Consider the following 56,694-nt stretch of genomic DNA (forward strand, 5'->3'; position numbering starts at 1 on the left):
GCTCCTGGTGCGCGCGCCGCTCGAGCCGGTTCGCAAGGGGCAGGCGCTGCTCCAGCTGTTCGTGCCGGACTGGGTCGCCGCACAGGAGGAATACCTGGCCATCAAGCGCATGCCGGCCGGTCCGGATACCGCGGGACTGCTCGACGCGGCGCTGCAGCGCATGCGCTTGGCGGGCATGACCGACGCGCAGGTGCGGCAGGTGAGCGTGCAATCGCAGACCAGCCCGCGCATCACGGTGACCGCGCCGGTCGCCGGCGTCGTCACCGAACTGGCTGCCCGCGAAGGGATGGCGGTCACCATGGGAACGCCCTTAATCCGGATCAATGGACTGGAAACGGTCTGGGTCAATGCCGAGGTGCCCGAGAGCGCGGCGGCGCAGGTCCGGCCCGGAATGGCGGTACGGGCCACGAGCCCGGCCTTCCCCGGAACGGAGTTCAGCGGCAAGGTGGAGGCGGTGCTGCCCGAAGTGGCCGCATCCACGCGCACGCTGAAGGCACGGATAGCGCTTGCCAACCCCGGCGGAAAACTGGTGCCGGGCATGTTCGCGACGATACGCATGACGCCCGCGCAAAGCCGTGAAACCCTGCTGGTTCCGTCGGAAGCGGTGATCCAGACGGGCGCCCGAACCGTCGTCATCGTCGCGGCCGGCGAAGGACGATTCTCTGCGGTGGAGATCGTCGCGGGGGCGGAGGCCGACGGGCAGACCGAAGTCATCGAAGGGCTCGGTGCAGGCCAGAAGGTCGTGGCGTCTGGCCAGTTCCTGATCGATTCCGAGGCGAGCCTGCGCGGCAGCTTGCAACGCCTCGGCGCAGCAGCCGCGAAGGGATCGGCGCCTGCCGGCCCGACGAAAGCCGCGACCCACCGGGCGACCGGGAAAATCGAACAGATCGCCGGCGATATGGTGACGATCTCCCATGGCCCGGTTCCCAGCCTGAAGTGGGGGGCGATGACGATGGGTTTCGCGCCGCCCGCAAGCGGCATGCCGAAGGACCTCAAGATCGGCGACACGGTGCAGTTCGAGTTCCAGGCCGCGGACGATGGCGTGTTCAAGCTCGTCTCGATGTCGCGCATTGCAGGCACGGGAGGCGGTCAATGATCGCGCGTCTGATCCGCTGGTCGATCGCGAACCGCTTCCTCGTGTTGCTGGCGACACTGGGCCTGGTGGCATGGGGCGTCTGGTCGGCGCAGCGCACGCCGGTCGACGCGCTGCCCGACCTGTCGGACGTGCAGGTGATCATCCGTACGACCTATCCGGGCCAGGCCCCGCAGCTCGTCGAGAACCAGGTCACCTATCCGCTGACCACCACCATGCTGTCGGTGCCGGGCGCGCGCAGTGTCCGCGGCTATTCGTTTTTCGGCGACTCCTTCGTCTACGTGCTGTTCGAAGACGGCACCGATCCCTACTGGGCGCGCTCCCGGGTGCTGGAATACCTGAACCAGATCGGTTCGCGGCTGCCGGCACAGGCCAGGCCGGTGCTCGGACCGGATGCCACCGGCATCGGATGGGTCTACGAATATGCGCTGGTCGACCGCAGCGGCAGGCACGACCTGTCGCAGCTGCGCGCGCTGCAGGACTGGTTCCTGAAATACGAATTGAAGACGGTACCGAACGTCTCCGAAGTCGCGAGCATCGGCGGCATGGTGCGCCAGTACCAGATCCAGCTCGACCCCGACAAGCTGCGCGCCTATGGCGTCACGCACGCCCGGGTCATCGACGCGGTGCAGAAGGCGAACCAGGAATCGGGCGGCTCCGTCCTGGAACTGGGGGAGGCCGAATACATGGTGCGTACTTCCGGCTACCTGGCAACGCTCGACGACTTCCGCCGCATCCCGCTGAAGACAAGCGCCGGAGGGGTCGCCGTGACGCTGGGCGACGTGGCGCGGGTGCAAGTCGGCCCCGAAATGCGGCGCGGGATCGCGGAGCTGAACGGCGAGGGCGAGGTTGCGGGCGGCGTCATCGTCATGCGGTCGGGGAAGAACGCGCTCGCGACGATCGACGCGGTCAAGGCCAAGCTTGCCCAGCTCAAGGCCAGCCTGCCGGCGGGCGTGGAAGTCGTGCCGACCTACGACCGCTCGCACCTGATCCGGCGCGCGGTGACGAACCTCGAGCACAAGCTGGCCGAGGAGTTCGTCGTCGTCGCGGTGGTGTGCGCACTCTTCCTGTTCCACCTGAGCTCGGCACTGGTCGCCATCGTTTCGCTCCCGCTGGGCATCCTTGCGGCCTACACCATCATGTACTATCAGGGCGTGAATGCGAACATCATGTCGCTCGGCGGTATCGCGATCGCAATCGGCGCAATGGTGGACGCCGCCGTGGTCATGATCGAGAACGCGCACAAGCACCTGGAAGCCTGGAGCCACCGGCATCCCGGCAAGAAGCTCGAAGGCGATGCACACTGGCAGGTGATCGGGGAGGCCGCGGCGGAAGTCGGTCCGGCGCTGTTCTTTTCGCTGCTGATCATCGTCCTGTCCTTTATCCCGGTGTTCGCGCTGGAAGCGCAGGAAGGCCGGCTGTTCGCGCCGCTGGCCTTCACCAAGACCTATGCGATGGCGGCGGCCGCAGGCCTGGCGGTGACGCTGATTCCAGTGCTGATGGGTTATCTCATCCGCGGAAAAATTCCCCGCGAAGACGCGAACCCGCTCAACAGGCTGCTGATCCGCGCCTACCGGCCGCTGCTCGACGCCGTGCTGCGCCGCCCGAAGGGCACCTTGCTCGTCGCGGCGCTGGTCGCCCTTGCAACCGTCTTCCCGGTCAGCCGCCTGGGCGACGAATTCATGCCGCCGCTGGACGAGGGAGACCTGCTGTACATGCCGTCGGCGCTGCCGGGCATCGGCGCCGGCAAGGCGGCCGAGCTGCTGCAGCAGACCGATCGCCTGATCAAGACCGTTCCCGAGGTCGAGACGGTGTTCGGGAAGGCGGGCCGGGCGGAGACCGCCCTTGACCCCGCCCCACTCGAGATGTTCGAAACCACGATCCAGTTCAAGCCGCGCGAGCAGTGGCGCGCCGGGATGACGCCCGACAAGCTTGTGGAGGAGCTCGACCGGATCGTCAAGGTGCCCGGCCTGTCGAATGTCTGGGTGCCGCCCATCCGCAACCGCATCGACATGCTGGCCACGGGCGTGAAAAGCCCGGTCGGCATCAAGGTGGCCGGAGCCAGCCTGCAGGAGATCGACCGCGCCACGGGAGCGATCGAGACCGCCGTGCGCAAGGTGCCGGGCGTCTCGTCGGCGCTGGCGGAGCGGCTGAACGGCGGGCGCTACATCGATGTCCAGATCGATCGTGCCGCCGCCGCGCGCTTCGGCCTGAACGTCGCCGATGTGCAGGGCGTGATCTCCGCTGCGGTCGGCGGCGACAATATCGGTGAGACGGTGGAAGGCCTGCAGCGTTTCCCGATCAATCTGCGCTACCCGCGCGAAGTACGCGACTCCCTGGAGAAGCTGCGCGCGCTGCCGGTGCTGACCGAAAGCGGCGCCCAGATCCGGCTGGGCGATGTCGCCGCGATTCGCATCGACGACGGACCGCCCATGCTCAAGAGCGAGAACGCGCGCCTGTCGGGTTGGGTGTACGTGGACGTCCGGGGACGCGACCTGCGCTCGGCGGTGGAGGAGATGCAGCAGGTTGTCGCGAAGGAGGTGCGGCTGCCTGCCGGGTATTCCGTCTCCTGGTCGGGACAGTTCGAGTACCTCGAGCGCGCTACGGCGAAGCTGAAAGTCGTCGTGCCGGTGACGCTTGCGATCATCTTCGTACTGCTGTACCTGACATTCGGCCGCTTCGACGAGGCTGCACTGATCATGGCGACCCTGCCGTTCGCCCTGGCAGGCGGCGCCTGGCTGTTGTGGGCCCTCGGTCACAATTTATCGGTGGCGAGCGACGTGGGATTCATTGCGCTCGCCGGTGTGTCGGCCGAGTTCGGGGTCATCATGCTGCTCTACCTGAAGCATGCCTGGGAGGCGCGGGTGGCGGTCGGCACGACAAGCGAGTCCGACCTGATCGACGCAATCCGCGAGGGCGCCGTCATGCGCGTTCGGCCGAAGGCGATGACGGTCGCCGTCATCATCGCCGGCCTGGTCCCGATCATGGTCGGCGCCGGCACCGGTTCCGAAGTCATGCAGCGCATTGCCGCCCCGATGGTGGGGGGCATGATCACCGCACCCCTGCTCTCGATGTTCGTCGTGCCGGCCGTTTATTTTCTGTTGCGCCGCCGCCAGGTTCGCGCGGCCCAGCCTGTGGCAACGGTTCCCACCGAAGCGGGAATCGCGTCGTGACCGATTGTCCATGTACTTTTTACACTGATCAACTCAAGGAGAAATGATGAAAACGACCGCAACCCTCTGCCTGGTACTCGCCCTGACGGGCCCGTCCATTGCCTTCGCACATGCCGACGGCATGCAGATGGACATGAAGGGAATGGCAAACCCGAAGGAAAAAAACCAGCCCGGTATCCATCAGACGACTGCCGTCGTCAAAGCCGTCGATGCCGGCAAGGGCAAGGTCACGCTGGCCCACGGTGCGATCGCGAGCCTGAACTGGCCGCCGATGACGATGGCATTCTCCGTCAAGGACAAGCGCCTGCTCGACAAGCTCGTCGTCGGGAGCACTGTCAATGTGGAGCTGGTGAAGGAAGGTTCCGGCTTCACGGTCAAAGCCGTCAAATAGCCTTCCGCGAAACGCTGAGCGGTCATCAAATTCCGCACACAGCGTGGCGCTTCTTGCAGCGCGCTGCGATCCGGTGCAGAGTAGCGCCTTTCATCGCAACAGAAAGAACGCATGTCGACAGAACGCGTTGAGTTTCAGGGGCCGCACGGCAAAATTTCGGCCAAGCTCGACATGCCGGACGGTGCCCCGCGCGCCTACGGCGTGTTCGCCCACTGCTTCACCTGCAGCAAGGACGTGCTGGCGGCGAACCGCATCTCGCAGGGCCTGGCCGAGCGCGGCGTGGCCATGCTGCGCTTCGATTTCGCCGGCCTGGGCGCCAGTCATGGCGATTTCGCGGACACGAATTTTTCGTCGAACGTGGAAGACCTGGTGGCCGCCGCCGGCTTCCTGCGCGAGAAGTTCGCCGCGCCGCGCCTGCTGGTCGGCCACAGCATGGGCGGTACCGCCGTGCTGGCCGCGGCCCATCTAATTCCCGAGTCGAAGGCGGTGGTGACGATCGCCTCGCCGAGCGATCCGCATTATGTGGTGAACGCCTTGTTGTCCGAGCACCTCGACACGCTTGCCGAGTTGGGAGAAGCGCGCGTAAAACTGGCGGGACGCGATTTCAATATCCGCCAGCAGTTTGTGGAGGATGCGACTTCTCATCAGTTGGCCGACAGGATCGCCCAGTTGAATCGTGCGCTGCTGGTAATGCATGCGCCGAACGACGATACGGTGGACGTCGCCAACGCGCTGCGCATTTTCGAACTGGCGAATTATCCGAAGAGCTTTATTTCGCTCGACGGGATCGATCACCTGGTGACGGGGAGGGAGGATGCGGCGCAGGTGGCCGCGATGATCGCGGCGTGGAGCGGGCGGTATATCGATGCGCCGTAGGGTGGGCGGCTACACCTGTGTGCTCAACATTTCCACGGTCGTCGTGCCGCCCACGCGTTCAGCCAGCTTTTGAAGCCTCGCGTCGGTTCACGCATGGATTGAACGCGTGGGCGGCGCAATAGCCGCAAGTACGCTTGCCGCATGGTAGAGCCGCCCACCCTACGCCGCGCAGCGTCAATTTATTCGTCGAACTCTTCCGCCAGGTTCTTCCACCCGCGGCTCTTGGCAAACGGCGCAAACTCTTCCGGCGCCTCGAGCACGAGCAGCTTGCGCTCCTGCAAGCCCGTATCGCTGAGGCCGAAGTCCGGTCCCTTGTAGCCGAGCGCACGCAGGCGCTCGATGATGGCCTTCACGAGGACGCTGTCCTGGTGCATGCCGGGATCGAGGGGTGCGCTGAAGTCGACGTACACGTCGATGATCCCGTAGCCCTCGTCGAAAATGCGGATCGCCTTGACGTCGTGGGAACGGCCGGTGCTGTCGACGGCCTTGAATGGGCCGGACAGTTCAATGTCGGTATCGGTAGTCATGGTGCGAGCATACCACCGACCCGAATTCGGCGACTTTACTTCAGCGCCTTGTAAATCGCCTCCAGCCGGTCCGGCGTGCCCGGGATGCGTTCCAGGCGCGGATAGCGCAGGCCGCCGTGATAATCCAGCGAGATCGTGCGCAGGTTGTTGCCCTTTTTGACCAGCAGTTCGATCGGCGCCTTGTTCTCCTTCGACGCCTTCACGGCCGCCTTCAGCACCTCCGGCTTGAACACCTTGTTGTTGACCGCGACGATGGTCGAGTTGCCGGCCAGGCCGGCACGGAAGCCGACACCGTCCCACTGCACGTTGCTCACGCCGCCGTCGGCGCGCACGGCGAAGCCCAGCGAGTAGCTGAAGTCGGTCGACTTGCTGCGTTCTTCGGCGCTCTTGATGGTATCGGTCGGGGTCTCGGTGTAGACCAGCTTCCAGCCGGCGCGCGCCAGGCCGTCGAGCGGGGCGCCGGGGCCGTGGCCGTCCAGGCGCGCACGCAGGAAGGGCGCCCAGTCGAATTTCTGCACCCGGGTCAAGGCCGCGACCACGTCCTCGAAGGTGTAGAAAACCGGCTGCACGCGGCCATTCTCGATGCCGTAGAAGGCACGTGCGAAATCGTCGAGCGAACGCTTGTCGCCGGACAGTTCGCGGATCTTCGTGTCGACGTCGAGCCAGATCAGCGCGCCTTCCGAATAATAGTCCTCGCCGCGCTGCCAGTTGCTCCAGCCGAGGGCACGGCGGGCGATGATGATCGGGTCGTTCACGGTGTCCTGCATCGCGCGCCAGGCGCGTCCCCGCACGTTGTCGTAGCGGGCGGCGGTGGCGGCCAGCGCGTCGCGTGCGCCGGTTTGCGAGAGCAGGCCCGAACGCGCGCCCAGCACCTCGCCCCAGTACTCGGTCTGGCCCTCATACACCCAGAGCAGCTCGTTCTGCAGCGGCGTGTTGAAGTTCGGGACGTCCTGGCCGGCAGGGCGGCGGAACTTGCCGTTCCACGAGTGGGTGTACTCGTGCGGCAGCAGGTCGCGGCCCGCTTCGCCACGCGCCCACTCGGTGAAATAGCCCGGCTTGACGCCGTTCTCGCTCGACTGGTGGTGCTCGCGGCCGATGCTGCCGAAGTCGTCCGACAGCGCCAGCAGGAAGTCGTAGTGGGCGTAGTGGTGCGAGCCGAAGAGTCTGGCGGCCTGCTGCACCATCGCGCGGTGGGCGGCGATCTGCTCGGGCTTCGCTTCCAGGCTCTCGGCGTTGTCGGCGACGACGTTCAGCGTGACGCGCACCCTGGCGTTCGGATCGAGGTCGATCTTTTTGAAATAACGGCCCGCGAACAGCGGCGAGTCGATCAGCGTTTCCAGGTCGTGCGCCTTGAACTGGACCTCGTCGCCCTTGCGTTCGGCCGTTTCCAGCGCGGTGCCGTACTGCCAGCCCGCGGGCAGCGTCAAGGACGGCTGCACCGTGATGCGGCGCGCCACGTAACCTGCCGGATACAGCGTCACCGACGGCCATTGCAGGCCGAGGATATCGTCGGTCATGACGATGCGGCCCTGGCCCGGATCGAGCGGAGAGAGGAACTGGTATTCGGCTTCCAGCGTCGTCACGCCTTCGGGCACCGTCAGGTGGAAAGCGAAGACCTCGACCGGGTCGCGCGTCCACTCCACCGGCTTGCCGCCGGCCGTGAATTTCAGGCCCGCGAGCTGCGTCAGCGGACCACTCGGGCCGTGGTTCGCCGGCAGCCATTGCGGATACAGGAAAGTCATCGGGCCCGGCTTGACCGGCACCGTCATGTGCATGCGGAAGATCTGCTGCGAGAGGTTGGTCGCATCGACCTTCAGCACGATGGTGCCGGGGTAGGGCTGGTCGACCGGGGCCGGCACGGCGGCCTGCGCCGGGAAGGTCAATGCGACAGCCAGGGCGAGGGCCGAGGCTGATTTTGCGGCGAACGAAACAGGTGCGTGAGCGGTCATTTGTAGGCGGTGTGGAGGACGAAACCGGACGAGTGTAGCACGCAGAAATTGCCACATTGCTTGCTAAATACTCTGAAACAATCCTTCAAATAAAATTTGAAAAGAGCGCCGAAAATCCGTATTTCGTATGCCTTGAAAAGTGCATGGGATGGCATTAGATTGGTTCCAACGGATGCTCACGATGAGGTCCGTCAACTTATCGCTTAACTTTTACGAGGATATTTATCATGCGTACTTTTGATCTCGCACCCCTGTACCGTTCCGCCATCGGCTTCGATCGCCTGGCCAGCCTGCTCGAGCAACGCGCCGAATCGCAGCCGAGCTATCCGCCCTACAACGTCGAGCTGCTCGCCGAAGACAAATACCGCATCGTGATGGCCCTTGCCGGCTTCTCGCGCGATGAAGTGGAAATCGTCTCCGAGCGCGACACCCTGCACGTGACCGGCCGCAAGCAGAAGGACGCCACCGAGCGCACCTACCTGCACCGCGGTATCGCCGCCCGCGATTTCGAACAGCGCTTCCAGCTGGCGAACCACGTGAAGGTCACCACCGCGTCCTTCGACAACGGCATGCTGACCATCGACCTGGTGCGCGAAGTGCCTGAAGCACTCAAGCCGCGCAAGATCCAGATCGGCGACGCGAACGGCACCGTCGACAATGTTCAGCAGATCGAACAGCGTCAGGCTGCTTAAGGGCAGGATGTAGCGTAGTACAGTAGTAGCGAAAAGGGTGCCTGCAGTTGGGGTGCCCTTTTTCACGTCCCGGTGCGGACAGTTTTGTCCGGGGCGCCGCGTTTCGATTGTTCGACGTCCGAACGCGCGGGCACAAGTGCCCACCCTAGGTTATGCAGCGGCCGGCAATGCGTTGTTGGCAGTCGCGTAACGTAGGGTGGGCTCTCCGAGCCCACGCGTTCACCCCTCGCGCAGACGCGCCGGCGAACAACATAAAGACCGCCGCTTCAGCCCCGCTTAAGGTTGAGCTTAAGCATGTTCTAAGACAGATCAGCGACACTAACTACATCGATACACCGTTATCGGCCAACCCTCTTTATCCAGGAGCACGTCCATGCAAACCGAAGGTGCAGTAACCGCCATCACCGCAAAACGTCTCACGCTGGCGCTGTGCGCGGCGGGCGTTATCGGCGGCGCGGTCGGAGCGATTACCGTCAATCACAACAACGCCATCGCCCAGAGCGCGCCGCCAGTGGCCGCGGCTCCTGCGACCGTGCAGGCGCCGCCGGCCGTCGCCGGCGCGCCCGCCGCCACCGTGACGCTGCCCGACTTCACCCGCATCGCCTCGGAACACGGCAAGGCGGTCGTGAACATCCGCGTCGTCGGCAGCACCAAGGCCAGCATGCGCGGTGGCCCGCAGATCGATCCGAACGATCCGTTCTATGAATTTTTCCGTCGCTTCCAGGGCCCGCAATCTCCGCGCGGCGGTGGCGACGTTCCCGTTTTCGGCGCCGGATCGGGCTTCATCGTAAGCCCGGACGGCGTCATCCTGACGAATGCGCACGTGGTGCGCGACGCCAACGAAGTCACGGTCAAGCTGGCCGACCGCCGCGAATACCGCGCGAAGGTCCTCGGCTCCGATCCCGCGACCGACGTGGCGGTGCTGAAAATCGACGCGAAAAACCTGCCGGTCGTCCCGATCGGTAACTCGCGCAACCTGCAGACCGGCGAGTGGGTGCTGGCGATCGGTTCTCCCTACGGCCTCGAGTCCACCGTGACCGCCGGCGTGGTCAGCGCCACCGGCCGCAACCTGGGCAGCGAAAGCAACGTGCAGTTCATCCAGACCGACGTCGCCGTCAACCCCGGTAACTCGGGTGGCCCGCTGTTCAATACGCGCGGCGAAGTGGTCGGCATCAATTCGCAGATCTACAGCCAGACCGGCGGCTACCAGGGCCTGTCGTTCGCGATCCCGATCGACGTCGCGGCGCGCATCAAGGACCAGATCGTCGCCACCGGCAAAGTGCAGCACGCGAAACTCGGCGTCTCGATCCAGGACGTGAACCAGGGCTTCGCCGATTCGTTCAACCTGGCCTCGCCGGAAGGCGCGCTGGTCGCCAATGTGGAGCGCGGCAGCGCCGCCGATCGTGCCGGCCTGAAGGCGGGCGACGTGGTGCGCAAGGTGAACGGCCAGCCGATCATCGGCTCGGGCGATTTGCCGGGCATGCTGGCGGTCTCGAAGCCGGGCGACAAGGTCGCGCTCGACGTCTGGCGCGACGGGAAGATCGTGCGCCTGAACGCGACCCTCGGCAACGCCAGCGACAAGGCGGACCCGGTCGAGCGCGTACAGGTGTCGAACATCGACAAGGGTGCCAAGCTGGGCCTGGCCCTGCGTCCGCTCGACCCGAACGAGCAGCGCCAGAGCGGCATCAGTTCCGGCCTGGTGATCGAGGATGCGGGCGGCCCGGCAATTGCCGCCGGCGTGATGCCGGGCGACGTGCTGCTGTCGGTGAACGGCAAACCGGTCTCGACCGTTGCCCAGGTGCGCGAGATGGTCAACAAATCCACCAAGTCGGTGGCCTTGCTGATCCAGCGCGGGGATGACAGAATCTTCATTCCGGTGCGGATTGGCTAAAGACGCCTTCGCCAGCGCGGCCGGATCAAACGAATAGAGGTACAAGATGCGGCTGCTGCTGGTGGAAGACGATACGATGATCGGCGAAGTGGTGCTCGACCTGCTGAGGGCCGAGCACTACGCCGTCGATTGGGTGAAGGACGGCGAAATGGCCGACACCGCCCTGGTGCAGAACCAGAATTACGACCTGGTGCTGCTCGACCTCGGCCTGCCGAGAAAAGACGGTCTCGATGTGCTGCGCGCCATGCGCACCCGCAAGGACCGTACCCCGGTGCTGGTCGCCACCGCGCGCGATTCGGTCGCCCAGCGCATCGCAGGGCTGGACGCCGGCGCCGACGACTACGTTTTAAAACCCTACGACCTCGACGAACTGCTGGCGCGCATCCGGGCGCTCTTGCGGCGTGCCGCCGGGCGCGCCGAACCCGTCTTCGAATACAAGAACATCTCGATCAACCCCGCCACCCGCGAAACCCTGGTCGACGGCGAGCCGGTCTCGCTGTCGGCGCGCGAATGGGCCGTGCTGGAAGCGCTGGTCTCGCGCCCGGGCGCCGTGCTGTCGCGCGCCCAGCTCGAGGAGAAACTCTACAGCTGGCGCGATGAAGTGAGCAGCAACGCAGTGGAGGTGTATATCCACGGCCTGCGCAAGAAGCTCGGCAGCGACCTCATTCAGAACGTGCGCGGCGTCGGCTACATGGTCCCGAAAGCATGAAGGTTACCCACTCGCTGCGCGGGCGCCTGCTCTGGTTCCTGCTGGCGGCCATCACCCTGGCGGCACTGGCGCAAGCCTCGATCGCCTACCGCACGGCGCTCGACGACGCCGACCAGATCTTCGACTACCACATGCAGCAGATGGCGCTGTCGCTGCGTTCCAGTACGCCCCTGTCGAACACCGAGGCGCGCGAACGCGCCGAGTCCGGCCCGGCGGGGCCCGGCAACGACGACCTCGTGGTGCAGATGTGGTCCCCGGACGGTGTGCAGGTTTTTCATAGCGTCTCGCGCGCGCGCCTGCCGCAGCGCGCCGTGCTCGGCTTTTCCAACGTGAAGGCCAACGGCACCACTTACCGCCTGTTCTCGATCCAGACCAACAACCAGACCGTGCAGGTCGCGCAGGACCTGGCCGTACGCCGCAACATGGCCGGCAACCTGGCCCTGCGCACGCTGGGGCCGATCGCGGTCATGATGCCGATCCTGATGCTGGTGGTCTGGTGGGTGGTCAGCGGCTCGCTGGAACCGGTGGCGCGCGTGCAGTCGCAGGTGGCGCGGCGCCAGGCGGATGACTTGTCGCCGGTCTCCGAAGCCGGCCTGCCGGACGAGGTGCGGCCGCTGGTGCACGAATTGAATCTGCTGTTCGGCCGCGTGCGCACCGCCTTCGACGCCCAGCAGCATTTCGTCGCCGACGCCGCCCACGAATTGCGCACGCCGCTGGCCGCGCTGCGCCTGCAGGCGCAAAGCCTGGACCGCGCCGTCGATCCGGAAGCGAGAAAAGTCGCCGTCGGCCGCCTTACCGCCGGCATCGACCGCGCCACCCGCCTGGTCGAGCAGCTGCTGGTGCTGGCGCGCCAGGAAGCCTCGGCCGCGAACGGCGCCGCCACCCGCCCGGTCGACCTGGCCGAGCTGGCGCGGCGCACGGTGGGCGACCTGGTGGGCCTGGCGCAGGCCAAGGAAGTGGACCTCGGCCTGCAGCATGCCGACCCGGTGTCGATCGACGGCCAGCCGGACGCGCTGCACATCCTGTTGCGCAACCTGGTCGAAAATGCGGTGAAGTACACCCCGCAGGGCGGCACGGTCGATATTGCCGTGCGCGCCGACAAGGAGCGCGCCACCATCAGCGTCGAAGACAGCGGCCCCGGCATCCCGCCCGAGGAGCGCGAACGCGTGTTCGACCGTTTCTATCGGGTGGCCGGCAGCGAAGCGGCCGGCAGCGGGCTGGGGCTGGCGATCATCAAGGCGATCGCCGACCGGCACGGGGCGACGCTGACACTCGATAAATCGGAGCGCCTGGGCGGCTTGGCCGCCAATGTCAGCTTCCCGCTGGCGAAGGCCGTGTGACCCGTAGGGTGGGCGGCTCCGCCCGAGCGCTTGTGCTCACGCTGCGTGACCGCCGCCTACGCGTTCAACCAGCGGGTGCAAAGCCGCACCATGGTTTTCTACCGTGCGTTGAACGCGTGGGCGGCGCACACGGTACATATGAGCGAACGCCAGGGTGGAGCCGCCCACCCTACAGGTCATAAAAAAAGGGACTGGATGGCTCCAGTCCCTTTCTTGTTTGCGGAACACCGCAAGCGTTTAATCCACCGTCGCGCCGCTGTCCTTCGCCACCTTCGACCACTTGGCCGATTCGGCGTGCACGAACTTGGTGAAGTTTTCAGGCGTATCGGCCAGCATTTCCGAACCGGTTTCGGCGCGCACCTTGGCGAACTCCGGCGACTTGATGAACTTGACGGTCTCGGCGTTGATCTTGTCGATCACGGCCTTCGGCGTCTTGGCCGGTGCGAACAGGCCGTACCAGGCGTAGGACTCGAGCTGCGGGATACCCAGTTCGGCGAAGGTCGGCACGTCCGGCAGCAGCGGCGAGCGCTTGGCGCTGGTGATGGCGATCGGTTTGACTTTACCGCTCTTAATGTGCGGCATGATGGCGATCGTGCTGTCGAACATGATCGGGATGTGGCCGCCCAGCAGGTCCGAAATCGCCGGCGCCGAACCCTTGTAGGGAATGTGCGCCATGTCGAGCTTCTCGACGCTGTTGAACAGTTCGCCGGTCAGGTGCTGCGGCGTGCCGTTGCCCGAGGAACCAAAGGAGAACTGGCCCTTTTTCGAGTGGATGTAGGCCATCAGTTCCTTGAGGTTCTTGGCCGGCACCGAAGGATTCGCGACCAGCACCAGCGGCACGCGCAGCAGGTTGCTGATCGGCGCCAGGTCCTTCAGCGGATCGAAGGTCATGCCCTTGTAGACGCTCGGATTGATGACGATCGGCGCGCTCGAGGTGATCAGCAGGGTATAGCCGTCGGCTGCCGAACGCGTCACCGCCGCCGTGCCGATATTGCCGCCGCCACCGGCGCGGTTATCGATAACGAAGGGCTTGCCCAGCGTTTCGGTCATGTGCTTGGCCCATGGACGGGCAGCGATGTCGGACGGACCGCCCGGTGGCCATGGCACGACGACGGTGACCGTCTTGTCAGGCCAGTTCTGGGCCAGGGCGCTCAGCGATACGACCGAGGCAGCAAAAGCGAAAGCAAGCGATTTGGAAAGTAGCTTCATATCCGACATCCTTTGGTTGATTGTCCATCTGACTACGCGGATTTTACACGAAGCCCTCGCTGCGCAGTACATCCGGGCAACCTCGTCCTGATGAAGCCCGAGCGCCTGCCGGGCGTCGTGCAACTGATCTTCAGTTCGGCCTTCGGCATGAACCAGCGGCGGCCCGGACTATTCCTTCCGTACCTTGCTGTTTGCGTACACCCACGTGTATTCAGCGCCAAACAGGAAAATCTGCGCAGAGTAGTAGAACCACGCGACGAGAATCACAAACGAGCCGGCTGCGCCGAAGCCCGAGGCCACGCTCGATTTTGCAAGGTACAAGCCGATCAATGATTTGCCTACGTTGAAGAGCAAGGCTGTTACTGCGGCCCCCATCCAGACATCGTGCCAGGAAATCTTCGCGGTCGGCATGATCTTGTAGATCATCGCAAACAGAACTGTGAAAAGGGCGAGCGACGCGATGAAATTCAAACCATTTGCCAAAACGGTTTCCGCTGCTCCCCCGCTCAACCATTCGCTTGACGCTGCGAGCGCAGCGCTGACGACGAGTGAAATCATCAGCATGAAAGCCAGTCCGAGAACCAGTCCGAAGGATAATACGCGGCTGCGCAGCCAGCCCCAAAGGCCCGACGGTTTCTCTTTCGCCGGCACCTGCCAGATGCGGTCCAGGTCAGTTTGCAGTTCGGCGAAAATCGCAGTTGCGCCCAGCAGCAAAAGAAAACCGCCAACGATACTGGCGACAATCCCGGTGGACGGTTCACGCGCAGCTTTCAGCAAGCCCTCCACAGCCGTCGCTCCTTCCTTGCCCATGATGCTTTGAAGCTGCGCGATAATTGCTCCTTGCGCGGCGTCCTGTCCAAATACCATCCCGGCAATCGCGATGATGAGGACCAGTAGCGGTGCCAGGGAAAACAGCGTGTAATACGACAGCGCCGCCCCCATACTCGGCGCGTAATCATCCATCCATGCGTTTGCTGCCGCCATGAATATCTGCCACTGCCTGCCAATCCAGCTCCCCGAGGTTTGCTCGAACCTTGGGCGCGCGGGCGTGCTTGGTGCCGGTTCCGCGTCCTTCGCGTCAGGCTGACCTTCCTCTGGATACGCCGGAACATATTCCGTTTCTTTCCGGGCTGGGGTCGATGCGTCGACGCTGGCACTGTTCATGGCCGAGGCAAAAGACGCTATCAGGGAGACGAGATAAGTGCCCACCTTCAGGAAATCGCCGGTGTCTTCCCTGCGTTCCGGTGCCATGACAGGTTCAGGTTTTTTTTTGCGCCTGACGAGCGCATAGCCTGCTGCCGCGATTCCCAATACAGCAGCGCCACGCACATAGCGAGAGGAAAGTACCTCTGTCGCCTTCGATTTCAACAGGGTGAATTGCTCATCCGTTCCCAACTCGGCGGCAGCTGCGCGCGTTCTGGCTTCATGCATTTCGTGATCGGTAATGGTCATATTGTCCTCTTAAGGTCGTCAAGCACGCTATCTCCTTGAGAGCGTTACCGTAATCCTTCCGTTAGAAAGGTTCAGTACGGTGACCCACCATCTGCAGAAGGAAAAAGAGGAGTGTTGCAACTGAAAATGCCACTGTCGTACCGAGGCCGCATTGTTGAAGGAGCGCAGCCCGACGGACCACTTTCGACCGGGGTGCTGGCGTGCTATATCCCGCCTGAACCGTCCCGCGCCGCCACCAGCATGTCGATCAGCGCGCGCGACGCCGCCGACAGGCCGCGGTGGGCCGGATAGACGACCGAGAACGCGCGCGTCCGTCCACCCAGCTGCGGCAACACCTCCACCAGCCGTCCCGCCGCCAGGCTCGCTTCCGCAAACAGGCGCGGACACAGCGCGATCCCCATGCCCTGCTCGGCCAGCCAGATGACGCCCATCGCGTCGGTCGACACCGTCACCGACGCCGGCGGGATCCAGTCGATGTCGCGCTCTCCATCGCGCAGGTGCCAGGGAAATACCCGTCCGGTGTTTGGCCGGACGAAGGCGATGCAATGCTGGCGCGCCAGGTCGTCGAGCGTCGCGAGCGGTCCGGCCGTCTCCAGGTAGGCAGGGGCGGCCAGCAGGCACAGCGGCGACGCTTCCAGGTGGCGCGCCGCCATCGTGCTGCTCGGCAGCGGGCCGGAGCGGATCGCCAGGTCGAAGCCCTCGGCCACCAGATCGACGTTGCGGTTGGTGATGTCGACGTCCAGTTCGACCAGCGGATAGGCGCGCTTGTAGGCCGCCAGCACCGGCGGCAGGCGCTGCAGGCCATACCCGGTGGACACACTCATGCGTACCTTGCCGCTCAGTTGCGCCGTCGTACTGCGCATTGCCTGCTCGGCCTGCCCGAGCCGGGCGAAGGCGTCGCGTGCCTCGTCGGCGTAGCGCTGGCCGGCGTCGGTGAGGCTGAGGCTGCGCGTGGTCCGACGCAATAATTGTGTGCCGAGCCGCGCTTCGAGCCGCGACACGGCCCGGCTCAGCACCGAAGGCGTGGTCGACAGCACGACCGCCGCCGCGCTGAACGAACCGTGCTCGACGACGTTGAGAAACACCTCGACATCGGCCAGGTGATCGAATTTCCGCCCCATCTTGCTTCCTCAAGAACAAATCATTTGCCAGAATCGTAGTTTATCTATCTGTCGTGAAAAAATACAATAACGCATCTTTAATTCGAAAGGACCTCACATGGAATTGCTCGACAAACTGAAATGGCGCTATGCCACCAAGGCGATGGACCCGACGCGCAAGGTGCCGCAGGATAAGCTCGACCGCATCATCGAAGCCGCGCGCCTGGCGCCGACATCGTCCGGCCTGCAGCCCTATGAAATCCTGATCGTGAACAATCCGGCACTGCGCGCCCAGATCCGTGAAGTCGCCTGGAACCAGGCGCAGGTGGTCGACGCCTCGCACCTGCTGGTGTTCGCTGCCTGGGACGACTACACGCCCGAGCGCATCAACCACATGTTCGACCTGACCAACGAGGTGCGCGGGTTCCGCAACGAAGGCTGGGAAGCCTACCGCCAGCAACTGCTGTCGACCTACCCGGGCCGTGGCGCGCAGGTGAACTTCGAGCACGCTGCCCGCCAGGCCTACATCGGCTTCGGTGCGGCGGTCATCGCGGCCGCCTTCGAGGAAGTCGATTGCACGCCGATGGAAGGCTTCGATCCGGCCGCCGTCGACCGCATCCTGAACCTGGGCGAGCGCGGCCTGCGCAGCGCGGTCATGCTGCCGCTGGGCTACCGCAAGGCCGAGCAGGATTGGCTGGTCGACCTGCCGAAGGTGCGCCGCCCGCTCGGGCAGTTCGTCACCGGGATCGACTGATCCTGGTTCCGCCGCCATCGCTGACTTCCTGCACCAGAAAAAAAGACGGGGCACTCGCGTGCCCCGTCGTTCATCCTGCCAGCTTCAAGACGCGCCTCGCGGCGCCGTTTGCAATCAAACCAGCATCAGAACTTGTGCCACAGGCGCGCGAAGTAAGCCGCGCCGTTCAGGCCGAACTGCACGCTCTCGTACTTGAAGCCGTTGTCGGTCTCGTTCGCATCCTGCGGGGTCGGCGTGACGTTGAAGATGTTGGTGCCGCCCACCGTCAGGCGGGTCTTCTCGCTGAACGACCAGCTGAATGACAGGTCGGCCGAGGTCTTCGCTTCGTAGCGGGCGTTCGGCACCGGTGGACCGGAGAAGGTGCCGAGCGTCTGCGGGCCGAAGTGGATGATGCGGAAGTCGGAACCGAATTTACCTTGCGTGTACTCGAAGCCCAGCGTGGCCTTGCGGCGCGGGCCGCCCTGTTCGATGAACAGGCGCTCGCGCTCGGACAGCAGCACGTCTTCGAAGCCGGCGAGGGCGCTCGGTGCGTGCACGCCCGTCACTTCGGTCTTGCTGAAGTTCAGCGCGAGGAAGGTGTTCAGGCGGCCGGCGCCGAGCGGCATGCGCTGCGACGCCGTGATGTCCAGGCCCTTCGTTTGCGTGTCGACCGAATTGACGAAGAACTGGGCCTGGCCCACGCCCAGCGACTGCAGCGTGGCGCCCAGCGCCGGGTAGTTGTCGGCGTCGAAGCGGCCCGACAGCACGATGCGGTCGTCGATGTCGATGCGGTACAGGTCGGCCGTGACCGAGGTCGACTGGGTCGGCGTCCAGGTCGCACCGAAGGTGGCGCTCTTCGACTTTTCTTCCTTCAGCTTGGGGATGCCGGCGGCGTTCGCCACCGCGCCGCCGTTCGGCGCCAGCACGACGTCGAGCGGCTGGCCGTTGACGAAGTCGGTGAAGGTCGAGGAGAAGTAGACCTGCTGCAGCGACGGCGCGCGGAAGCCGGTGCTGACCGAGCCGCGCAGCAGCACGTCGCCGCCCAGCTTGAAGGCGGCGGCGAGCTTGCCGTCGGTGGTCGAGCCGAAGTCCGAGAAGCGCTCGTGGCGCAGCGCGGCCTGCAGTTTCAGGCGGTCGGTGATGTCCGCTTCGAGGTCGACGTAGGCGGCGGTGCTGTGGCGGCTGCGGTCGGTGGCGTCGGCCGGCTGGAAGCCGGGGAAGCCCTGGCTGCCGGCATTGCCGCCCACGCCCACGCCGTCGGCGTCGATGTACGAACCCGGTTCGCCGGCGAAGATCTTGTAGTTCTCCTTGCGGTACTCAAGACCGAAGGCCGCGTTCAGGCCCTGGAAGACGCCGCCGTAGAAGCGGCTGAAGTCGGCGTTGGTGGTCAGCTGGCGGAACGAGAAGCCGCCGGCGCCGAAGGAACTGGCGCTCTTGCCAGGGCCGCCGCGTACGAGGTCCAGGTTCGCGATCGAGGCGTTCAGCGTGTTGGCGATTGTGTAGTCGAGGCGGTTGTAGCCGTAGGTCTGCGAGAAGTCCGCATTCCACTCGCCGAACTTCAGGCGGTAGCCGAGGATGCCGTAGCGGTCGTCGAGGTCGCCGTTGATGAAGGGGACGAAGCCGTTCGGGTACATGGCCGCCGAATTGCGCGACGGGATGTCGTCGGAACCGAGGCCGCCGCGCGCGAACGCGGCCGAGGAGGCGTCGCGGCGCTGCACGCCGAGCGTCGTGTACAGGCGGCCCGCGCCGAGCGGGATCTCGCCGTTGATGTAGATGGTCTGGTTCTCGGTCTTGCTGTCGCCGATGATGCGCGGGTTATCGGCTTCGGCGCGGTTCGAGCGGTCGCGGAACAGGTATTCGGCGGTCACGCCGAAGGTGCCGCCGGCCACCGGGATGCCGCAGTAGGCCGAGGCCAGGTAGTTCTCGCCATCGCCTTTCGAGTACTGGCCGTAGCCGGCCACGGCTTCGCAGCCCAGGCTTTTCTTGAGTTCGATGTTCATCACGCCGGCGATCGCATCCGACCCGTACTGGGCGGCGGCGCCATCGCGCAGCACCTGCACGTTGCGGATCGCCAGCAGCGGGATCGCATTCATGTCGGTGCCGGTATTGCCGCGGTTGCGCGCGCCGAACAGGTTGACCAGGGCCGTCGTGTGGCGGCGCTTGCCATTCACCAGCACCAGGGTCTGGTCGGAACCGAGGCCGCGCAGCGCGGCCGAATCGACCAGGTCGGCGCCGTCGGCACCGCTCTGGCGCGTCGAGTTGAACGAAGGCGAGATGTTGGTCAGCGTCTGCGCCAGGTCGAACTGGCTGCCTTGCTCGGCCAGGCGCGTCATCGGGATGATGTCGACCGGGACCGGGGTGTCGGTGGAGGAGGCGGCGCCGGTGCGGCGGGTGCCGACCACGTGCACGCTCTGCACGGCGTCGGCCTGGGCGGCGTCAGGGGTCGCGGTCTGGGCCAGCGCCGACGGGGAGATGGCCAGGGCAGCACTGCCGTACAGGGCCAGCAGCACGGCGCGGTGCAATTGTTTTTGTTGGAACACGCAACTTCTCCAAAGGTGAAAATTGCATCCTAAACAATCTCAACAATCTCAACCACTGCGTGTGACGTAAACACAACGCTTGCACCGAAATAGAGCGCGTTCAGCGCAAGAACGCGCCCATTCCATCATGCGGCCTGTCCTCCGAGTGCACTTTCCCGGCGCAACAGGCGTGCCGCCTGCACCATGTTCGCCAGCGCCGCGCGGGTCTCCGGCCAGGCCCGCGTCTTGAGGCCGCAGTCGGGATTGACCCACAGCTGCTCCGGCGCGATGACCTCGGCCGCCTTGCGCATCAGGCGCAGGATGTCGTCGGCGGAAGGCACGCGTGGCGAGTGGATGTCGTAGACGCCCGGCCCGATGGCGTTCGGGTAGGCGAAGCTGCCGAAGCCGCGCAGCAGTTCCATGTCCGAGCGGCTGGTCTCGATGGTGATGACGTCGGCGTCGAGCGCGGCGATCTGCGGCAGGATGTCGTTGAACTCGGCGTAGCACATGTGGGTGTGCAGCTGGGTCCTGTCCTGGACGCCGCAGGCGGCGATGCGGAAGGCGCGCGTGGCCCAGTCCAGGTAGCCGTCCCAGGCCGCGCGCCGCAGCGGCAGGCCTTCGCGCAGCGCCGGCTCGTCGATCTGGATGATGCCGATGCCCGCTGCTTCCAGGTCGATTGCTTCGTCGCGGATCGCCAGCGCGATCTGCAGCGCGGTGGCGGATCGAGGCTGGTCGTCGCGCACGAATGACCATTGCAGGATCGTGACCGGTCCGGTCAGCATGCCCTTCATCGGACGCGCCGTGCGGCTCTGGGCATAGGCGCTCCAGGCGACCGTCATCGGGGCGGGGCGGGCGACGTCGCCGAACAGCACGGGCGGCTTCACGCAGCGCGAGCCGTAGGATTGCACCCAGCCGTTGGCGCTGAAGGCAAAGCCGTCCAGCTGTTCGCCGAAGTATTCGACCATGTCGTTGCGTTCGGCCTCGCCGTGCACCGGGACGTCGATGCCCAGCGCTTCCTGCTCGGCCACCGCATGGTCGATCTCGCGCCGCATGGCCGCTTCATATTCCGGCTGCGCCAGCTCGCCGCGTTTATGGGCCGCGCGCGCGGCGCGGATCGCCGCCGTCTGCGGGAAGGAGCCGATGGTCGTGGTCGGATACAGCGGCAAATTGAAGCGTTCCTGCTGCGCGGCCCTGCGCTCCGGATAGGGACTGGCGCGGCGGTCGGCATTGGGCGACAGCGCGGCCAGGCGCGCGGCGACCTCAGGCCGGCGTACACGCGTGCTGGTGCGGCGCGCCTCGCAGGCCGCCCGCGCTTCGCGCAATTCGAGCCAGACGCTGCCTTCGCCCTCGGCCAGGGCGCGCCGCAAGACCTGCAGCTCGTCCAGCTTTTCGCGAGCGCCGGCCAGCCAGCCGCGCAGTTCCAGGTCCATGGCGCCATCCTCGCGCAGGCTCAGGGGCACGTGCAGGAGCGAGCAGGAAGGCGCCAGCCAGAGATCTCCGCCTCGGCGCTGCGCCAGCGGCAGCAGCCGCGCCAGCGCCGCATCGAGGTCGGTGCGCCAGATGTTGCGGCCGTCGACGATGCCGACCGAAAGGACCTTGTGCGCGGGCAGCCAGTCGGCGATCGATTGCAGCTCGTGCCCGGCGCGCACCGCATCGACGTGCAGGCCGGCGACCGGCAGCTTGCAGGCCATGCTGAGGTTCTCCTCGAGCGGCGAAAAATAGGTGGCCAGCAGCAGCGGCAGCTGCGCCGTATTGAGGGTCTGGTAGGTGCGCTCGAAGGCGAGGATCCAGGCGCCCGGCAGGTTCAGGCCGAGGATCGGCTCGTCGACCTGCGCCCACTCGGCGCCGGCGGCCTTCAGTTGCGCCAGCAGCTGCACATAGGCCGGCAGCAGGGCGTCGAGCAGCTCCAGTTTGTCGAAGCCGGCGTCGCGCGTCTTGCCCAGCCAGAGGAAGCTCAGGGGACCGATCAGCGCCACCTTGACGCGGTGACCGAGGCTTCGCGCCTGCGCCACCTCGCCCAGCAGGCGTTCGGAGGCCAGCGCGAAGCGGGTGGCGGTATCGAACTCCGGCACCAGGTAGTGGTAGTTGGTGTCGAACCACTTGGTCATCTCCAAAGCCGCCGTGCCGGCGTGCTGTGCGTTGCCGCAGCAGATGCCGTCGGCATGCTCATGGGCCACGCCGCGCGCCAGCGTGAAATAACGCGCCAGCGCCGTTTCGCGGCCATCGAAGCCGAAGCGTGCCGGCTCGCAGCCGAACAGCTGGATGTGGTTCGCGACATGGTCGTAGAAGGCGAAGTCGCCGACGGTGACGAAGTCGAGCCCGGCATCGGCCTGTTCGGCCCAGTGGCGTTCGTGCAGCGCCGCGCCGGTTTCTTCCAGCGCGGCGGCATCGATTTCTCCGCGCCAGTGGCGCTCCAGGGCGAACTTCAGTTCACGTTGCAGGCCGATGCGGGGATAGCCAAGAGTATGAGTTTTGATCATGATTATCGAAATCTGTATGAATGATGCTATCGATTATCGGCAGAGCTGGTGCATAATTCAAACGACAAATTTTGCTAATCACCTGAAAAATATTCATGGAGTTTTGATGGCTTCGTCTATCCTCGAACTGCGCCACCTGCGCACCCTGCTGGCTTTAAAAGAGGCGGGCACCATTTCGCGCGCGGCGCAGCTGCTGAACGTGACGCAGTCGGCCCTGTCGCACCAGGTGCTGGCGCTGGAACGCCAGTACGACGCCAGCCTGTTCGAGCGCAAGTCGACGCCGGTCGCGTTCACGGCGGCGGGCCAGCGCCTGCTGGAACTGGCGGCGCAGGTGCTGCCGCTGGTCGGTTCGGCCGAGCGCGACCTGGCGCGCATGAGCACCGACGCCAGCGGCAAGCTGCGCATCGCGGTCGAATGCCATACCTGCTTCGACTGGCTGATGCCCTCGATGGATGCGCTGCGCGAACGCTGGCCGGAAGTGGAGCAGGACATCGTGTCGGGCTTCCAGGCCGATCCGGTGGGCCTGCTGCACCAGGACCGCGCGGAAGTGGCGATCGTCTCGGAGCTCGACGAGAGCGAAACGGAGATGGTGTTTCATCCGCTGTTCGAATTCGAGATGGTGGCAATCCTGCCGCTCGGCCATCCTTATCTCGGCAAGCCTTACCTGGTGGCCGACGATTTCGCGGGCCAGGCCCTGATCACCTACCCGGTGCCGGACGAGATGCTGGACCTGGTGCGCCAGGTGCTGCGCCCGGCCGGTGTCGAGCCGCCGCGCAGGACGACCGAGCTGACGGTGGGGATGCTGCAACTGGTGGCGAGCGGACGCGGTTTCGCTGCGCTGCCGCTGTGGGCGGTGAACGGCTACCTGGAGCGCGGCTATGTGGCGCGCCAGCGCATCGGCCCCGACGGCCTGACGGCGCGCCTGTATGCGGTGGTGCCGAAGCGGCTGGCAGGCAGCGCCTACCTGGCCGACTTCGTGCAGGTGATGCGCGAGACTTCGCTGCTGGCGCTGCCGGGGATCAGGCTGCTGTGATTCAGTCCAGGCTGATCGCTTTCGCCTTGATCAGCTTTCCCCATTTTTCGCGCTCGGTTTTCGCGTAAGCGGCCATGTCGGCCGGGCTGCCGGGGATGGCTTCCAGTCCCAACGCCTGGAAACGCGCCTTGACCGCCTCGGTACCGATCGCCCTGTTCAGGTCCTTGTTCAGCGTGTCGATGACGGCCGGCGGCGTTTTGGCCGGCGCCACCATGCCCTGCCATGCATAGGCTTCGAAGCCCGCCATGCCTTGCTCGTTCAGGGTCGGGATGCTGTCGAAGCCCTGCACCCGCTTCAGGCTGGCGACACCGATGGCGCGCAGCTTGCCGGCCCGGATATGCGAGCCGCCGGCGGCGGTGTCGACGAACATGAAGGGCACCTGGCCGCCGATGACGTCCTGCACCGCCGGCGCCGCGCCTTTATAGGGCGCATGCAGCAGGTTCAGTTTGGCGCCGTCGGCAAACAGTTCGGTGGCGAGATGGTGCGGGCTGCCGGCGCCCGGGCTGGCGTAGGCGGCCGGAGAACTTTGCCCCCTGGCCCAGGCCAGGAACTCCTGCAGGTTTTTTGCAGGGACCTGGGGATTGACCACCAGGATCATCGGAAAGCGTGCGATCAGGCCGACCGGGGCGAAGTCCTGTTCCGCGTTGTAGCCGGGCTTCGTATATAAAAACTGGTTGGTGGAGAGGGTGGCCGTATCGGCGGTCAGCACGACCTGTCCATCGGCCTTGGCCTTGGCGGCATAGGCGGCGCCGATATTCGTGCCCGCACCCGGCTTGTTGTTGATGATGATCGGCTGGCCGAGGGTCTTCGTCATTTCCGACGCGATCACGCGCGCGACGACGTCGGAACCGCCGCCCGCGGCGTAGGGCACGACCCATTCGACGGGGCCGTTCGGAAAGGCAAAGGCCAGGACAGGCGCGGCAAAGGCGAGGGCGCAGAAGGCGCGCCGGGCGAGGGTCGGGAAAGTCATGCGGTCTCCAGGTGTTGTGTTTTTAGCTAATTTAACACGCTTCGACACGTCCGCCGACCAGTACCGCCTCGCCGTCGATCATCGTGCGGATCAGGCAGTCGCGTCCTGTCGCATGGCCCTGGTGCAGCGTCAGGCCATGCCCGAGGGCGACCGTCAAGGCGCCGGCCGCGACGCCGGTCGCGGCATCCTCCAGCTTCGGATCGAGGTGGTTGAAGTTGCGGCCCTCATAGTCGCCTGCGCCGCTGCGGCACCAGGCATAGCAGCCGCTGATGCCGGTCGCGCGGCCCCAGGCGGCGATCGCTTCCAGGTCCGGCCTCAATTCGTACAAGGCAGCGCGGTCCGCCACTTCCAGCAGCAGCTTCGGACTGCCGACCGAGGCGATGACGGGCGCGCTTGCCAGTGCGAGGCCCGGCGCGGCCAGCAGGCGCCTCGCCAGCGCTGCATCGGCCTCGACGTGGGGCGCCTCCTGCCGCGCCAGCTGCACGAACACATCCTCGCCGGTGCGCGACAGCAGCAGGCGCTGGCCACGCATCGCCGTCGTCACAGCCAGCGGCGCCTTGCTCCCATGCCGCTCGAACAGCACCTGCGCCGCCGCCAGCGTCGCGTGCAGGCAAAGCGGGCTGCGCATGTGGGGGTAGACGAAGTCGAGGGTCGCGGCGAGATCGGGGTCCGTGGCTGCGTCGATGAAGACGCAAGTGAGCGCCTGTTCGCGGGCGAACAGGGAACGCTGCGCGGGATCAGGCGGTCCATCCTCGACCACCAGAGCCGGATTGCCGCCGCCGTGGGCCGTGCCGAAGCAGGCAAAAAGCCGTGTATTCATGGTCATGTTCGCAAGTCGAAAGCCCGAGTCTGCCATAGCCGGGCGCTTCCAGCACCGGCTGCGCAGCAAGGGCACCTCTCCGGCCCCAGGGGGAGCTGCACAAGCCAGGCGGTATCAAGCCCCTGATACCCCCGTCAGCGCCAGATAGCCCACATGGCCTTCCGGAAGCGCCAGGGAGAAGTTGCGGCAGGTCCGGAGCGCAAGGGCCAGGTCGTCGCGCCACTCGCTTAGTTGCAAGCCGAGGCATTTCAGGCGCGCCTCATGTTCGCTCCAGGCCTGCGCAAACGCGGTGTCGCGCTCGCCGTGGGGCAGGGTTGCCAGCGCATCGGCGGTGGCGCGCCCCAGGTAATCGCGCGCCACCGGTCGCCAGTCCGGCACCGGCAAGATGGACGTGACGTCGATGCCGACCGCGCCGTTGAGGGAACAGGCCGCCACCGAGATGTCGCCATCATGGCTGATCGACAGCGCAATCCGATGATGCCCCGAGTCCAGCGCCACGGCCGCCCAGGGCGCGGCGCCCTGGGGCGAATGCAGTTCGATGCGGCCGGCATCGATGCCGTAATGCGCAGCCAACGCCGCCACCAGGGCGGCGCGAATGCGCAGCCGGGCCGTTTCGCGGTCCGGCTGCCCGCGTATCCCGATGATGGCCACGCCGGATGATCCGGCGAGCCTGGCAAAGCTGGCGTCCCCACCCCAGTGGATGGCCAAGGGCGTGTCCACGCTCACTGCGCCGCCCGCAAGGGCGCCGCCGGCAAGCCGATCCAGCTGCTTGCGGCAGGAATGTGCTCGCCTTTCATCACCAGCGTGAGTGGTCCCAGACGTGCGTTATCCCCCACGCGGGCGCTGTACAGCACCGCGCTGCGCGGGCCGACATAGACCTTGCTGCCGATGTCGACGCGGTCTATCTTCATTACCCGGTCTTCGAACAGGTGGGTCTGCGGACAGGACAGCGCATTCAGTTCGCTGTGGTCGCCGATGTGCACGCAGTCGAACTCCGTGATGTCGGTGGTATCCAGGTACACGCCTTTGCCGATACGGCAGCCGAGCAAACGGAAGGCGATCGGCAGCCATGGGGTACCGCGCAGATAACGCATGAAGTTCGGCACGGCGATGCCTTCGTACATATTCGTTACGCCTTCGGACACCCATACGAAGGGCGTCCACATCGGCTCCGCGCGTTTCTGGTAGCGTCCCACCAGCACCCACTTGAAGGCCAGCACGAACAGGTAGTTGCCGATGCCGTAGGCGAGACCGATCAGCGCCAGGTAGGAAATGACTTCGGCCCAGTGCCCGGCGCCGGCGACCGGCATCAGGTCCAGCACCACCGTGTAGCCGACGGCGATCACCAGGGCGTGCGGTGCCACGATGCGGAAGGCTTCCACCAGTGCGCGGCCGAGGCGGCGCAGCGGCGACGGCCGGTAAGTCAGGTGTTCCGGATAGCCGCTGACCTGTTCGCGCGCCGGGAGGTGGATCGGCGGCGAGCCGAGCCAGGTGTCGCCGTCCTTCATGCGCTCGTTGGCCGGAGCGTGGGTGTGCACGCCCACCAGCACGCCCTCCGGCAGGATGGTGCCGTCCGGGATGTAGCTGCCGTTGCCGACGAACGAACGATTCGACACCACGGTCGGTTCCATCGTCATCCAGCCGCCGTCGATATGTTCGTCACCGAGCATCACGGCGTCGGCGATGAAGGTCTCGTCGCCCAGTGTCAGCATGTCCGGAACCACGCCCAGCGCGGTAGAGATCTCGGCATCGCGTCCGACCTTGGCGCCCAGCAGGCGGTACCAGAAGGGCGCATACACCGTGGCGTAGATGCCGTGAAGGACGTTCAGGCTCGACTCCTGGATGTGGCTGACCAGCCACTTCTTGCAGTAGGCGTTCGAGTGAACGGCGAAGCGGCCCGGCTGGATGCGCGGCAGGAAGCCCCAGCGGATTGCAGCCGACACCAGCACGGTCATCAAAATCAGCACCGCGCTGGCCGGCAGGGCCAGCACGAAATAGCGCACCAGCTGCGCCTGGATTGAATTCGCCGGCAGCCAGGCCAGGGTCCCGCGCTCGTCGAACCAGTCGATCAGCACGAAGCTCGGGAACACCGGCATGAAGAACAGCGTCGCCACCAGCAGGATGCCGAATATGAAGAACAGCGCTTCTCCGGCCAGGCGCAGCCGGCTCGTGTGCTGACGCGGCGGCAGCGCCGATGGGTCGAAGGCGCCGGCGTCGCGTGCGGGCGAGCCGTTCCAGACGCGGTTCGCGGGCACCACCGCCCCGTCCTGCAGCGCCGACTGGCCCTCGAGGTGGCCGCGCCGCTCCACGCGCGTGTTTCCCTCCAGGAGGGCGTACGACGAGACGAAGGCGTCGTCCTCGAGCACGACAGTGCCCAGCAGCAGGCGGCCGCGCTCGACGCGCGCGTTCTCGACATTGACGGCATTGCCGATGCTGACATTGTCGCCGACATGCAGCAGTTCCGGCACGCGTACCATCATCGAGCCGATCACGGCGTCGCGGCCGATCTTCGCGCCCAGCAGGCGCAGCCACCATGTATACAGTGAGGACCCGGCCAGCAGGTAAGTCGGCGCCGCCTCGATCAGGCGGTCGCCCAGCCACCAGCGGAAGTAGGTCCTGCCCCACAGCGGATACGAACCCGGCTTGAGGCGGCCGGCAACCAGCCATTTGCCGCCGATCGCAAACGCGAACTCCATGATCGTCGCCAGGAGGAACACGCCGATCGCCGCCGCGATCGCGCGCGGGATCCTGTCGCCCGCGTCGCCGGTCATGTAGTGGTAAGTGAAGAAGGGCGCCAGCCACTGCGCCATCCGCAGCGTCACGAGCACCGGCACGGTCGCCAGCTGGGCCAGGCCGCACAGCCAGCGGCGCGCCGCCGGCGGCGGGGCCCAGTCGGGTTCCTCCGCCGCCGTTCCCGCGCCCTGATCGAGGCTCGACGCGATCGCGCCAATCCGGCGCTGCTCGTAGATGTCGCGCACCGTCAGGTGGGCAAAGCGCGGGTCCCGGCGCAGGGCGGTTGCCAGGCGTGCGGCAAAAAAGGAGTGGCCGCCCAGGTCGGAGAAGAAGTCCTGCTCGCGCCGGATCGCCTGGCCCGGGAACAGCTGGGCCAGGGCCGCGAACAAGGCTTGCTCTCCCGGTGTTTCCGGCGTGTCCGATCCGGCCGGGTCGCCCGGCAGCGGCGTGCTCAGGGCCATGGCCTTGAGGGCCTTGCGGTCGATTTTGCCCGAGGTCAGGCGCGGCATGACAGCCAGGACTTCGAATTGGCTCGGCACCATATACGGCGGCAGGCGGCCGGACAGTGCCTTGCGCAGCGTGGCGGACGCCAGCTGCTCGCCGGTCGCCCCCTGGGCCGGCACCAGATAGGCGACGAGGTGGTCGATGCCCTCGTCCTTGCGCAGCAATACGGCGGTCGTGCCGACGCCTTCCTGCTGGGCCAGCACGGCTTCGATCTCGCCCAGTTCGACGCGAAAACCGCGGATCTTGACCTGGTCGTCGGTACGGCCCAGGCATACCACCTGGCCGTCCGGCTCGATGCGCGCCAGGTCGCCGGTGCGGTACAGGCGATCGTCGTGGCTGCCGGAGGCCCATGGGTTGGGCAGGAATTTTTCGGCAGTGAGGTCGGGGCGCCCCAGGTAGCCTGCGGACAGGCCGGGACCGGTGATGCACAGTTCCCCGGTTTCGCCGCGCGGCAGGATCCGCAGGCCCTTGTCGGTCTCGGTCGAGATCACCAGCAGGCCGTAGTTCGGCAGCGGTTCGCCGATGGTGATCGAGCGCCCCGGTTCCATGCGCGCCAGGCTGGCCGAGACCGTCGCTTCGGTCGGGCCATAGGTATTGAACATGATGCGGCCGGGCTTCGAGAAACGCTCCACCACCGCTTCCGGGCACATCTCGCCGCCCAGGTTAATGATGCGCAGGCCGGGCACGTCGTCGGCGAACAGGGACAGCAAGGTCGGCACCGCATGCAGCACGGTGACGCCGTTTTCCGCCAGCAGGCGCGGTAGCGCTTCCGGATCGCCTGCGGTTTCCTTGGGCCCGAGCCAGAGCGTGGCGCCGGCCAGGTAGGAAATCCAGATCTCTTCGAAGGACATGTCGAAGGCGACCGAGAAGCCCTGGTAGACGCAGTCGTCGGCACGCACGCCCAGCACTTCGTTCTCGCTGCGCAGAAAGTGGCAGATGCTGCGCTGGTCGATCAGGATGCCTTTCGGCTTGCCCGTCGAGCCCGACGTGTAGATCACATAGGCCGGGGCGCTTCCCGGGACCACGCCGCGGCGCTTCAACACGTATCCGTCCGCTGCGGGCAGCAACAGGTCCTCGGCCATGTGGATGGCTTGGGAATCACAGCCGAGGCCGCTGCCGGCCCGCTCGCGCATCTGTTCGCTCGTAACCAGCGCCGGCGAACCGGCATCAAGCATGCATACCAGCAGGCGCTCGGCCGGCGTGTCTTCGTCGACCGGTAGCCAGGCGGCCCCGGTTTTGGCGATTGCGGCCTGCATGATCAACAGTTCGATCCCTCGCGGCATCCACAGGCCGACGATATCGCCCGGCCCGATGCCTGAGTCGATCAGGCGCGACGCGGCCAGGCTGGCCTGCTCGTCGAGTTCGCGGTAGCTGAGCCGGCGTGCGCCGGAGACGAAGGCCCACTGGTGCGGCGCGCGCCGCGCGCTGGCTTCCAGCAGGTCAGCCAGGATTTCGTTGCGCAGCAACTCGGGCTGGTGGGGGCCGTACAGGACGTCGGGGTGCCGCGTTGCGGGTATGGGGTTGTTCATCGAGGCCAGATAGGGCTGAAGTTGGATTTAAGCAAGGCCGTTGTACGCAAAAATCCGGAGCGCCACGCCGCTTGCAGGGGCGCTTGCCTTGAATGGCCCGCCGAGGAATCACTCAAGTCATGACCAAACCGAACTTCCTGACGAGGAAGACGGTGACGAGCCCACGCCAGGGAGCGCCAGCGCGGAGACTGCGACAACCTTGCCGGCCGCGCGCAGCACCGCACGCTTGTCCATCTCCTTCCCCTTCTTCCCTTGTTCGTAAGGCCACTTGATGGCAAAGAACATGCCCGTGCATGGCACGATGACCTTGAACGTACCGGCGACGATAGGGAACCAATCCATGATGTGAGCCTGATGCAGATGAGAGAAGAGAACCTCGGCGACTGCCATGCAAGGTGGCGTCGCCGCAGGTGCTGATCATTTTACTCAAAAGCAATCGCCGTGCATTGGGGCAAAATGTCCCAGTTGAACACCGTGCAAGGACCTTTTAGTATTCGCACGGAAATTATTGCCAAGTTGACCTCGTCGGTTATACTGTGTTTTTATACAGTAGTTTGTGAACTCACAAGAATCCGACTTGCCGATGTCATCTGCGCCGCCCGCTCATCTACCCGACTACGCCGAGCTGTTTTGCCTGTCGAATTTCAGCTTCCTGCAAGGCGCCTCGCACGCCGAGGAACTGGTGGAGCGGGCTGTGCGCCTTGGCTATGCGGCGCTGGCGCTGACCGACGAATGTTCGCTGGCCGGCGTGGTGCGGGCGCATGCCGAAGCGAAGAAGGCGGGCATGCCCTTCATCGTCGGCGCCCATTTTCACCTGCGCCACCCAGGGGGCGACCCGGCCCTGTCGCTGATCCTGCTGGCGCAGAACCGCAACGGTTACGGCAACCTGTCCGAGTTCATCACGCTGGGACGTACGCGCAGCGAGAAGGGGACCTATTTCCTCACGCCCGACGACATCGCCGATCCGCCACCGGAATTCGCGCACCTGAAAGGCATGCCGGACTGCCTGGCGATCCTGCTGCCGCACTATCCCGGCCACGAGCCCAAGGACGTCGACCGCCTGCACGGGCAGGCCGCGTGGGTGGCAAAACACTTCCCGAATCGCGCCTGGCTCGGCCTGGTGCTGCTGCACCGCGCCTTCGACGATGCGCACCGGGTCACGATCGAGGAAGTCGGCTGGCAGCACCGGTTGCCGATCGTGGCGCTGGGCCACGTCGTCATGCACGTCCGTTCACGCAAGCCGCTGCAGGACACGCTCACCGCCACGCGCCTGAACAAGCCCGTGGCCGAATGCGGCTATGGCCTGGCGCAGAACGCCGAGCAGCACCTGCGCGCGCGCCTGCGCCTGGCGAACATCTATTCGCGCGAAGCGCTCGATGAGACACTGCGTATCGCTTCCCTGTGTAGCTTCTCGCTCGACGAACTGCGCTACGAATACCCGAACGAAGTGGTGCCGAAAGGGCACACGGCATCGAGCTTCCTGCGCGCCGAAACCTATATCGGTGCCCACCGGCGTTTCAGGGAAGGGATCCCGGCCAGGGTGCAGGCCCAGATCGAGCACGAGCTGGGTTTGATCGGCGAGATGGGCTACGAACACTACTTCCTCACCGTCTACGACATCGTCCACTTCGCGCGCTCGAACAACATCCTGTGCCAGGGGCGCGGCTCGGCCGCCAATTCGGCCGTCTGCTACTGCCTCGGCATCACCGAGGTCGATCCGGCGCGCGCGAATCTCTTATTTGAAAGGTTCATTTCGAAGGAGCGTAACGAGCCGCCGGATATCGACGTCGACTTCGAGCACCAGCGCCGCGAGGAGGTGATCCAGTACATCTACAACAAGTACGGACGCACCCGCGCCGCGCTGGCGGCGGTCGTGATCAGCTACCGCCCGAAAAGCGCGCTGCGCGACAGCGGCCGCGCGCTCGGGGTCGATCTCGGCATCATCGAAAAGGTCTGTAAAAGCCACCGCTGGTTCGACAACAAGGCCGACCTGCTGAATCGCCTGGCCGAATCCGGCCTCGATCCGGAAGCGCCGCTGTCGCGCCAGTGGGCGACCCTGGCCACGCAGTTGCTGAACTTCCCGCGCCACCTGTCGCAGCACCCGGGCGGCTTCGTCATCGCGCAGGGCAAGCTCTCCCGGCTGGTGCCGATCGAGAACGCGGCCATGGCCGACCGCAGCGTCATCCAGTGGGACAAGAACGACCTCGAGGAACTCGGCCTGATGAAGGTCGACGTGCTGGCGCTCGGCATGCTGTCGATGCTGCGGCGGGCGCTGGAACTGGTCAGCCTGCGCCACGGGAACCTGTTCGAGATGCAGGACATCCCGCCCGACGACAAGGCGACTTACGACATGATCTGCGCGGCCGACACGGTCGGCGTCTTCCAGATCGAATCGCGCGCGCAAATGAGCATGCTGCCGCGCATGAAGCCGCGCGTTTTTTATGACCTCGTGATCGAGGTGGCGGTGGTGCGGCCCGGCCCGATCCAGGGCGGCATGGTGCACCCGTATCTGCGCCGGCGCCAGGGCCTGGAACCGGTGCGCTATCCGAGCGAGGAGATGAAGCTCGCGCTCGGGCGCACGCTGGGCGTGCCGATCTTCCAGGAGCAGGTGATGCAGGTCGCGATCCTCGGCGCCGGCTTCTCGCCCGGCGAAGCGGACCAGCTGCGGCGCGCGATGGCGGCCTGGAAGCGAAAGGGCGGCCTCGAACAGTATTACGACCGCATCGTGCGCGGCATGCTCGAACGCGGCTACGAGCTCGAATTCGCCGAAGCGATTTTCAGCCAGATCCAGGGCTTCGGCGAATACGGCTTTCCCGAGTCGCACGCGGCCAGTTTTGCCTTGCTCGCCTACGCCAGCTCCTGGCTGAAATGCCATGAGCCGGCGGCGTTTTTATGCGCGCTCCTGAACAGCCAGCCGATGGGTTTTTACTCGCCCTCGCAGCTGGTGCAGGACGCCCAGCGTCACGGCATCGAAGTGCGCCCGGTCGACATCGCCATCAGCGGCTGGGAATCGACGCTGGAGGAACTCCACGATACGACGCGCCAGCCCGCCGTGCGCCTGGGCCTCTCGCTCCAGCGCGGCATGAGCCGCGAGGCGGCGGCCCGCATCGAGGACGCGCGCGCGATCCGGCCTTTCGAGAGCGTGGCCGACCTGGCGCGGAGGGCAGGACTGGATCGCGGCGACCTGCAGGTGCTGGCCGGCGCCAACGCCTTACGATCGCTCGCCGGCCATCGCAGGGAGGCCTTGTGGCAGGCGGTCGGCGCCGTGCCCGACAAGGATTTATTGCGCCCGACCACGCCGGAGGAAGAAATGCCGCAACTCGCCGCGCCCTCGGAGGGCGACGAGATCGTCGGCGACTACCGCGCGCAAGGGCTCACGTTGGGACGCCATCCGGTCGCGCTGCTGAGAAAACAGCTGCTGGCGCAGCGCTTCATGCCTTCATCGGTGCTGAACGAATACGCCGACGGCCAGCTCGCGCGCGGCTGCGGCCTGGTGACCGTGCGCCAGCGGCCCGGGACGGCGAAGGGCGTGCTGTTCCTGACGCTGGAAGACGAGACGGGCAACGTCAACGTGATCGTCTGGCCGGACCTGGTCGAACACCAGCGGCGCGAGGTGCTGGGCGCGAACCTGCTGGGGGTGTACGGGATATGGCAGAGCCAGGGACAAGTGAAGCACCTGGTGGCGAAACGGCTGGTGGATATGTCGCATCTGCTGGGCAGGCTGACGACGGGGAGCCGCGATTTCTGTTGAAGGCGCGGGCGCGGCCAGCTCATTTGCAGTCGCACTTGTCCTGGGCCGGCCGGATTTCGGTGGTCTGGTGAAAGGTGTTCTTCCAGCCGTCCGCTTCATGCACCCAGACCCGCACATACCGGCCGCGAAACGGCTTCGCGCCCGCGCCTGCCTGCTGGCTGCGGAACACACCCGCGACGACGGCCGCTTCGCCGCCCTTGAGCAGCTGGATCTCGGTCGATTCGTTTTCATACGTCAGGAAGCGGAAGTCGCCCCGTTCGAGGGCAGTCAGCAGCTCGGTCTTGCTGCGTACCCGGCCGCGGCTTTCGACATGGCGGTAGTAGCGGTCCATCAAATTCTGCAGCGCGGGGATATCCTGCCGGACGATCGCGCTGGCGCGTTGCCGCTCGAGCAGCAGCAGGCTGGCGCGGACCTCGCTTTCCGCCGTGGCGCTGCGCTCATGTTGCGCTTGCGCTGCGTGGGCGCTGCCCGTCAGCAGCGCGCTGGACAGGAAGAGTGCGCTGTAAGTACGTCGTGATTTCATGGCGGCGCTTTCCTCAGGTTGTCCGTGCATGATGATAGCAACACTAGAACCACGGAGCCTTCCGCAGCGCGCGCCAGTCCATCAGCACGGCGAGGACGCCGATACCGACAAGCGCCAATGCGGCGGCAGCCGGCAGCCAGTCGAACAGCCTCGCACTTCCCGATGTGCCCAGGGCTCGCTCGAGCGTGTGAGCCGACATCGTTGCAAGAACGGCGTCGACTCCGAAAGCCAGCATCACTGCGCCGCGCGAACCCTCCTGCGCGAGCGAAGCGGTCACCGCGAAAATCGCGCCCGGCACCAGGAACAGCAGACCGGTGATGCCGATACCGAACAGCGCCACCGCGCCGAAGGCCAGGAAAGCCAGGGCGAAGATGGCCTGGACGGCAGCGAGTATCCGCATGGCGTGCTCCTGACGGATCGGTTCAGCGTGCCGGCAGAAACGCCTTCACTTCCGCCTGGAAGCGCTGCGGCTGGTCCCACATGATGAAGTGTGCGCTGTCCGGAATTCGCTTCAGGGTCAGGTTCGTGACCGGCGCATACGCGCTCCTGTAGACGGCATCGAACTGCTCCGCCGGCAGCGGCACGCTCTTCGGCTGGACGTACAGGACCGTCACCGGGACGCTGATCTTCTGCAGCTCGGGAATCAGGTTGGTGACGATCAGCTCGCGGAAGGCGCGGCTGCCGACATCGGGGTCGCTCCGCATCGAATCGTCGAGCGCGCCGGGACGCATCGCTTCGGTGTTGACCATGCTCACGATGGTCTCGCTGGCGCGCGTGCTGCGCTGCTCCGGGGTGGCGGCGCGCATGCCGGCGGCGATACCGTCGGCGACCGCCTCCACCTTGGCCGGGGTGGCGCCCGGGCCGGCGAAGAAGGTGCCGAGGAAGGGATACATGTCGACCACCATCAGGCGCGACAGTGCGTCCGGATGGCGGCTCGCCAGCATCATGCCGATGGTGCCGCCCATCGAATGGCCGATGACGGCGGGCTGCTTCAGGTGCGACTCCCGGATGTAGCGGACGATTTCGTCCGCGACGGGCGCGGCCACGGTTCCCTCCTTGTTGCCGCCGGCCGGCTGGCCGGCGAAGCCCGCAACCTGCACCAGGTGGTAGCGGTAGCCCGGCAGCGCCGCCACGGTCGAGGCCCAGGCGCGCGGCGAGGAATTCAGGCCGGGGATCAGCACCACGTCCGGTCCCGCACCCTCGGTGCGCACCGTGATCCGGTCCGACGCGAAGGGCGCGGCGAGCACGCTCGTCAAGGGGAGGGCGGCCAGTACCGCCACCGTGGCCGCCATCCATGTGCGGCGCGCGTTCAACCTGAAATTCATCCAGCCTCCTCGGGTAATTGAATCTTCCGGCAGTAGTGTAATGGATTAATGTTGATGAAAATACACAAAATCTCACCAGCTGCCTCAGCGCCCCAGGATGGAGAATTTTCGGCATCGCCCCGGTTTGTCGTCAATACACGGCGCTATACTCTATTTGTCTTTACAACCACAACCAGGAGACAGCCATGAAAGCGATTCACCCCGTACTCGCAGCGCTGGGCACTGTACTCGTGTTCTCGACCGGCAGCGCGCTCGCGCAAACCGGCATGAAAAAGGCCGACGGCGTGCTGGCCGACGCCAAGGGCATGACGGTCTACACCTTCGACAAGGACACCGCCGGCTCCGGCAAGAGTGCCTGCAACGAAGGCTGCGCGAAGATGTGGCCGCCGGTGCCGGTGACCGGAGAACGCGTCGCCTCGCCCTATTCGACGGTGACGCGCGAAGACGGCACGAAGCAGCTGGCCTACAAGGGCAAGCCTTTGTATCTGTTCGCGAAGGACACCAAGCCGGGCGAGCGCAAGGGCGACAAGATGAAGGATATGTGGCACGTGGTAGCCGACTGAAGACCCCTCCAGGGCCTGGCGCGGTCAGCGCAGCCAGGCCTTGAGCACGTCGCTGCCCTGCTCCATCCCGAACGCCAGGCGCGCCTGGGCGTGCGCCGTACATTGTTCGAGCGTGCCGTTGCCCTGGCTGGCGGCCTGCGCGGCAATCGCCTTGCTGGCGATGCCGAAGGCGGTGATGGCCTGGTCCCAGCTCAGGCCGGAGGCCAGCGCCTCCTCGACCACGTGGGCGGCGAGGGCGCCGAGTTTGTCGATCAGGGCGTCGTCGGTTCCTGGTCTTAACATGGGGTCTGCACTCCTTCCGGCAAATCAAAAGCGGCCACGCGATCGCGTCATCGGCCTGATGCTGGAATAGTACAAATAATACGACGGCGCCTGGCGCACGGCCCGGCACGGTAGCGCCCTCGCTAATTCGTTTCAACCAGGCTCGCGCATCGGTGCGGCTTGCATTGCGCCTCCAGGGCGATTGCCCGAACCTGGATGGCGTGCCTTTTCGATCAATCAGGAGCGCAGGATGAATAAATGGTTGCTGGCCGGTTTTTTGTCGATATTCTCGCTTCAGGGCCTGGCGCAATCCGCGCCCGGCGAACAATTCTCCCGCGTCGGCAGCAATACCCTCGCCTGGGAATGCCGCGGTGCGGGCGACAAGACCGTATTGCTGATCGCCGGCATGGGCCTCGATGCGCATGCCACCTACAAGAACACCTTCCGCAATTTTTCTGCACCCGGCTACCAGATCTGCCTGTATGACCGGGCCGGCGTCGGGAAAAGCACCGCGCAAGGCGGGGTGCGCCCCCTGAACGTCCTGGCGGACGAGCTCGATGGCCTGATCAGGGAACGCCACTGGCACGACCTCGTCCTGGTCGCGCATTCCTTCGGCGGCCTGGTCGCGCGCGCTTATGCGCAGGCCCATCCGGAACAGGTCAGGGGCATCGTCTTTGTCGACAGCGTGCACGAGTCCTGGTATCCGGGATTGAAGAAGGCGCTGTCGCCGGACGGCTGGCGCATCATGGAAATGATCATCAACTGGGAAAAGGACAAGAATTCCCACGAAGATTTCGCCGAGGCCGTGCAGTCCATGAGCACCCGCGGCACCCCGCTCGCCATGCCGGTGACGGTCCTCAGCCGTGGGTTGCCGCACACGACGATCCGCCAGGCGAAAATGCGTTACGAGGACGTCGACGCCTTCAACAGCACCTGGGACACCTCGCAATTCGAGCTCGCCAAAATCTCCGGCAATGCACGGCATGTGCGCATGCGCTACGCGGCGCACCTGTTCGACGAACAGGATCCCTGGCTGGTGATCGACGAGATCGGGTTAATGCTGAAACGGGCCGAAAGCCCCGCGCCATGAGCGGCATGAAAATCGGGATCCAGACCTGGGGCAGCCACGGCGATATTCGTCCTTTACTGGCATTGGCGGAAGGATTGCGGGCGGCCGGCAACGAAGTACATCTGGTGATTACCAGCGTCGACAGCGGTGCGTATCACGGCCTGGAGTCGACACCGGGCCTGCGCATCAGCGTGGTCGCGTCGCCCGTCCTCGTTCCCGAGCAGGAAGAGCAAATCGGCCGCATCGCCTACGGCATCCGCAATCCCCTGAAACAGATGGCGACCATCCTGCGCATGTGCTTTGCACCGGTCGAAGACCTGATGTTCGAAGCGGCGCAGCGCCTGTGCGCCGAGTCCGACCTGGTGATCGGCCATTATTTCATGCATCCCTTGCAGGTTGCCGCCGAAAAGGCCGGCCGGCCTTATGTCAGCGTCCTGTTGTCGCACGCGGCCATTCCCAGCGACTTCAACCATCCTTTAGGTAAAGCCGCGCTCGGGAAAACAGCGCACCGCCTGTTGTGGCGGCTGATGCGCCGCCTGCTCAACGGCGTGCTGCTGCACTATCCAAACCGGCTGCGCGCCCAGGTCGGCCTGCCCCCGGCGCGCGACATCGTGACCGAGGTCTGGCTGTCGCAACACCTGACATTGGCCGCCGTCAGCCCCCGGCTCTGCCGCAGGCAGCCCGACTGGCCGGCCTCGCTGCAGGTGTGCGGTTTCCTCGATATGCCCGGCCTCGCGATCGACGGCGCCATTCCCGCCGCGCTGACCGCCTTCCTCGACGCGGGCGATGCGCCGGTCTACATGAGCTTCGGCAGCTGGATGCCGAAGGATATCGCCGGGCAGACGCGGGCCCTGCAGCTGCTGACGCAGGCGGCCCGGCGCGCCGGCTGCCGCGCCATCATCCAGAGCCACGCCGCCGGCGCTTGCGGCTTTGCCTCGACCCGCGACATCCTGTACATCGCGACGGCGCCGCACCAGGCGATCTTCCCGCGCTGCCGCGCCGTGGTGCATCACGGCGGCGCCGGCACGACGCAAGCGGTGACGCTGGCCGGAAAACCGTCCGTCATCGTCGCCAACATCAGCGAACAGGAACACTGGGGCGGCGAACTGCGCCACCTGGGCATCGCCGCCAAGTTGGCCAAACGGCGCAGCGTGAGCGCCGCGGGACTCGCGAAACGCATCAGGCAGGTACTCGACGCGCCGGAGATGACGGCGAAGGCTGAAGCGATCGGCGCCGCGATGCGGGAAGAAAACGGCGTTGCCGAGGCGGTCGAACAGATCATGCGGCGGTTTCACGGCCGTGCCGCGGCTGCTGGCGAGTCCCTTCAGCCTGAAGCGCTCTGAAACGCCCCCGCATTACCAGCGGCGATACAGCCCGACCGACAGCCCGCGTTCGCGTGCATCATTGGCGCCGCGCGAGAAGCTGGCGCCCACCTTGCTGCCCCAGTTGTCCGACCAGTAGCGCACCCAGGTGACGCTGCCGCCGCCGGAGCGGGCGCGCCCGCCAGAGAGAGACAGGGGATCGTCGCTGCGCCCGCTGTTGGCGGTCGCTTCCAGGTAGCTGTCGGCGTCGCCGGCATAGTAGTAGCGCGCCAGCAGGCGCTGGCCATTGCTGTGCGAGCCTTGCGAGACGATGTTCTGGTGGCGCAGCTGGACATACCAGTTGCCGGCATATTTGCCCAGGCCGACGCCGTAGATGTTGACGCGCGCGTCGAAGCCGAGCACGTCGTCGGCGACGGAAGCCTCCCAGCCCTGGCCGAGCGACTGGTAGACCTCGACCCGGCCGGAATTGGCCGGGAACAGGCGCGCGGCGGGCGAACGCTGGTAGCGGATGTTGGCATACGCCCCGGTCCAGAGGTCGGCATAGGCATCGAGCGCCCAGGCGTGGCCGGTCTGGTCGAAGCGCTGCGCGCGCAGGGTCTCGAAGCCGATCGAGCCGCCCTTCATGTAGTGGCGCACGCTCGCGGTCTGGTCGTTCCAGCGCGGGCCGCTGCCCACATCGGTCCAGCTGCCGGACAGGCTGGCGGCCCAGGTGTAGCCGGCGGCCAGCACCGCTTCCGGATTGCCGGCGCGGGTTTGCGGCGCCGGGCGCGGTTCCAGTGCCGCGAGGGCCGCATCGATTTCGGCGCCGTTCGCGCCCAGCGCGCGCGCCTTCTCGAGGTCGAGGCGGGCTGCGTCGGGGCGGCCCTGCCCCCTGTGCAGGTTGGCGAGCGCGAGCCAGACGTCGGCGTAAGCGGGAGAAGCCTTCGCCGCCGCTTCGAGATCAAGCTGGGCTTCGCTCCAGCGTTCCATGCGCGTGTAGACGATGCCGCGTCCGAGCAGCACGTCGACATTGCCGGGCGACTGAGCCAGCAGCGCGTTGTAGGCGGCCAGGGCAAGCGCCGGCTGGCCGGCATTCGCGAGGCTGCGCGCTTTCTCGTACTGTTCGTCGAAGGAGGCCGGGCTGGCGGTTTGTACCTGGGCGGTCGGGGGTAGCTGGAAGTCGATGGGCATGGAAACGGAGTAAAGGGCCGGGCAGCATGGTGCCATGGCGCAACTTTGCCCCAGCAAGGGGGAGGCGTCAAGGAGAGCGAGCCGCGATCGGCAAAGGTGTCGCGTGCTGGCTTCAAAGCGTGACCAAGGTGATCAGGGATTTTGTTGGACTGCCACGCTGCCCGCGAATGGGGCAAAAAAAAGCCGCCCGGCAATGCGGGCGGCCTGTTACTGCGGGTACGGCAGGTAAAAACAGTTCAGAAGGTTTCCCACTCATCCGCGCTGACGCGTGCCGGCGCTTTCGCCGACGCTTTTACCGGGGCTGGCCTGGTGACGCGCAGGGCAGGCGCCGGGCGGGGCAGGGCGCGGGCCGGGGAGGCTGCGGCTGCCGGAGCGGCCAGCGCAGGACCGTTCAGCTTGAACACGCCCACGACTTGCGCCAGTTGCGCAGCCTGGTCCTGCATCGAGCCGGCGGCGGCGGCGGCTTCCTCGACCAGCGCGGCGTTCTGCTGGGTGACCTGGTCCATCTGGCCGATGGCCTGGTTCACCTGCTCGATGCCGCCGGTCTGTTCCTGGCTGGCGTGGGTGATCTCGGCCATGATGTCGGTGACGCGGCGGATCGACGAGACGACTTGTTCCATCGTGGCGCCGGCCTGGTCGACCAGCTTGGCGCCGACGTCGACCTTGTCGACCGAATCGCCGATCAGGACCTTGATTTCCTTCGCCGCCGCTGCCGAGCGCTGGGCCAGGTTACGCACTTCGGAAGCGACGACCGCGAAGCCGCGGCCCTGCTCGCCGGCACGCGCCGCCTCGACGGCCGCGTTCAGCGCCAGGATGTTGGTCTGGAAGGCGATGCCGTCGATGACGCCGATGATGTCGACGATCTTGCGCGAGGATTCGTTGATCGAGCCCATGGTCGTGATGACCTGGCCGACCACCGCGCCGCCTTGCGCCGCGACTTCCGAGGCGGCGATCGACAGCTGGTTGGCCTGGCGGGCGTTGTCGGCGTTCTGGCGCACGGTGGTGGTCAGTTCTTCCATTGAGGCGGCGGTTTCTTCGAGTGCGCCTGCCTGCTGTTCGGTACGGGCCGAGAGGTCCAGGTTGCCGGCCGAGATTTCGGCCGAGCCGGTGGCGATGGTATCGGTACCGTTGCGTACCTGGGTGACGATCTTCACCAGGCTGTCGTTCATGTGGCGCAGGGCGCGCAGCAGGGCGCCGGTTTCGTCCTTGGTATCGGTATCGATGGTGCGGGTCAGGTCGCCGCCGGCCACGGTTTCGGCCAGTTCCACCGCGGCGCGGATCGGACGGGTGATGCCGGTGGTGAGCAGCCAGGACAGGATCGCGCCGAGCAGCACGGCGCCGGCGGTCAGCACGGCGATGATGGTGGTGCTGCGGGTGGCGGTGGCGTCGATCGCCTTGGCGGTGGCGTCGATGCTGGAACGCTGCATGACGACCAGCTCCTGCAGCAGTTCCTGGTACAGCTTGGAGGCGGGGGTGAACTTCTCGTCGAGCAGGCGCGCCGCTTCTTCTTCGTTGCCGGCGGCCTTGGCCTTGACGGCGCCGTCGCGCGAGGCGCTGTAGAGTTTGCGCTGTTCGAGGATCTTCGCGAACAGCGCTTTTTCGGCTTCGCCTTCGATCAGCGGCTCGATCTCCTTGAGCAGCTCGGCGGCCTTCTTGACCGAGGCGGCCGAGTCTTCCTTGAAATAGGGGCCGAGGGCCGGGTCGGTGCTCTTGACGATGGCGGCGGTGCGGCGGATCGATGCGAAGTTCAGGCTGTACCAGTCGGTGATCGCACGCTCCTTGGTCAGCGGCGCGGCCATCATGGCGCGGGTGGAGTCGGCCACTTCGTTCAGGCGCCAGACGCCGGCAACAGCGATCAGCACCGTCATGGCGAGGATCAGCGCAAAGCCGATTCCCAGGCGCTTGCCGATCTTGATATTCGAGATGAAGCCCATTACAGCATTCCTTGTCGTAGGTAGTAGAAACGTGGCGGTCGCGCGACACTGGCAGCCACGAAATAGCATAATCAAATGCTTGGAGGAGGCGGATTCTACGATTGTTTCCGTAGGGAACGCCATAAAAAAAGTGATGTAGGGAAATTTTTACGACACTTTTTACTGCCACTATTGCCACGTTAATTGTCAAATATTGCTTTGAGGAACTGATTTTGTTACGCTGCTGAACCTTTGAAACCTGAAATAGATTTCGTTCTGCCCGCGCCCCGGTGGCGCTCCCATCCCCCGAGACCATGAAACCATCTTCCCGCCTCCTGAAACACCTCCTGCTGGCCGGCGCGACCGCCGCCGGTGCCGCCCACGCTGCCCTGCCGCCGGAATTCACGGCCCAGCTGGACAAGGATTACCCGACCATCGAAGCGCTGTACCAGGATCTGCACCGCAATCCCGAGCTGGCCTTCAACGAAGTCCAGACGGCGAAGAAGCTGGCCGAGCGCGTGAAAGCGCTGGGCTTCGAGGTGACCACCGGCGTCGGCGGCACCGGCATCGTCGCGATCCTGAAGAACGGTCCCGGCCCGATCGCCATGCTGCGTACGGAACTCGATGCGCTGCCGGTGCAGGAAAAGACAGGCTTCGCGTTTGCCAGCACCGTCACCACCAGGAACGCGGCCGGCGAGACCGTGCCGGTCATGCACGCCTGCGGCCACGACGTCCACATGTCGGCCTGGTATGCCACCGCCAAGCTGATGGCGGAAAACCGCAAGGCCTGGAGCGGCACCCTGATGCTGGTCGGCCAGCCGGCCGAAGAGCCGCTGAAGGGTTCCGAGGCGATGCTCAAGGACGGCCTGTTCAAGCGCTTCCCGAAGCCTGACTACGCGATCTCGATGCACGACGAGGGCACGCTGCCGGCGGGCCAGGTCGGCTGGCATGCCGCCCACTTCCGCGCCTCGGCCGACACGGTCACGATCACCATCCATGGCCAGGGCGGCCACGGCGCCACGCCGCAGGAAACGCGTGACCCGGTCGTCATGTCGGCCCGCATCGTGATGGCGCTGCAGACCCTGATTTCGCGCGAGAACAACCCGGCCGACCCGGTCGTCATCACCGTCGGCAGCATCCACGGCGGCACCCAGGCCAACATCGTGCCGGACCAGGTCAAGCTGCAGCTGACGGTCCGCACCTTCAAGCCGGAAGTGCGCCAGCGCGTACTGGCCAGCATCGTGCGTGAAGTCGAGGGCGAAGCGCAAGCCGCGGGCGCGCCGAAGAAGCCGCAGATCGACATCGTGCCCGGCGCCGACTCGGTCTACAACGATCCGGAGCTGACCGCACGCGCCGTCAGCGCGGTGACGGGCGCGCTCGGCGCCCAGAACGTGGTCGAAATGCCGGCCAAGATGACCTCGGAAGATTTTGCCAACTACGGCCAGGCCGGCGTGAAAGCCGTGCTGCTGCACGTGGGCGCGGTCGAACCGGGCAAGCTGGCGGCCGCGCGCAAGGCGGGCAAGTACCCGCCGGGCACCCATTCGCCGCAGTGGGCGCCGGAGTTCAAGCCGACCGTGCGTTCCTTCATTCAGGCGGAGACGGCGATTCTGCTGGACCTGCTCAAGCCGGGGCAGAACAAGTAAGCTCGACAGGCAGGAACGAGAACGCCGGCTCGATGCCGGCGTTTTTGTTTGTGCGATGCGTTTCGGTGTGTTCGCCCTTGTAGGGTGGGCTCTCGAGCCCACGCGGTACACGTTTGCATGCCTGCGGCGTCCAAAAAAAACCGCCGGCATGCGGGCGGCTTTCTCGGTTTCGCTATTGAAGGGCGATCAAAACGTTTCCCACTCGTCCGCCATCGCGGTGGCACGCGCCGAGGGCTTGACGGCTGCTGCAACCGGCGCCTTCGCCGTACGTGCAAGCTGCTTCGGACGCACCGCGATCGCACGTGCCGCCGCCGGTGCCGCCACTGCCTGCGCATCGAGCTTGAACACGCCCACCACCTGTGCCAGCTTGGCTGCCTGCTCCTGCATGGCGCCCGCTGCCGCGGCCGATTCCTCGACCAGGGCCGCATTCTGCTGGGTCGCTTCATCCATCTGGCCGATGGCGATATTCACCTGCTCGATACCGCCGGTCTGCTCCTGGGTCGCATGCGTGATCTCGGCCATGATGTCGGTGACGCGGCGGATCGATTCGACCACCTGCTCCATCGTGGCGCCGGCCTGGTCGACCAGCCTGGCGCCGGCGTCGACCTTCTCGACCGAGTCGCCGATCAGGCCCTTGATCTCTTTTGCCGCCGCGGCCGAACGCTGGGCCAGGGTGCGCACCTCGGAGGCGACGACCGCGAAGCCGCGGCCCTGTTCGCCGGCACGTGCCGCTTCGACTGCCGCGTTCAGCGCCAGGATGTTGGTCTGGAAGGCGATGCCGTCGATGACGCCGATGATGTCGACGATCTTGCGCGAGGACTCGTTGATCGAACCCATGGTGGTAATCACCTGGCCGACCACGGAGCCGCCTTCGACGGCCACGTTCGAGGCGGTAATCGCCAGCTGGTTGGCCTGGCGTGCGTTGTCCGCGTTCTGGCGCACGGTGCCCGTGATCTGCTCCATCGACGCTGCCGTTTCTTCGAGCGAGGCCGCCTGCTGTTCGGTGCGCGAGGACAGGTCCATGTTGCCGGCGGCGATTTCGCTGGAGGCGCCGCTGATGGTGTCGGTGCCGCCGCGTACTTCGGTGACGATTTTCACCAGGCTGTCGTTCATGTGGCGCAGGGCGCGCAGCAGGGCGCCGGTTTCGTCTTTCGAGGTGGCGTCGATGCGGCGCGTCAGGTCGCCGCTGGCGACCGTCTCGGCCAGTTCCACGGCTTCGCGGATCGGACGCACGATGCCGCGCGTGAGCATCCAGGAGCACAGCGCTCCGAGCGCCACCGCAACCGCGGCCAGGATGCCGATCATGCGTGCGCTGGCGTTATTGTCGGCTTTGATGCCGGCGGCGATGGCGTCGATGCGGTCCTGCTGCATCTTGACCAGCTCGGCCAGCGTGCCCTCGTAGACATCGGCGGCCGGCATGTATTCTTCGGTCAGGATGCGGGCGGCGCCGTCGGGATCGCCGTCGGTGCGTGCCTTGACCGCCTTGTCCTTGGCCTTGGTATAGGCCTTGCGCAGTTCGCCAATGCGGTCGAACAGGGCGCGCTCTTCCTTGCCTTCCAGGAGCGGTTCAATTTCCTTGATCAGCGCCGACGAACGGCCCGAGGTCTTGGCGCCGTCGGCCTTGAAGAACTCGGCCAGGCTGGTGTCGTTGCTTTTGACAATGGCGGCGGTACGGCGCACCGCGGCGAAGGTCTGGGTATGCCACTCGCTCAACAGGCGCTCCTTGGCCAGGGGCGCCGCCATCATGGCGCTGGTGGCATCGGCAATCGTATTCAGTCGCCAGATGCCGGCCACGGCAATCACGATGGTCAATGCAAGCACCAGCGTGAAGACGGCACCGAGGCGTTTTCCGATATTCATATTAGTAAATGTATTCATCTTAAAACCTTCGGTTATGCTTAATTCGAAGATTGTACATTTCTATATGGTAATTTTTTGATTGATACGGAAACTACGTATTCTCAAAAGCAACACTTGCCCAATGCAGGCGCAAAAAGAAACCGCCCGGGATGCGGGCGGTTTTGTCGGTCAAGTCAGGCAAGCAGCGGGTCAGAATTCTTCCCACTCGTCGGCCGTCGCGGTTGCACGCGCCGCCGGCTTGGCTGCCACCTTGACCGGCGCTTTCGCTGCACGCGCCGCCGGTTTCGCACGCACCGCGATCGCACGCGCCGGCGCCGGGGTGGACGCCGCCCGTGCAGCCGGTGCCACGATCGCCGCCTGCGCATCGAGCTTGAACACGCCCACCACCTGTGCCAGCTTGGCTGCCTGCTCCTGCATGGCGCCCGCTGCCGCGGCCGATTCCTCGACCAGGGCCGCATTCTGCTGGGTCGCTTCATCCATCTGGCCGATGGCGATATTCACCTGCTCGATACCGCCGGTCTGCTCCTGGGTCGCATGCGTGATCTCGGCCATGATGTCGGTGACGCGGCGGATCGATTCGACCACCTGCTCCATCGTGGCGCCGGCCTGGTCGACCAGCCTGGCGCCGGCGTCGACCTTCTCGACCGAGTCGCCGATCAGGCCCTTGATCTCTTTTGCCGCCGCGGCCGAACGCTGGGCCAGGGTGCGCACCTCGGAGGCGACGACTGCAAAGCCGCGGCCCTGTTCGCCGGCACGTGCCGCCTCGACGGCAGCGTTCAGCGCCAGGATGTTGGTCTGGAAGGCGATGCCGTCGATGACGCCGATGATGTCGACGATCTTGCGCGAGGACTCGTTGATCGAACCCATGGTGGTAATCACCTGGCCGACCACGGAGCCGCCTTCGACGGCCACGTTCGAGGCGGTAATCGCCAGCTGGTTGGCCTGGCGTGCGTTGTCCGCGTTCTGGCGCACGGTGCCCGTGATCTGCTCCATCGACGCTGCCGTTTCTTCGAGCGAGGCCGCCTGCTGTTCGGTGCGCGAGGACAGGTCCATGTTGCCGGCGGCGATTTCGCTGGAGGCGCCGCTGATGGTGTCGGTGCCGCCGCGTACTTCGGTGACGATTTTCACCAGGCTGTCGTTCATGTGGCGCAGGGCGCGCAGCAGGGCGCCGGTTTCGTCTTTCGAGGTGGCGTCGATGCGGCGCGTCAGGTCGCCGCTGGCGACCGTCTCGGCCAGTTCCACCGCTTCGCGGATCGGACGCACGATGCCGCGCGTGAGCATCCAGGAAAAGAGGGCGCCGAGCAGCACCGAGAACGCGGCCAGCAGGCCGATCACGGTTTCGCTGCTGTCGGCGCGCTCGCCGATGGCGCCTGCGGCCGCGGCGATGTTGGCAGCCTGCATGGCGACCAGTTGCTGCATCGATTCCTGGTAGGCCTTCGCGGTCGGGGTGAAGCGTTCGTCGAGGATGCGGGCAGCCAGGGCCTCGTCGCCGGCGGCCTTGGCCTTGACGGCTTCGTCGCGTGCGCTCGAATACGCCTTGCGCTGCTCGGTAATCTTGTCGAACAGGGCTTTTTCTTCGCCGGCCGTGATCAGGGGTTCGATCTGCTTGACCAGCTCGGCCGAGCGCTTGCCGGTCTGGGCCGCGTCTTCCTTGAAATAAGGACCGAGCGCGGCATCGCTGCTCTTGACGATGGCGGCCGTGCGGCGCACGGCGGCGTACACCTGCATGTACCACTCGGTGATCATGCGTTCCTTGGCCAGCGGTTCGGCCAGTACCTGGGCTGTGCTGGCCGCGCCGCTGTTGACGCGCGCGATGCCGACCGCGGCAATCAGGACGGCCATGGCCAGGGTCAGCGCGAAGCCGATCGCGAGGCGCTTGCCGATGTTGAGGTTATTGAAAAAGCCCATGACGCTCCTGCCTGTACAAATGAGAGAACGAGGAATGTAACCTTGACGTACGGCAATTGCAATTGCATGTGGGATATATATCGAAGCCGCCCCTCGTTCATGCCAGGCTGTGTTGTCTTTACGAAACAAATGGCGTACCCAAAATGCGCCACGGGGCGTCGAAACGGCCGCGCCAGCCCGGCAGCGGGCTTGTCATGACAATGTTTGCGCCTGTTTAAGGTATAATTTCTATTTCCCGCGCGTGCCATTCGGCACCTTCAGCACAATGACCAAATTTGTATTCGTCACTGGCGGCGTCGTGTCTTCCCTGGGCAAAGGGATTGCGGCCGCTTCCCTTGCCGCGATCCTCGAATCGCGTGGCCTCAAAGTCACGATGCTCAAGCTCGATCCCTACATTAACGTGGATCCGGGCACGATGAGCCCGATGCAGCACGGCGAAGTCTTCGTCACCGACGACGGCGCCGAGACCGACCTCGACCTCGGCCACTACGAGCGTTTCATCAGCACCCGGATGAAGAAGGTGAACAACTTCACCACCGGCCAGATCTATGAATCGGTGATCCGCAAGGAACGCCGTGGCGAGTACCTCGGCAAGACCGTGCAGGTGATTCCGCACATCACCAACGAAATCCAGGACTACATCCGCCGCGGCGCCGAAGGCGTCGACGTCGCGCTGGTCGAAATCGGCGGCACCGTCGGCGACATCGAGTCGCTGCCCTTCCTCGAAGCCGCACGCCAGCTGTCGCTGCGCGCCGGCCGCAAGTCGACCGCCTTCGTGCACCTGACGCTCGTCCCGTACATCGCATCGGCCGGCGAACTGAAAACCAAGCCGACCCAGCACAGCGTGCAGAAGCTGCGCGAGATCGGCATTTCGCCGAACGCGCTGCTGTGCCGTGCCGACCGCCGCATCCCCGACGACGAGCGCGCGAAGATTTCGCTGTTCGCCAACGTCGAAGAGCAGGCCGTGATCTCGGTCTGGGACGTCGACACCATTTACAAGGTGCCGCAGGTGCTGCACGACCAGGGCCTGGACGACATCATCCTCGAGGCGCTCGGCATCGAGGCGCCGCCGGCCGACCTGTCGATGTGGACCAAACTGATCTACACGCTGGAAAACCCGAAGCGCGAAGTCACCATCGGCATGGTCGGCAAGTATGTCGACCTGACCGAATCGTACAAGTCGCTGACCGAAGCGCTGCGCCACGCCGGTATCCACACCGAAAGCCGCGTCAACATCGAATACCTCGACTCGGAAGAAATCGAGACGACCGGTTGCGAGCAGCTGGGCAAGTACGACGCCATCCTGGTTCCGGGCGGCTTCGGCAAGCGCGGCGTGGAAGGCAAGATCATGGCCGCGCGCTATGCCCGCGAAAACAAGATCCCTTACCTCGGCATCTGCCTGGGCATGCAGGTCGCGCTGATCGAATACGCGCGCCACATGGCCGGCCTGCCGAATGCGAACTCCACCGAATTCGATCTCGAGACCGACCAGCCGGTCGTCGCCCTGATCAACGAGTGGCAGAACCACGACGGTAAAGTCGAGCAGCGCGACGAGAACTCGGACCTGGGCGGCACCATGCGCCTGGGCGCCCAGACCTGCGCGGTGAACCCGGGCACGCTGGCCGCCGAGATCTACGGCAGCGTCGTCACCGAGCGTCACCGCCACCGCTACGAAGCCAACAACTTCTACCTGCCGAAGGTCGAAGCGGCCGGCCTCGTCGTCGCGGCGCGCACCCCGAACGAAGACCTGTGCGAAATCATGGAACTCCCGCGCACCGGTCCGAACGCGCACCCGTGGTACATGGGCGTGCAGTTCCACCCTGAATTCAAGTCGACCCCGCGCAGCGGCCACCCGCTGTTCACGTCGTTCATCCAGGCGGCATTGGCACACCAGTCGGCGAACACCGCCACTGCGGCCAACGCCCCATCCGCTTTGCAAGGAGACGCAGCATGAAGCTTTGCGGCTTTGAAGTAGGCCAGGACCATCCGATCTTCCTGATCGCCGGTACCTGCGTGATCGAATCGCGCCAGATGGCGATGGACACCGCCGGCACGCTGAAGGAAATCACCTCGGCACTCGGCATCCCGTTCATCTATAAATCGTCCTTCGACAAGGCGAACCGTTCGTCGGGCACCTCGTTCCGCGGCCCCGGCCGCGAGAAGGGCCTGGAGATCCTCGCCGACGTCAAGAAGACCATCGGCGTGCCGGTGCTGACCGACGTCCACACCGAGGAAGAGATTCCGGAAGTGTCGAGCGTCGTCGACGTGCTGCAAACCCCGGCCTTCCTGTGCCGCCAGACCGATTTCATCAACGCCTGCGCCCGTTCGGGCCTGCCCGTGAACATCAAGAAGGGCCAGTTCCTGGCCCCGGGCGACATGAAGAACGTGATCGACAAGGCACGCAATGCGGCACGCGCGGCCGGCCTGAACGAAGACAACTTCATGGCCTGCGAACGCGGCGCCTCCTTCGGCTACAACAACCTGGTCTCCGACATGCGTTCGCTCGCCATCATGCGCGAATCGAACTGCCCGGTGGTGTTCGATGCGACCCACTCGGTGCAGCTGCCGGGCGGGCAGGGCACGTCCTCGGGCGGCCAGCGCGAACACATCCCGGTGCTGTCGCGCGCGGCAGTCGCAGCGGGCATCGCGGGCCTGTTCATGGAAACCCACCCGGACCCTGCGAATGCCCTGTCCGACGGCCCGAACGCGGTGCCGCTGGCCCGCATGAAGGAGCTGCTGACGACCCTGGTCGACATCGACCGCGTGGTCAAGCGAGCTGGCTTCCTCGAGAACAGCTTCAAGATCTGATGTAATTCATTTGCTACGAGTCGAGGCGCCTGATAGGCGCCTCGACTTTCATGTGCGAGACGATTTTCTTTTTTGGAGTGTAAAAACCATGAGTGCTATCGTTGATATTATCGGCCGCGAGATCATTGACTCGCGCGGCAATCCGACCGTCGAATGCGACGTCCTGCTCGAATCCGGCGTGATGGGCCGTGCGGCCGTGCCGTCGGGCGCGTCGACCGGTTCGCGCGAAGCGATCGAACTGCGCGACGGCGACCCGAAGCGTTATTTCGGCAAGGGCGTGCTGCAGGCCTGCGAGAACATCAACACCGAGATCAGCGAAGCCATCATGGGCCTGGACGCCAACGAACAGGCCTTCCTCGACCGCACCCTGATCGACCTGGACGGTACCGAGAACAAGAGCCGCCTGGGCGCCAACGCGATGCTGGCCGTGTCGATGGCCGTGGCCAAGGCCGCCGCTGAAGAAGCGGGCCTGCCGCTGTACCGCTACTTCGGCGGTTCGGGCGCGATGCAGATGCCGGTGCCGATGATGAACGTCATCAACGGCGGCGCACACGCCGACAATAACCTGGACATCCAGGAATTCATGATCATCCCGGTCGGCGCGCCAAGCTTCAAGGAAGCGATCCGCTACGGCGCGGAAGTCTTCCACACGCTCAAAAAAATCCTGCACGCGAAGGGCCTGTCGACCGCGGTCGGCGACGAAGGCGGTTTCGCGCCTTCGGTCTCGAGCCACGAAGAAGCGATCAAGCTGATCATGCAGGCGATCGAGCAGGCAGGCTATGAAGCCGGCACCCAGATCGCCATCGGCCTCGATTGCGCCGCCAGCGAGTTCTACAAGGACGGCAAGTACCACCTGGAAGGCGAAGGCCTGCAGCTGACCGCGACCGACTTCACCAACATGCTCGCCACCTGGTGCGACAAGTACCCGATCATCTCGATCGAGGACGCGATGCACGAAGGCGACTGGGAAGGCTGGGCCACGCTCACCGCTGCCCTGGGCAAGCGCGTGCAGCTGGTCGGCGACGACCTGTTCGTCACCAATACCAAGATCCTCAAAGAGGGCATCCAGAAGGGCATCGCCAACTCGATCCTCATCAAGATCAACCAGATCGGCACCCTGACCGAGACCTTCGCCGCCATCGAAATGGCCAAGCGCGCCGGCTACACGGCCGTCATCTCGCACCGTTCGGGCGAGACCGAGGACTCGACCATCGCCGATATCGCAGTCGGCCTGAACGCCCTGCAGATCAAGACCGGTTCGATGTCGCGTTCGGACCGCATGGCCAAGTACAACCAGCTGCTGCGTATCGAGGAAGACCTCGGCGACGTCGCCAGCTATCCTGGCCGTGACGCTTTCTATAATCTGAAGTAATCTGTCGTACTCCGCGGGCCGGCCATCGTGGCGCGGCCCGCGTTCCTGATCTGTCTCCATGCGCATCATTACGCTCGTTCTCGCCGCACTGCTCGTGCTGATCCAGTATCCCCTGTGGCTGGGGAAGGGCGGCATGCTGGCCGTCGCCGATATGACCGACCAGGTCACACTGGCGCAAATCCACACCGACAAGCTCAAGGCACGCAACGCCAAGCTCGAATCCGAAGTGCGCGACCTGCGCGAAGGCACCGGCGCCGTCGAGGAACGCGCGCGCCTGGAACTGGGCATGATCAAGCAGAACGAAATCTTCGTGCAGGTGCTGCGCAAGGACGAAAAGCCGACCGAATCGATGACCGTCCCGCCGCCACCGCCGGAGCCGAAGGCGGGCAAGGGCGGACACGATTCCGCCGCGACGCATTGAACCCATGAATACCGATCCTGCAGCGCAACTGGCGACGCTCGAGGCCTTGTCGGCCTTCCTGGCGGCCGCCTTCGAGAGCGGCGATCCGGCCGTCCTCCTCGACGCCTTCGCCGTCGCCGCGCGCGCCGAAGGCACGGCCCACCTTGCCGCTGCCGCCGGCATTCCCCAGGCCGATCTGCGCCATGCTTTCGCCAGCGGCGAAATGAGCATGTCCGTCACCCTGGCGATCATGAAGGTGATCGATTTGCATATGCCGGGCGCGGCGCACTGAAAATTTCGCGGCCGCTCCACTGTGCGTTGAACGCGTGGGCGGGAGACCCGCCCACCCTACGGGTCTCGTCATAGCACCCGTAGGGTGGGCGGCTCGGCCGCCCACGCGTTCAACCTCAGCGGGATCAGCCAGCGGCCCTGCACTGGTCCGATCAGCACCTTGTCGATTCAAGGCCGCAAAGCGCCCGGATTGGCCTAGAATGTTCGCTATCTCTTCACCAACGAGAAGGAAGCCCACCATGAGCCAGCAACACGCCGCAGGACCGTTCGACGTGACCGTCATCCCGCAGGGCCAGCCCGAGGTGCGCGACGGGGTCACGACCGGCCGCATGGCGATCGACAAGCACTACCATGGCGAACTCGAAGGGCAGGGCGTCGGCGAGATGCTGTCGGCGATGACGACCACCGAAGGCTCGGCCGGCTATGTCGCCATCGAGCGCGTGAGCGGCAAGCTGCAGGGACGCAGCGGCAGCTTCGTCGTCCAGCATACCGGCACGATGGCGCGCGGCGCGCAGGCGCTGTCGATCACGGTCGTGCCCGATTCCGGCACCGGCGAACTGGCCGGCATCGCCGGCACCATGCGCATCCGGATCGAGGAGCGCAAGCATTTCTACGAATTCGATTACGTCCTGCCGCAAGCCTGACACGCGTCAGGCGGACCCGTCCGGGCTGTCCGCTTCCACGAAGGCCTTGAGCCGTCCGAGCGCGCGCTCCCACTGGCGGCCGATGGCGTCCAGGCTACGCCGCGCCTCGTCGATACGCTCGGGGGCGAGCTGCCAGCGCCGCTCGCGTCCGCATTTCTGGTCGCGCACCAGGCCGGCCTCGGCCAGTACCTGAAGGTGCTTGGTCACGCCCTGGCGGGTGATGGCCGTACCGGCGCTGAGTTGGGCGATCGACAGCAAGCCGCCGGCACAGAGCAGGGAAACAAGCTGCAGCCGGGTCGGATCGCCCAGCGCCGCGAACACCTCGGCCAGGCCCTTTTGCTCCCTCTCAGCCGGCAACATGGCGCGCGATGTTGATCACCTGCGCATCCCAGCCCGCGCCGTTCATGCGGAAGGCCTCGTCGCGGCGTTGCGGCGGCAGCTTGTCGAAACCGGATTCGACGACGGTAAGCCGGGTGCCGTTCTCCGGACCGTCCTCCAGGGTGAAGCTCACCAGCGTCGGCTCTTCCTGCGTGTAGTCGGCCGCGGGATCGATCGCATACGGGTGCCAGTAAAACGACAGCAATTGCTCCGGCTCGACGCGCTCGACCCGGGCTTCGAAACGCAGGTGCTCATAGCCGGGGTGGGTGATGTACCCGCGCACCGGCCGGCCGGCCACGAAGGCCTCCTCTTCCAGCTTCACGCCGAACCAGCTGCCGAATTCGGCGGCGTCGGCGAGGGCGCGCCAGACGCGCGCGCGCGGCGCCTTGATCACAATGCTGCGTTCGATGCGGTCAGTGGGGCTGGTCGTGTCCATCACGGGTCTCCTGTTGATTTGGGTAGTAATGCAACCGGATGGTTGCATGATTTGATGCGGAGCGCAAGAACATGCGCATCGCATAAAACCTCGGGCGCTCTGTTGCAAGCGAGCAACTTCATGTAACAATTTCCTTTCAGAAACGATATTTGATCGACTTCTCCTTCCACCCCAAGGTATATTTATTTGCGTAAGACCAGTCCTACAGCGGTAATCAATGGCAAGTTTTTATAAGAAATCAAGAAAGAGACGACTGACCCATGAATCACTTTTTCAATAACATGCGTATCGGCACCCGGCTTACCCTTGCGTTCGCACTGATCCTGATACTCGCCACGATTGCCACCGCGTCCGCCCTGTTCGCAGCGCGTGCCGGCGCCCAGGCTACCGAAGAGATGATGGCCGTGCCGCTGACCAAGGAGCGCCTGGTCTCGAGCTGGAACACGATGACATATTCTGCGATCGCCCGCACTTCGCTGATCGCGCGCAGTACCGACACCACCCTGAGCACCGTGTTCGCCAAGACCATTGCCGACAGCGTGACCACCTCCACTGAACTGATCAAGCAGATCGAGCCGCTGCTGACTTCCGAGGAAGAAAAGGCGAAGCTGGCGACGGTCAAGTCGCTGCGCGCCAAATACCAGGCCTTGAAAGTGCAGGTGATGGACGCGAAGAAAGCGGGCGACGCCGCCGCCGCCGAGCGCCTGTACACGGAGGGCTTCGATCCTGCCGCCCAGGCCTATTCGGCCGCGCTGCAGGACCTGCTGGCCTTGCAGCGGCAGACGATCGACCGCATGACGGTCGCGATCCGCGCCGACTTCGAACACCGCGCGCGCCTGTCGCTGCTGCTCAACGGCCTGATGCTGGTACTCGGCGCCCTGGCCGCCGTGGCCATCACGCGCTCGATTACCCGTCCGCTGAAGGATGCCGTGCGGGTCGCCGAAGCCGTCGCCGGCGGCGACCTGAGCGGCGAGTTCGACAGCCGGCGCCGCGATGAAGTCGGCGACCTGATGGGCGCCCTGCACACGATGAACGACGGCCTGGCCAAGGTCGTGTCCGAAGTGCAGCACGGGACCCGCGCGATCGCCGGCGCCTCGACCGAGATCGCCAGCGGCAACCTCGACTTGTCCGCCCGCACCGAGCAGCAGGCGGGCGCGCTCGAGGAAACCGCGTCCTCGATGGAAGAACTGACCTCGACCGTGCGCCAGAACGCCGAGAGCGCCACGCAGGCGAACCGGCTGGCCCAGGATGCCTCGACCGTCGCCGTGCGCGGCGGCCAGATCGTCGGCCAGGTGGTCGACACGATGGGCGCGATCGATACCGCGTCGCGCAAGATCGTCGACATCATCGGCGTCATCGACGGCATCGCCTTCCAGACCAATATCCTGGCGCTGAATGCCGCCGTGGAGGCGGCGCGGGCCGGCGAGCAGGGCCGCGGCTTTGCCGTGGTCGCCAGCGAAGTGCGCAACCTGGCGCAGCGCTCGGCCACCGCCGCCAAGGAAATCAAGGGGCTGATCGGCGACTCAGTCGCCCAGGTCAACACCGGGACGTCGCTGGTGCAACAGGCCGGCGCCACCATCGGCGAGGTCGTGGCCAGCGTGGCCCGCGTGACCGCCATCATGGCCGAGATCACGGCCGCCAGCCGCGAGCAGAGCATCGGCATCGACCAGGTCAACGAAGCGATCCTGCAGATGGACCAGACCACCCAGCAGAACGCGGCCCTGGTCGAAGAAGCCGCCGCGGCGGCGGCCAGCATGCAGGACCAGTCGGCGCACCTGGAACAGCTGGTGTCGCACTTCCGCCTCGCGGCTCAGCCTGCGCAGCAGGGCGCACGGCACTCCGGCACCCAGCCGGCGCCGCGCGGGCGCCAGGCCCTGGCGCACGCCTCCGCCGCAACCGCCTGAGGCAGGGATGGGGGGCAGATTCGACCCCTCATGATTCGAAAATTGAAATATGCATGCCAATTTGCGATTCATTTCGTCAGAATCTGGCTTCAAACGAAGTGAGATTGTTTCGTGATACCGAGCGTGTAGTGCTTTTTTGTCAGCAAGCGCTGCTCTAGACTGGGCTATCCGCGATCCGTTCAGACCGTATCGCGGTATTCCGAGGGAGGGGATGTACGCAAGGCGCGCAGTCCTTCCCGAACGCCTATTCCGCTTCGTAAAGGAACAATCATGCGTCCCATCTCTTTCCTGTTTCCTGCAACCCTGTTCGTGCTGGCCTGTAGCGCTTCGGCCCGGACCATGCCCTATCCACAGCCCGACGCCGAGTCGGGACCGAGCGTGCAGGTGAGCGCCCCCGGTCCGGCCGCCTTCATCACGGAAGACAAGGCCAGCCAGATCAGCGGGTCGTATGCGATGTCGAACGGCTGGCACATGAAAGTGCAGACGTCTTCGCGCTACATCGACGCGCGCATCGACGACCAGAAGCCGATGCGCCTGCGCGCCGTCTCCGGGGACAAATTCGTCTCGCGCGACGGCAGCGTCACCATGCAGTTCAACCAGGGCGAGTACGGGGACGACATGACGATGAGCTATGTGCCGGACCGCCGCCTGGCCCAGGTGGTGGTGATCTCTTCAAGGATGGCACAGCGCTGAGGGCGCACACGACAACGCCAACCGGCGCGGGTTGGCGTTGTCGTTCAATGCGGACGGCAGCCGCTTACTCCGACGACGCATCTCCCTGCATCGATCCCGCACCCTGCTCCAGGAAGGAGCGCAGCATCCACGCGTTCTTCTCATGCACTTCCATGCGGGTGGTCAGCATGTCGGCGGTCGGGAAGTCGTCGAGCTCGTCGGCCACCTTCACGCCTGCGCGCAAGGTGCGGACCAGGATTTCGTTGCCGTCGACCAGCTGGCGGATCATTTCCTTGGCCGACAGCACGTCCGGCTCCTCCTTGATACTCGACAGCTCGGTATAGCGCCGCGAGGTGGCCGGCGCGAAGTGGCCCAGCGCGCGGATGCGCTCGGCGATGTCGTCGAGGGCGTTCCACTGCTCGGTGTACTGCTCCTCGAACATCACGTGCAGGGTCGAGAACATCGGCCCCGTCACGTTCCAGTGGAAGTTGTGCGTTTTCAGGTAGAGCATGAAGGCATCCCCCAGGACGGTCGAGAGCGACTCGACGATCTTGGCGCGGTCTTCGGTGTTGATTCCGGTATCCATATGCATTGCGGTTCTCCTGTGGTGGGGCAGCGTTTGCGGAAACTGCAACACTGCTAACAATGCAACAAGCTTAGCACCGGACGGAGGATCGGTTGACCGGCTGCCCCGTTTCAATCCCGGGACATCGCTCCGTGCGTCACCATCAGATGGCCTGTGTTACGGTCGGGTGCAG

The 56,694-nt window shown here is 65.4% G+C and carries 46 protein-coding genes (1 of these 46 only partly in view); 23 read left to right on the forward strand and 23 right to left on the reverse strand.

Annotated elements, in window-relative coordinates; all coding sequences use genetic code 11:
- The 4 genes from LPB04_RS11700 to LPB04_RS11715 form a co-directional block, all read left to right on the forward strand.
- Positions 1–1,096, forward strand: partial view of an efflux RND transporter periplasmic adaptor subunit gene (locus LPB04_RS11700; RefSeq protein WP_193684763.1) — the 3' portion only. 443 nt of this gene lie to the left of the window's left edge; 1,096 of the gene's 1,539 nt are visible here — the last part of the coding sequence; the start codon falls outside the window, past its left edge; its stop codon occupies positions 1,094–1,096.
- Positions 1,093–4,266: an efflux RND transporter permease subunit gene (locus tag LPB04_RS11705; protein WP_193684764.1), complete on the forward strand. Its 3,174-nt coding sequence runs from the start codon at positions 1,093–1,095 to the stop codon at positions 4,264–4,266. Before LPB04_RS11700 ends, LPB04_RS11705 begins: the two co-directional genes overlap by 4 nt.
- 43 nt (positions 4,267–4,309) lie before the next feature.
- Positions 4,310–4,657 carry a copper-binding protein gene (locus LPB04_RS11710; protein WP_227496379.1) on the forward strand — a complete coding sequence of 116 codons (348 nt, stop codon included), beginning with the start codon at positions 4,310–4,312 and terminating at the stop codon, positions 4,655–4,657.
- Between the two features lie 111 nt (positions 4,658–4,768).
- The gene (locus LPB04_RS11715; protein ID WP_193684765.1) at positions 4,769–5,533 is read left to right on the forward strand and encodes an alpha/beta hydrolase family protein; all 765 of its coding nucleotides are present in this window, start codon (positions 4,769–4,771) and stop codon (positions 5,531–5,533) included.
- 179 nt (positions 5,534–5,712) lie between these two features.
- Here the strand turns inward: LPB04_RS11715 and LPB04_RS11720 are convergent, their stop codons facing one another.
- Together LPB04_RS11720 and LPB04_RS11725 are read right to left on the reverse strand one after the other, a co-directional pair.
- Positions 5,713–6,060, reverse strand: coding sequence for a hypothetical protein (locus LPB04_RS11720; protein WP_193684766.1), 348 nt, complete (start codon positions 6,058–6,060; stop codon positions 5,713–5,715).
- 35 nt (positions 6,061–6,095) lie between these two features.
- Positions 6,096–8,009: a M61 family metallopeptidase gene (locus tag LPB04_RS11725; protein ID WP_193684767.1), complete on the reverse strand. Its 1,914-nt coding sequence runs from the start codon at positions 8,007–8,009 to the stop codon at positions 6,096–6,098.
- A 227-nt stretch (positions 8,010–8,236) separates the two neighbouring features.
- Here LPB04_RS11725 and LPB04_RS11730 point away from each other — a divergent pair, with 227 nt between their 5' ends.
- The 4 genes from LPB04_RS11730 to LPB04_RS11745 all read left to right on the forward strand — a co-directional run bounded on the left by LPB04_RS11730 (position 8,237) and on the right by LPB04_RS11745 (position 12,641).
- Positions 8,237–8,701, forward strand: coding sequence for an Hsp20 family protein (locus LPB04_RS11730; RefSeq protein ID WP_193684768.1), 465 nt, complete (start codon positions 8,237–8,239; stop codon positions 8,699–8,701).
- A 373-nt stretch (positions 8,702–9,074) separates the two neighbouring features.
- The gene (locus LPB04_RS11735) at positions 9,075–10,592 is read left to right on the forward strand and encodes a Do family serine endopeptidase (RefSeq protein ID WP_193684769.1); all 1,518 of its coding nucleotides are present in this window, start codon (positions 9,075–9,077) and stop codon (positions 10,590–10,592) included.
- Positions 10,593–10,638: 46 nt separating this feature from the next.
- Positions 10,639–11,301 (forward strand): response regulator, encoded by a 663-nt coding sequence (locus LPB04_RS11740; RefSeq protein WP_193684770.1) that lies wholly within the window; start codon positions 10,639–10,641, stop codon positions 11,299–11,301.
- Positions 11,298–12,641, forward strand: a complete 1,344-nt coding sequence (locus tag LPB04_RS11745) for an ATP-binding protein (RefSeq protein ID WP_193684771.1) — start codon at positions 11,298–11,300, stop codon at positions 12,639–12,641. The genes LPB04_RS11740 and LPB04_RS11745 overlap by 4 nt, the downstream gene beginning before the upstream one ends.
- Before the next feature lie 237 nt (positions 12,642–12,878).
- Here LPB04_RS11745 and LPB04_RS11750 read toward each other — a convergent pair whose 3' ends face one another.
- The 3 genes from LPB04_RS11750 to LPB04_RS11760 all read right to left on the reverse strand — a co-directional run bounded on the left by LPB04_RS11750 (position 12,879) and on the right by LPB04_RS11760 (position 16,423).
- On the reverse strand, positions 12,879–13,850 hold the full coding sequence (locus LPB04_RS11750; RefSeq protein ID WP_193684772.1) for a Bug family tripartite tricarboxylate transporter substrate binding protein: 972 nt from the start codon (positions 13,848–13,850) through the stop codon (positions 12,879–12,881).
- Positions 13,851–14,018: 168 nt separating this feature from the next.
- Positions 14,019–15,302: a YihY/virulence factor BrkB family protein gene (locus LPB04_RS24055; protein ID WP_227496380.1), complete on the reverse strand. Its 1,284-nt coding sequence runs from the start codon at positions 15,300–15,302 to the stop codon at positions 14,019–14,021.
- 203 nt (positions 15,303–15,505) lie between these two features.
- A complete protein-coding gene (locus LPB04_RS11760; protein ID WP_193684773.1) occupies positions 15,506–16,423 on the reverse strand; it encodes a LysR family transcriptional regulator in 918 nt (305 codons plus the stop codon).
- A 97-nt stretch (positions 16,424–16,520) separates the two neighbouring features.
- Between LPB04_RS11760 and LPB04_RS11765 the strand changes: the two genes are divergently transcribed.
- Positions 16,521–17,156 carry an NAD(P)H-dependent oxidoreductase gene (locus LPB04_RS11765; protein WP_193684774.1) on the forward strand — a complete coding sequence of 212 codons (636 nt, stop codon included), beginning with the start codon at positions 16,521–16,523 and terminating at the stop codon, positions 17,154–17,156.
- 125 nt (positions 17,157–17,281) lie between these two features.
- On the opposite strand, the gene LPB04_RS11770 is transcribed toward LPB04_RS11765, so the two are convergent.
- Positions 17,282–19,675 (reverse strand): TonB-dependent receptor plug domain-containing protein, encoded by a 2,394-nt coding sequence (locus LPB04_RS11770; RefSeq protein ID WP_193684775.1) that lies wholly within the window; start codon positions 19,673–19,675, stop codon positions 17,282–17,284.
- Positions 19,676–19,800: 125 nt separating this feature from the next.
- Positions 19,801–22,134 carry a 5-methyltetrahydropteroyltriglutamate--homocysteine S-methyltransferase gene (gene metE, locus LPB04_RS11775; protein ID WP_193684776.1) on the reverse strand — a complete coding sequence of 778 codons (2,334 nt, stop codon included), beginning with the start codon at positions 22,132–22,134 and terminating at the stop codon, positions 19,801–19,803.
- 106 nt (positions 22,135–22,240) lie between these two features.
- Here metE and LPB04_RS11780 point away from each other — a divergent pair, with 106 nt between their 5' ends.
- Positions 22,241–23,167, forward strand: a complete 927-nt coding sequence (locus tag LPB04_RS11780; RefSeq protein WP_193684777.1) for a LysR family transcriptional regulator — start codon at positions 22,241–22,243, stop codon at positions 23,165–23,167.
- Position 23,168: 1 nt separating this feature from the next.
- Here the strand turns inward: LPB04_RS11780 and LPB04_RS11785 are convergent, their stop codons facing one another.
- The 5 genes from LPB04_RS11785 to LPB04_RS11805 form a co-directional block, all read right to left on the reverse strand.
- Complete coding sequence (locus tag LPB04_RS11785; protein WP_193684778.1) at positions 23,169–24,137, reverse strand: Bug family tripartite tricarboxylate transporter substrate binding protein; 969 nt, start codon at positions 24,135–24,137, stop codon at positions 23,169–23,171.
- Positions 24,138–24,168: 31 nt separating this feature from the next.
- Positions 24,169–24,957 (reverse strand): PhzF family phenazine biosynthesis protein, encoded by a 789-nt coding sequence (locus tag LPB04_RS11790; RefSeq protein ID WP_193684779.1) that lies wholly within the window; start codon positions 24,955–24,957, stop codon positions 24,169–24,171.
- A gap of 114 nt (positions 24,958–25,071) precedes the next feature.
- On the reverse strand, positions 25,072–25,665 hold the full coding sequence (locus tag LPB04_RS11795) for a 4'-phosphopantetheinyl transferase family protein (protein ID WP_193684780.1): 594 nt from the start codon (positions 25,663–25,665) through the stop codon (positions 25,072–25,074).
- A gap of 14 nt (positions 25,666–25,679) precedes the next feature.
- Positions 25,680–29,723, reverse strand: coding sequence for a Pls/PosA family non-ribosomal peptide synthetase (locus LPB04_RS11800; RefSeq protein ID WP_193684781.1), 4,044 nt, complete (start codon positions 29,721–29,723; stop codon positions 25,680–25,682).
- A gap of 117 nt (positions 29,724–29,840) precedes the next feature.
- Positions 29,841–30,113: a hypothetical protein gene (locus tag LPB04_RS11805; RefSeq protein ID WP_307727143.1), complete on the reverse strand. Its 273-nt coding sequence runs from the start codon at positions 30,111–30,113 to the stop codon at positions 29,841–29,843.
- A 193-nt stretch (positions 30,114–30,306) separates the two neighbouring features.
- On the opposite strand from LPB04_RS11805, the gene LPB04_RS11810 reads away from it, so the two are divergent.
- Complete coding sequence (locus tag LPB04_RS11810; protein ID WP_193688971.1) at positions 30,307–33,474, forward strand: error-prone DNA polymerase; 3,168 nt, start codon at positions 30,307–30,309, stop codon at positions 33,472–33,474.
- A gap of 19 nt (positions 33,475–33,493) precedes the next feature.
- Here LPB04_RS11810 and LPB04_RS11815 read toward each other — a convergent pair whose 3' ends face one another.
- Genes LPB04_RS11815 through LPB04_RS11825 form a run of 3 tightly spaced genes read right to left on the reverse strand, consistent with a single transcriptional unit; the run spans position 33,494 to position 35,322 of the window.
- Positions 33,494–33,997 carry a nuclear transport factor 2 family protein gene (locus LPB04_RS11815; protein ID WP_193684782.1) on the reverse strand — a complete coding sequence of 168 codons (504 nt, stop codon included), beginning with the start codon at positions 33,995–33,997 and terminating at the stop codon, positions 33,494–33,496.
- A 43-nt stretch (positions 33,998–34,040) separates the two neighbouring features.
- Positions 34,041–34,397 carry a hypothetical protein gene (locus LPB04_RS11820; protein ID WP_193684783.1) on the reverse strand — a complete coding sequence of 119 codons (357 nt, stop codon included), beginning with the start codon at positions 34,395–34,397 and terminating at the stop codon, positions 34,041–34,043.
- Between the two features lie 22 nt (positions 34,398–34,419).
- Entirely contained in the window at positions 34,420–35,322 is a 903-nt protein-coding gene (locus LPB04_RS11825; RefSeq protein WP_193684784.1) for an alpha/beta fold hydrolase, read from the reverse strand.
- A 185-nt stretch (positions 35,323–35,507) separates the two neighbouring features.
- Here LPB04_RS11825 and LPB04_RS11830 point away from each other — a divergent pair, with 185 nt between their 5' ends.
- Entirely contained in the window at positions 35,508–35,885 is a 378-nt protein-coding gene (locus LPB04_RS11830; protein ID WP_193684785.1) for a COG4315 family predicted lipoprotein, read from the forward strand.
- Between the two features lie 24 nt (positions 35,886–35,909).
- On the opposite strand, the gene LPB04_RS11835 is transcribed toward LPB04_RS11830, so the two are convergent.
- Positions 35,910–36,167 carry a hypothetical protein gene (locus LPB04_RS11835; RefSeq protein WP_193684786.1) on the reverse strand — a complete coding sequence of 86 codons (258 nt, stop codon included), beginning with the start codon at positions 36,165–36,167 and terminating at the stop codon, positions 35,910–35,912.
- A 229-nt stretch (positions 36,168–36,396) separates the two neighbouring features.
- On the opposite strand from LPB04_RS11835, the gene LPB04_RS11840 reads away from it, so the two are divergent.
- Positions 36,397–37,236 (forward strand): alpha/beta fold hydrolase, encoded by an 840-nt coding sequence (locus LPB04_RS11840; RefSeq protein WP_193684787.1) that lies wholly within the window; start codon positions 36,397–36,399, stop codon positions 37,234–37,236.
- Positions 37,233–38,558 (forward strand): glycosyltransferase, encoded by a 1,326-nt coding sequence (locus tag LPB04_RS11845; RefSeq protein WP_193684788.1) that lies wholly within the window; start codon positions 37,233–37,235, stop codon positions 38,556–38,558. Before LPB04_RS11840 ends, LPB04_RS11845 begins: the two co-directional genes overlap by 4 nt.
- A 12-nt stretch (positions 38,559–38,570) precedes the next feature.
- On the opposite strand, the gene LPB04_RS11850 is transcribed toward LPB04_RS11845, so the two are convergent.
- Positions 38,571–39,707: a YaiO family outer membrane beta-barrel protein gene (locus tag LPB04_RS11850; RefSeq protein WP_193684789.1), complete on the reverse strand. Its 1,137-nt coding sequence runs from the start codon at positions 39,705–39,707 to the stop codon at positions 38,571–38,573.
- Between the two features lie 236 nt (positions 39,708–39,943).
- Positions 39,944–41,641 carry a methyl-accepting chemotaxis protein gene (locus LPB04_RS11855; protein ID WP_193684790.1) on the reverse strand — a complete coding sequence of 566 codons (1,698 nt, stop codon included), beginning with the start codon at positions 41,639–41,641 and terminating at the stop codon, positions 39,944–39,946.
- Positions 41,642–41,934: 293 nt separating this feature from the next.
- On the opposite strand from LPB04_RS11855, the gene LPB04_RS11860 reads away from it, so the two are divergent.
- Positions 41,935–43,263 (forward strand): amidohydrolase, encoded by a 1,329-nt coding sequence (locus LPB04_RS11860; RefSeq protein ID WP_193684791.1) that lies wholly within the window; start codon positions 41,935–41,937, stop codon positions 43,261–43,263.
- Positions 43,264–43,449: 186 nt separating this feature from the next.
- Here the strand turns inward: LPB04_RS11860 and LPB04_RS11865 are convergent, their stop codons facing one another.
- Positions 43,450–45,141: a methyl-accepting chemotaxis protein gene (locus LPB04_RS11865; protein WP_193684792.1), complete on the reverse strand. Its 1,692-nt coding sequence runs from the start codon at positions 45,139–45,141 to the stop codon at positions 43,450–43,452.
- Positions 45,142–45,312: 171 nt separating this feature from the next.
- Positions 45,313–47,031, reverse strand: a complete 1,719-nt coding sequence (locus tag LPB04_RS11870; RefSeq protein ID WP_193684793.1) for a methyl-accepting chemotaxis protein — start codon at positions 47,029–47,031, stop codon at positions 45,313–45,315.
- 265 nt (positions 47,032–47,296) lie between these two features.
- On the opposite strand from LPB04_RS11870, the gene LPB04_RS11875 reads away from it, so the two are divergent.
- The 6 genes from LPB04_RS11875 (at position 47,297) to LPB04_RS11900 (ending at position 52,546) form a co-directional block, all read left to right on the forward strand.
- On the forward strand, positions 47,297–48,985 hold the full coding sequence (locus LPB04_RS11875; protein WP_193684794.1) for a CTP synthase: 1,689 nt from the start codon (positions 47,297–47,299) through the stop codon (positions 48,983–48,985).
- The gene (gene kdsA / locus LPB04_RS11880) at positions 48,982–49,839 is read left to right on the forward strand and encodes a 3-deoxy-8-phosphooctulonate synthase (RefSeq protein WP_193684795.1); all 858 of its coding nucleotides are present in this window, start codon (positions 48,982–48,984) and stop codon (positions 49,837–49,839) included. The genes LPB04_RS11875 and kdsA overlap by 4 nt, the downstream gene beginning before the upstream one ends.
- 88 nt (positions 49,840–49,927) lie before the next feature.
- Positions 49,928–51,211, forward strand: coding sequence for a phosphopyruvate hydratase (eno, locus tag LPB04_RS11885; protein ID WP_193684796.1), 1,284 nt, complete (start codon positions 49,928–49,930; stop codon positions 51,209–51,211).
- Between the two features lie 58 nt (positions 51,212–51,269).
- A complete protein-coding gene (gene ftsB, locus LPB04_RS11890; protein ID WP_193684797.1) occupies positions 51,270–51,632 on the forward strand; it encodes a cell division protein FtsB in 363 nt (120 codons plus the stop codon).
- 4 nt (positions 51,633–51,636) lie between these two features.
- Positions 51,637–51,903 carry a helix-turn-helix domain-containing protein gene (locus tag LPB04_RS11895; protein WP_193684798.1) on the forward strand — a complete coding sequence of 89 codons (267 nt, stop codon included), beginning with the start codon at positions 51,637–51,639 and terminating at the stop codon, positions 51,901–51,903.
- A 238-nt stretch (positions 51,904–52,141) separates the two neighbouring features.
- The gene (locus tag LPB04_RS11900; protein ID WP_193684799.1) at positions 52,142–52,546 is read left to right on the forward strand and encodes a DUF3224 domain-containing protein; all 405 of its coding nucleotides are present in this window, start codon (positions 52,142–52,144) and stop codon (positions 52,544–52,546) included.
- 6 nt (positions 52,547–52,552) lie between these two features.
- On the opposite strand, the gene LPB04_RS11905 is transcribed toward LPB04_RS11900, so the two are convergent.
- Together LPB04_RS11905 and LPB04_RS11910 are read right to left on the reverse strand one after the other, a co-directional pair.
- Positions 52,553–52,906, reverse strand: coding sequence for an ArsR/SmtB family transcription factor (locus LPB04_RS11905; RefSeq protein WP_193684800.1), 354 nt, complete (start codon positions 52,904–52,906; stop codon positions 52,553–52,555).
- The gene (locus tag LPB04_RS11910; RefSeq protein ID WP_193684801.1) at positions 52,893–53,360 is read right to left on the reverse strand and encodes an SRPBCC family protein; all 468 of its coding nucleotides are present in this window, start codon (positions 53,358–53,360) and stop codon (positions 52,893–52,895) included. Before LPB04_RS11910 ends, LPB04_RS11905 begins: the two co-directional genes overlap by 14 nt.
- A gap of 260 nt (positions 53,361–53,620) precedes the next feature.
- Here LPB04_RS11910 and LPB04_RS11915 point away from each other — a divergent pair, with 260 nt between their 5' ends.
- Together LPB04_RS11915 and LPB04_RS11920 are read left to right on the forward strand one after the other, a co-directional pair.
- Positions 53,621–55,264: a methyl-accepting chemotaxis protein gene (locus tag LPB04_RS11915; protein ID WP_193684802.1), complete on the forward strand. Its 1,644-nt coding sequence runs from the start codon at positions 53,621–53,623 to the stop codon at positions 55,262–55,264.
- A gap of 270 nt (positions 55,265–55,534) precedes the next feature.
- Complete coding sequence (locus tag LPB04_RS11920; RefSeq protein WP_193684803.1) at positions 55,535–55,957, forward strand: hypothetical protein; 423 nt, start codon at positions 55,535–55,537, stop codon at positions 55,955–55,957.
- A gap of 64 nt (positions 55,958–56,021) precedes the next feature.
- Here LPB04_RS11920 and LPB04_RS11925 read toward each other — a convergent pair whose 3' ends face one another.
- On the reverse strand, positions 56,022–56,528 hold the full coding sequence (locus LPB04_RS11925) for a Dps family protein (RefSeq protein ID WP_193684804.1): 507 nt from the start codon (positions 56,526–56,528) through the stop codon (positions 56,022–56,024).
- Between the last annotated feature and the right edge of the window lie 166 nt (positions 56,529–56,694).

This window comes from Massilia litorea, from assembly GCF_015101885.1.
GTDB classification, from domain to species: Bacteria; Pseudomonadota; Gammaproteobacteria; order Burkholderiales; family Burkholderiaceae_D; genus Telluria; species Telluria litorea.

Excerpts from the sequence above, each read along its gene's own strand:
- kdsA (WP_193684795.1), top strand. The coding sequence starts at position 48,982 with ATGAAGCTTTGCGGCTTTGAAGTAGGCCAGGACCATCCGATCTTCCTG.
- LPB04_RS11805 (WP_307727143.1), bottom strand. The coding sequence starts at position 30,113 with ATGGCAGTCGCCGAGGTTCTCTTCTCTCATCTGCATCAGGCTCACATC.
- eno (WP_193684796.1), top strand. The coding sequence starts at position 49,928 with ATGAGTGCTATCGTTGATATTATCGGCCGCGAGATCATTGACTCGCGC.
- LPB04_RS11720 (WP_193684766.1), bottom strand. The coding sequence starts at position 6,060 with ATGACTACCGATACCGACATTGAACTGTCCGGCCCATTCAAGGCCGTC.
- LPB04_RS11705 (WP_193684764.1), top strand. The coding sequence starts at position 1,093 with ATGATCGCGCGTCTGATCCGCTGGTCGATCGCGAACCGCTTCCTCGTG.
- LPB04_RS11915 (WP_193684802.1), top strand. The coding sequence starts at position 53,621 with ATGAATCACTTTTTCAATAACATGCGTATCGGCACCCGGCTTACCCTT.
- LPB04_RS11765 (WP_193684774.1), top strand. The coding sequence starts at position 16,521 with ATGGAATTGCTCGACAAACTGAAATGGCGCTATGCCACCAAGGCGATG.
- LPB04_RS11835 (WP_193684786.1), bottom strand. The coding sequence starts at position 36,167 with ATGTTAAGACCAGGAACCGACGACGCCCTGATCGACAAACTCGGCGCC.
- LPB04_RS11815 (WP_193684782.1), bottom strand. The coding sequence starts at position 33,997 with ATGAAATCACGACGTACTTACAGCGCACTCTTCCTGTCCAGCGCGCTG.
- LPB04_RS11845 (WP_193684788.1), top strand. The coding sequence starts at position 37,233 with ATGAGCGGCATGAAAATCGGGATCCAGACCTGGGGCAGCCACGGCGAT.
- LPB04_RS11850 (WP_193684789.1), bottom strand. The coding sequence starts at position 39,707 with ATGCCCATCGACTTCCAGCTACCCCCGACCGCCCAGGTACAAACCGCC.
- LPB04_RS11740 (WP_193684770.1), top strand. The coding sequence starts at position 10,639 with ATGCGGCTGCTGCTGGTGGAAGACGATACGATGATCGGCGAAGTGGTG.
- LPB04_RS11745 (WP_193684771.1), top strand. The coding sequence starts at position 11,298 with ATGAAGGTTACCCACTCGCTGCGCGGGCGCCTGCTCTGGTTCCTGCTG.
- LPB04_RS11895 (WP_193684798.1), top strand. The coding sequence starts at position 51,637 with ATGAATACCGATCCTGCAGCGCAACTGGCGACGCTCGAGGCCTTGTCG.
- LPB04_RS11905 (WP_193684800.1), bottom strand. The coding sequence starts at position 52,906 with ATGTTGCCGGCTGAGAGGGAGCAAAAGGGCCTGGCCGAGGTGTTCGCG.
- LPB04_RS11820 (WP_193684783.1), bottom strand. The coding sequence starts at position 34,397 with ATGCGGATACTCGCTGCCGTCCAGGCCATCTTCGCCCTGGCTTTCCTG.
- LPB04_RS11780 (WP_193684777.1), top strand. The coding sequence starts at position 22,241 with ATGGCTTCGTCTATCCTCGAACTGCGCCACCTGCGCACCCTGCTGGCT.
- LPB04_RS11870 (WP_193684793.1), bottom strand. The coding sequence starts at position 47,031 with ATGGGCTTTTTCAATAACCTCAACATCGGCAAGCGCCTCGCGATCGGC.
- LPB04_RS11710 (WP_227496379.1), top strand. The coding sequence starts at position 4,310 with ATGATGAAAACGACCGCAACCCTCTGCCTGGTACTCGCCCTGACGGGC.
- metE (WP_193684776.1), bottom strand. The coding sequence starts at position 22,134 with ATGATCAAAACTCATACTCTTGGCTATCCCCGCATCGGCCTGCAACGT.
- LPB04_RS24055 (WP_227496380.1), bottom strand. The coding sequence starts at position 15,302 with ATGACCATTACCGATCACGAAATGCATGAAGCCAGAACGCGCGCAGCT.
- LPB04_RS11825 (WP_193684784.1), bottom strand. The coding sequence starts at position 35,322 with ATGAATTTCAGGTTGAACGCGCGCCGCACATGGATGGCGGCCACGGTG.
- ftsB (WP_193684797.1), top strand. The coding sequence starts at position 51,270 with ATGCGCATCATTACGCTCGTTCTCGCCGCACTGCTCGTGCTGATCCAG.
- LPB04_RS11715 (WP_193684765.1), top strand. The coding sequence starts at position 4,769 with ATGTCGACAGAACGCGTTGAGTTTCAGGGGCCGCACGGCAAAATTTCG.
- LPB04_RS11900 (WP_193684799.1), top strand. The coding sequence starts at position 52,142 with ATGAGCCAGCAACACGCCGCAGGACCGTTCGACGTGACCGTCATCCCG.
- LPB04_RS11920 (WP_193684803.1), top strand. The coding sequence starts at position 55,535 with ATGCGTCCCATCTCTTTCCTGTTTCCTGCAACCCTGTTCGTGCTGGCC.
- LPB04_RS11925 (WP_193684804.1), bottom strand. The coding sequence starts at position 56,528 with ATGCATATGGATACCGGAATCAACACCGAAGACCGCGCCAAGATCGTC.
- LPB04_RS11865 (WP_193684792.1), bottom strand. The coding sequence starts at position 45,141 with ATGAATACATTTACTAATATGAATATCGGAAAACGCCTCGGTGCCGTC.
- LPB04_RS11860 (WP_193684791.1), top strand. The coding sequence starts at position 41,935 with ATGAAACCATCTTCCCGCCTCCTGAAACACCTCCTGCTGGCCGGCGCG.
- LPB04_RS11735 (WP_193684769.1), top strand. The coding sequence starts at position 9,075 with ATGCAAACCGAAGGTGCAGTAACCGCCATCACCGCAAAACGTCTCACG.
- LPB04_RS11875 (WP_193684794.1), top strand. The coding sequence starts at position 47,297 with ATGACCAAATTTGTATTCGTCACTGGCGGCGTCGTGTCTTCCCTGGGC.
- LPB04_RS11730 (WP_193684768.1), top strand. The coding sequence starts at position 8,237 with ATGCGTACTTTTGATCTCGCACCCCTGTACCGTTCCGCCATCGGCTTC.
- LPB04_RS11810 (WP_193688971.1), top strand. The coding sequence starts at position 30,307 with ATGTCATCTGCGCCGCCCGCTCATCTACCCGACTACGCCGAGCTGTTT.
- LPB04_RS11785 (WP_193684778.1), bottom strand. The coding sequence starts at position 24,137 with ATGACTTTCCCGACCCTCGCCCGGCGCGCCTTCTGCGCCCTCGCCTTT.
- LPB04_RS11750 (WP_193684772.1), bottom strand. The coding sequence starts at position 13,850 with ATGAAGCTACTTTCCAAATCGCTTGCTTTCGCTTTTGCTGCCTCGGTC.
- LPB04_RS11855 (WP_193684790.1), bottom strand. The coding sequence starts at position 41,641 with ATGGGCTTCATCTCGAATATCAAGATCGGCAAGCGCCTGGGAATCGGC.
- LPB04_RS11840 (WP_193684787.1), top strand. The coding sequence starts at position 36,397 with ATGAATAAATGGTTGCTGGCCGGTTTTTTGTCGATATTCTCGCTTCAG.
- LPB04_RS11800 (WP_193684781.1), bottom strand. The coding sequence starts at position 29,723 with ATGAACAACCCCATACCCGCAACGCGGCACCCCGACGTCCTGTACGGC.
- LPB04_RS11760 (WP_193684773.1), bottom strand. The coding sequence starts at position 16,423 with ATGGGGCGGAAATTCGATCACCTGGCCGATGTCGAGGTGTTTCTCAAC.
- LPB04_RS11790 (WP_193684779.1), bottom strand. The coding sequence starts at position 24,957 with ATGAATACACGGCTTTTTGCCTGCTTCGGCACGGCCCACGGCGGCGGC.
- LPB04_RS11725 (WP_193684767.1), bottom strand. The coding sequence starts at position 8,009 with ATGACCGCTCACGCACCTGTTTCGTTCGCCGCAAAATCAGCCTCGGCC.
- LPB04_RS11830 (WP_193684785.1), top strand. The coding sequence starts at position 35,508 with ATGAAAGCGATTCACCCCGTACTCGCAGCGCTGGGCACTGTACTCGTG.
- LPB04_RS11910 (WP_193684801.1), bottom strand. The coding sequence starts at position 53,360 with ATGGACACGACCAGCCCCACTGACCGCATCGAACGCAGCATTGTGATC.